This window comes from Rhodospirillaceae bacterium, assembly GCA_018662005.1.
Classification (GTDB): domain Bacteria; phylum Pseudomonadota; class Alphaproteobacteria; order Rhodospirillales; family JABHCV01; genus JACNJU01.
On the sequence record JABJHA010000012.1, the window covers coordinates 57,672 to 113,960 of the forward strand.

58 protein-coding genes (2 of these 58 running past the window's edge) are annotated in these 56,289 nt (G+C 54.4%); 35 read left to right on the forward strand and 23 right to left on the reverse strand.

The window, feature by feature from the left end; all coding sequences use genetic code 11:
- The 3 genes in view from tgt to HOL66_06515 are tightly spaced (at most 9 nt apart) and all read left to right on the forward strand, a layout consistent with a single transcriptional unit that may run on beyond the window.
- Positions 1-809: the 3' portion of a tRNA guanosine(34) transglycosylase Tgt gene (tgt, locus tag HOL66_06505; GenBank protein MBT5243876.1), read on the forward strand. 319 nt of this gene lie to the left of the window's left edge; only the last 809 of its 1,128 coding nucleotides appear in the window; its start codon lies off the left edge, out of view; it ends in the stop codon at positions 807-809.
- A 9-nt stretch (positions 810-818) separates the two neighbouring features.
- A complete protein-coding gene (gene queF / locus HOL66_06510; protein ID MBT5243877.1) occupies positions 819-1,283 on the forward strand; it encodes an NADPH-dependent 7-cyano-7-deazaguanine reductase QueF in 465 nt (154 codons plus the stop codon).
- A gap of 5 nt (positions 1,284-1,288) precedes the next feature.
- The gene (locus HOL66_06515) at positions 1,289-1,945 is read left to right on the forward strand and encodes a glutathione S-transferase family protein (protein ID MBT5243878.1); all 657 of its coding nucleotides are present in this window, start codon (positions 1,289-1,291) and stop codon (positions 1,943-1,945) included.
- A gap of 116 nt (positions 1,946-2,061) precedes the next feature.
- Here HOL66_06515 and HOL66_06520 read toward each other — a convergent pair whose 3' ends face one another.
- Positions 2,062-2,547, reverse strand: coding sequence for a hypothetical protein (locus HOL66_06520; GenBank protein MBT5243879.1), 486 nt, complete (start codon positions 2,545-2,547; stop codon positions 2,062-2,064).
- A 136-nt stretch (positions 2,548-2,683) separates the two neighbouring features.
- Here HOL66_06520 and HOL66_06525 point away from each other — a divergent pair, with 136 nt between their 5' ends.
- From HOL66_06525 to HOL66_06535, 3 genes are read left to right on the forward strand one after another with little or no spacing between them, the layout of a single operon-like run.
- Positions 2,684-3,295: a LysE family translocator gene (locus HOL66_06525; GenBank protein MBT5243880.1), complete on the forward strand. Its 612-nt coding sequence runs from the start codon at positions 2,684-2,686 to the stop codon at positions 3,293-3,295.
- Positions 3,296-3,301: 6 nt separating this feature from the next.
- On the forward strand, positions 3,302-4,336 hold the full coding sequence (gene queG / locus HOL66_06530; protein ID MBT5243881.1) for a tRNA epoxyqueuosine(34) reductase QueG: 1,035 nt from the start codon (positions 3,302-3,304) through the stop codon (positions 4,334-4,336).
- 26 nt (positions 4,337-4,362) lie between these two features.
- On the forward strand, positions 4,363-5,052 hold the full coding sequence (locus HOL66_06535) for a cyclic nucleotide-binding domain-containing protein (protein MBT5243882.1): 690 nt from the start codon (positions 4,363-4,365) through the stop codon (positions 5,050-5,052).
- On the opposite strand, the gene HOL66_06540 is transcribed toward HOL66_06535, so the two are convergent.
- Entirely contained in the window at positions 5,053-6,264 is a 1,212-nt protein-coding gene (locus tag HOL66_06540; protein ID MBT5243883.1) for an NnrS family protein, read from the reverse strand. It lies immediately after the preceding gene.
- Positions 6,265-6,429: 165 nt separating this feature from the next.
- Here HOL66_06540 and HOL66_06545 point away from each other — a divergent pair, with 165 nt between their 5' ends.
- Entirely contained in the window at positions 6,430-7,242 is an 813-nt protein-coding gene (locus HOL66_06545; protein ID MBT5243884.1) for a formylglycine-generating enzyme family protein, read from the forward strand.
- 10 nt (positions 7,243-7,252) lie between these two features.
- Here the strand turns inward: HOL66_06545 and phaR are convergent, their stop codons facing one another.
- The gene (phaR, locus tag HOL66_06550) at positions 7,253-7,873 is read right to left on the reverse strand and encodes a polyhydroxyalkanoate synthesis repressor PhaR (protein MBT5243885.1); all 621 of its coding nucleotides are present in this window, start codon (positions 7,871-7,873) and stop codon (positions 7,253-7,255) included.
- Positions 7,874-8,068: 195 nt separating this feature from the next.
- Here phaR and HOL66_06555 point away from each other — a divergent pair, with 195 nt between their 5' ends.
- The 6 genes from HOL66_06555 to HOL66_06580 all read left to right on the forward strand — a co-directional run bounded on the left by HOL66_06555 (position 8,069) and on the right by HOL66_06580 (position 13,443).
- Positions 8,069-8,452, forward strand: coding sequence for a hypothetical protein (locus HOL66_06555; protein ID MBT5243886.1), 384 nt, complete (start codon positions 8,069-8,071; stop codon positions 8,450-8,452).
- A complete protein-coding gene (locus tag HOL66_06560; GenBank protein ID MBT5243887.1) occupies positions 8,388-9,488 on the forward strand; it encodes an alpha/beta fold hydrolase in 1,101 nt (366 codons plus the stop codon). Before HOL66_06555 ends, HOL66_06560 begins: the two co-directional genes overlap by 65 nt.
- A 107-nt stretch (positions 9,489-9,595) precedes the next feature.
- On the forward strand, positions 9,596-10,771 hold the full coding sequence (locus tag HOL66_06565) for an acetyl-CoA C-acetyltransferase (protein MBT5243888.1): 1,176 nt from the start codon (positions 9,596-9,598) through the stop codon (positions 10,769-10,771).
- Positions 10,772-10,802: 31 nt separating this feature from the next.
- Positions 10,803-11,528, forward strand: coding sequence for an acetoacetyl-CoA reductase (gene phbB / locus HOL66_06570; GenBank protein ID MBT5243889.1), 726 nt, complete (start codon positions 10,803-10,805; stop codon positions 11,526-11,528).
- Positions 11,529-11,625: 97 nt separating this feature from the next.
- On the forward strand, positions 11,626-12,546 hold the full coding sequence (locus HOL66_06575) for a hypothetical protein (GenBank protein ID MBT5243890.1): 921 nt from the start codon (positions 11,626-11,628) through the stop codon (positions 12,544-12,546).
- Positions 12,547-12,549: 3 nt separating this feature from the next.
- On the forward strand, positions 12,550-13,443 hold the full coding sequence (locus tag HOL66_06580; protein MBT5243891.1) for a DMT family transporter: 894 nt from the start codon (positions 12,550-12,552) through the stop codon (positions 13,441-13,443).
- Here the strand turns inward: HOL66_06580 and gloB are convergent.
- Positions 13,440-14,210, reverse strand: a complete 771-nt coding sequence (gene gloB, locus HOL66_06585) for a hydroxyacylglutathione hydrolase (protein ID MBT5243892.1) — start codon at positions 14,208-14,210, stop codon at positions 13,440-13,442. The genes HOL66_06580 and gloB overlap by 4 nt on opposite strands.
- 67 nt (positions 14,211-14,277) lie before the next feature.
- Here gloB and HOL66_06590 point away from each other — a divergent pair, with 67 nt between their 5' ends.
- Complete coding sequence (locus HOL66_06590) at positions 14,278-15,009, forward strand: methyltransferase domain-containing protein (protein MBT5243893.1); 732 nt, start codon at positions 14,278-14,280, stop codon at positions 15,007-15,009.
- 56 nt (positions 15,010-15,065) lie between these two features.
- Here HOL66_06590 and metW read toward each other — a convergent pair whose 3' ends face one another.
- Both metW and HOL66_06600 read right to left on the reverse strand, forming a co-directional pair.
- Positions 15,066-15,692, reverse strand: a complete 627-nt coding sequence (gene metW / locus HOL66_06595; GenBank protein MBT5243894.1) for a methionine biosynthesis protein MetW — start codon at positions 15,690-15,692, stop codon at positions 15,066-15,068.
- Positions 15,689-16,858: a homoserine O-acetyltransferase gene (locus tag HOL66_06600; GenBank protein MBT5243895.1), complete on the reverse strand. Its 1,170-nt coding sequence runs from the start codon at positions 16,856-16,858 to the stop codon at positions 15,689-15,691. Before HOL66_06600 ends, metW begins: the two co-directional genes overlap by 4 nt.
- A 141-nt stretch (positions 16,859-16,999) precedes the next feature.
- Between HOL66_06600 and HOL66_06605 the strand changes: the two genes are divergently transcribed.
- Genes HOL66_06605 through HOL66_06615 form a run of 3 tightly spaced genes read left to right on the forward strand, consistent with a single transcriptional unit; the run spans position 17,000 to position 19,934 of the window.
- Entirely contained in the window at positions 17,000-17,896 is an 897-nt protein-coding gene (locus HOL66_06605) for a chorismate mutase (GenBank protein ID MBT5243896.1), read from the forward strand.
- 23 nt (positions 17,897-17,919) lie between these two features.
- Positions 17,920-19,011 carry a histidinol-phosphate transaminase gene (locus HOL66_06610; protein ID MBT5243897.1) on the forward strand — a complete coding sequence of 364 codons (1,092 nt, stop codon included), beginning with the start codon at positions 17,920-17,922 and terminating at the stop codon, positions 19,009-19,011.
- A complete protein-coding gene (locus tag HOL66_06615; GenBank protein MBT5243898.1) occupies positions 19,008-19,934 on the forward strand; it encodes a prephenate/arogenate dehydrogenase family protein in 927 nt (308 codons plus the stop codon). The genes HOL66_06610 and HOL66_06615 overlap by 4 nt, the downstream gene beginning before the upstream one ends.
- Here HOL66_06615 and HOL66_06620 read toward each other — a convergent pair.
- Positions 19,931-21,013 carry a DUF2125 domain-containing protein gene (locus HOL66_06620; GenBank protein ID MBT5243899.1) on the reverse strand — a complete coding sequence of 361 codons (1,083 nt, stop codon included), beginning with the start codon at positions 21,011-21,013 and terminating at the stop codon, positions 19,931-19,933. The genes HOL66_06615 and HOL66_06620 overlap by 4 nt on opposite strands.
- A gap of 173 nt (positions 21,014-21,186) precedes the next feature.
- On the opposite strand from HOL66_06620, the gene HOL66_06625 reads away from it, so the two are divergent.
- The 3 genes from HOL66_06625 (at position 21,187) to HOL66_06635 (ending at position 23,737) form a co-directional block, all read left to right on the forward strand.
- Complete coding sequence (locus HOL66_06625; protein ID MBT5243900.1) at positions 21,187-21,744, forward strand: gamma-glutamylcyclotransferase; 558 nt, start codon at positions 21,187-21,189, stop codon at positions 21,742-21,744.
- Positions 21,745-21,779: 35 nt separating this feature from the next.
- Entirely contained in the window at positions 21,780-22,547 is a 768-nt protein-coding gene (locus tag HOL66_06630) for an SDR family oxidoreductase (GenBank protein ID MBT5243901.1), read from the forward strand.
- Positions 22,548-22,882: 335 nt separating this feature from the next.
- Positions 22,883-23,737 (forward strand): hypothetical protein, encoded by an 855-nt coding sequence (locus tag HOL66_06635; protein ID MBT5243902.1) that lies wholly within the window; start codon positions 22,883-22,885, stop codon positions 23,735-23,737.
- A gap of 130 nt (positions 23,738-23,867) precedes the next feature.
- Here HOL66_06635 and HOL66_06640 read toward each other — a convergent pair whose 3' ends face one another.
- The 5 genes from HOL66_06640 to ftsE all read right to left on the reverse strand — a co-directional run bounded on the left by HOL66_06640 (position 23,868) and on the right by ftsE (position 29,350).
- Positions 23,868-26,228 (reverse strand): adenosylcobalamin-dependent ribonucleoside-diphosphate reductase, encoded by a 2,361-nt coding sequence (locus HOL66_06640; GenBank protein MBT5243903.1) that lies wholly within the window; start codon positions 26,226-26,228, stop codon positions 23,868-23,870.
- A 189-nt stretch (positions 26,229-26,417) separates the two neighbouring features.
- A complete protein-coding gene (locus HOL66_06645; protein ID MBT5243904.1) occupies positions 26,418-27,143 on the reverse strand; it encodes a 1-acyl-sn-glycerol-3-phosphate acyltransferase in 726 nt (241 codons plus the stop codon).
- Positions 27,143-27,775 carry a YdcF family protein gene (locus HOL66_06650; GenBank protein MBT5243905.1) on the reverse strand — a complete coding sequence of 211 codons (633 nt, stop codon included), beginning with the start codon at positions 27,773-27,775 and terminating at the stop codon, positions 27,143-27,145. Before HOL66_06650 ends, HOL66_06645 begins: the two co-directional genes overlap by 1 nt.
- Positions 27,776-27,803: 28 nt before the next feature.
- On the reverse strand, positions 27,804-28,679 hold the full coding sequence (locus HOL66_06655; GenBank protein ID MBT5243906.1) for a cell division protein: 876 nt from the start codon (positions 28,677-28,679) through the stop codon (positions 27,804-27,806).
- Positions 28,679-29,350 carry a cell division ATP-binding protein FtsE gene (ftsE, locus tag HOL66_06660; GenBank protein MBT5243907.1) on the reverse strand — a complete coding sequence of 224 codons (672 nt, stop codon included), beginning with the start codon at positions 29,348-29,350 and terminating at the stop codon, positions 28,679-28,681. The genes HOL66_06655 and ftsE overlap by 1 nt, the downstream gene beginning before the upstream one ends.
- Positions 29,351-29,541: 191 nt before the next feature.
- Between ftsE and HOL66_06665 the strand changes: the two genes are divergently transcribed.
- Complete coding sequence (locus HOL66_06665; GenBank protein MBT5243908.1) at positions 29,542-30,636, forward strand: DUF3426 domain-containing protein; 1,095 nt, start codon at positions 29,542-29,544, stop codon at positions 30,634-30,636.
- Here HOL66_06665 and lysA read toward each other — a convergent pair.
- The 3 genes from lysA to argH are packed head-to-tail and all read right to left on the reverse strand — an operon-like array spanning position 30,633 to position 33,494.
- A complete protein-coding gene (gene lysA, locus HOL66_06670) occupies positions 30,633-31,913 on the reverse strand; it encodes a diaminopimelate decarboxylase (protein ID MBT5243909.1) in 1,281 nt (426 codons plus the stop codon). The two genes, HOL66_06665 and lysA, sit on opposite strands and share 4 nt — an antisense overlap.
- Before the next feature lies 1 nt (position 31,914).
- Positions 31,915-32,049 (reverse strand): lipoprotein, encoded by a 135-nt coding sequence (locus HOL66_06675; GenBank protein MBT5243910.1) that lies wholly within the window; start codon positions 32,047-32,049, stop codon positions 31,915-31,917.
- An 11-nt stretch (positions 32,050-32,060) separates the two neighbouring features.
- A complete protein-coding gene (gene argH / locus HOL66_06680; GenBank protein MBT5243911.1) occupies positions 32,061-33,494 on the reverse strand; it encodes an argininosuccinate lyase in 1,434 nt (477 codons plus the stop codon).
- A gap of 96 nt (positions 33,495-33,590) precedes the next feature.
- On the opposite strand from argH, the gene HOL66_06685 reads away from it, so the two are divergent.
- From HOL66_06685 to HOL66_06695, 3 genes are all read left to right on the forward strand, one after another.
- A complete protein-coding gene (locus HOL66_06685; GenBank protein ID MBT5243912.1) occupies positions 33,591-34,154 on the forward strand; it encodes a TlpA family protein disulfide reductase in 564 nt (187 codons plus the stop codon).
- A gap of 80 nt (positions 34,155-34,234) precedes the next feature.
- Positions 34,235-37,471 (forward strand): PAS domain S-box protein, encoded by a 3,237-nt coding sequence (locus HOL66_06690; protein ID MBT5243913.1) that lies wholly within the window; start codon positions 34,235-34,237, stop codon positions 37,469-37,471.
- Positions 37,468-37,800, forward strand: coding sequence for a hypothetical protein (locus tag HOL66_06695; protein ID MBT5243914.1), 333 nt, complete (start codon positions 37,468-37,470; stop codon positions 37,798-37,800). Before HOL66_06690 ends, HOL66_06695 begins: the two co-directional genes overlap by 4 nt.
- A 20-nt stretch (positions 37,801-37,820) precedes the next feature.
- Here the strand turns inward: HOL66_06695 and HOL66_06700 are convergent, their stop codons facing one another.
- Positions 37,821-38,249, reverse strand: a complete 429-nt coding sequence (locus tag HOL66_06700; GenBank protein MBT5243915.1) for a DUF1127 domain-containing protein — start codon at positions 38,247-38,249, stop codon at positions 37,821-37,823.
- 259 nt (positions 38,250-38,508) lie between these two features.
- Between HOL66_06700 and HOL66_06705 the strand changes: the two genes are divergently transcribed.
- Positions 38,509-38,913, forward strand: a complete 405-nt coding sequence (locus tag HOL66_06705) for a hypothetical protein (protein MBT5243916.1) — start codon at positions 38,509-38,511, stop codon at positions 38,911-38,913.
- Here HOL66_06705 and HOL66_06710 read toward each other — a convergent pair.
- The gene (locus HOL66_06710; protein ID MBT5243917.1) at positions 38,910-40,907 is read right to left on the reverse strand and encodes a protein meaA; all 1,998 of its coding nucleotides are present in this window, start codon (positions 40,905-40,907) and stop codon (positions 38,910-38,912) included. The two genes, HOL66_06705 and HOL66_06710, sit on opposite strands and share 4 nt — an antisense overlap.
- A 166-nt stretch (positions 40,908-41,073) precedes the next feature.
- On the opposite strand from HOL66_06710, the gene ccrA reads away from it, so the two are divergent.
- Together ccrA and HOL66_06720 are read left to right on the forward strand one after the other, a co-directional pair.
- Positions 41,074-42,354 (forward strand): crotonyl-CoA carboxylase/reductase, encoded by a 1,281-nt coding sequence (gene ccrA / locus HOL66_06715; GenBank protein ID MBT5243918.1) that lies wholly within the window; start codon positions 41,074-41,076, stop codon positions 42,352-42,354.
- A gap of 9 nt (positions 42,355-42,363) precedes the next feature.
- Positions 42,364-44,037, forward strand: a complete 1,674-nt coding sequence (locus HOL66_06720) for an acyl-CoA/acyl-ACP dehydrogenase (GenBank protein MBT5243919.1) — start codon at positions 42,364-42,366, stop codon at positions 44,035-44,037.
- A 6-nt stretch (positions 44,038-44,043) separates the two neighbouring features.
- Here HOL66_06720 and HOL66_06725 read toward each other — a convergent pair whose 3' ends face one another.
- Entirely contained in the window at positions 44,044-44,625 is a 582-nt protein-coding gene (locus HOL66_06725) for a GNAT family N-acetyltransferase (GenBank protein ID MBT5243920.1), read from the reverse strand.
- A gap of 224 nt (positions 44,626-44,849) precedes the next feature.
- On the opposite strand from HOL66_06725, the gene HOL66_06730 reads away from it, so the two are divergent.
- The 7 genes from HOL66_06730 to arsB all read left to right on the forward strand — a co-directional run bounded on the left by HOL66_06730 (position 44,850) and on the right by arsB (position 51,722).
- Positions 44,850-46,598: a hypothetical protein gene (locus HOL66_06730; GenBank protein ID MBT5243921.1), complete on the forward strand. Its 1,749-nt coding sequence runs from the start codon at positions 44,850-44,852 to the stop codon at positions 46,596-46,598.
- Positions 46,599-46,669: 71 nt separating this feature from the next.
- A complete protein-coding gene (locus tag HOL66_06735) occupies positions 46,670-47,293 on the forward strand; it encodes a LysE family transporter (protein ID MBT5243922.1) in 624 nt (207 codons plus the stop codon).
- Positions 47,294-47,297: 4 nt separating this feature from the next.
- Positions 47,298-47,861 carry a cob(I)yrinic acid a,c-diamide adenosyltransferase gene (locus HOL66_06740; GenBank protein ID MBT5243923.1) on the forward strand — a complete coding sequence of 188 codons (564 nt, stop codon included), beginning with the start codon at positions 47,298-47,300 and terminating at the stop codon, positions 47,859-47,861.
- A gap of 217 nt (positions 47,862-48,078) precedes the next feature.
- Positions 48,079-48,828 carry an electron transfer flavoprotein subunit beta/FixA family protein gene (locus tag HOL66_06745; GenBank protein MBT5243924.1) on the forward strand — a complete coding sequence of 250 codons (750 nt, stop codon included), beginning with the start codon at positions 48,079-48,081 and terminating at the stop codon, positions 48,826-48,828.
- Positions 48,828-49,760: an electron transfer flavoprotein subunit alpha/FixB family protein gene (locus HOL66_06750; GenBank protein MBT5243925.1), complete on the forward strand. Its 933-nt coding sequence runs from the start codon at positions 48,828-48,830 to the stop codon at positions 49,758-49,760. The genes HOL66_06745 and HOL66_06750 overlap by 1 nt, the downstream gene beginning before the upstream one ends.
- 27 nt (positions 49,761-49,787) lie before the next feature.
- The gene (locus HOL66_06755) at positions 49,788-50,669 is read left to right on the forward strand and encodes a 3-hydroxybutyryl-CoA dehydrogenase (protein MBT5243926.1); all 882 of its coding nucleotides are present in this window, start codon (positions 49,788-49,790) and stop codon (positions 50,667-50,669) included.
- Between the two features lie 15 nt (positions 50,670-50,684).
- Entirely contained in the window at positions 50,685-51,722 is a 1,038-nt protein-coding gene (arsB, locus tag HOL66_06760; protein ID MBT5243927.1) for an ACR3 family arsenite efflux transporter, read from the forward strand.
- Here the strand turns inward: arsB and HOL66_06765 are convergent.
- The 5 genes from HOL66_06765 to HOL66_06785 form a co-directional block, all read right to left on the reverse strand.
- Positions 51,706-52,167, reverse strand: coding sequence for a dCMP deaminase family protein (locus HOL66_06765; protein ID MBT5243928.1), 462 nt, complete (start codon positions 52,165-52,167; stop codon positions 51,706-51,708). The two genes, arsB and HOL66_06765, sit on opposite strands and share 17 nt — an antisense overlap.
- 27 nt (positions 52,168-52,194) lie before the next feature.
- Positions 52,195-53,283 carry a site-specific DNA-methyltransferase gene (locus tag HOL66_06770; protein MBT5243929.1) on the reverse strand — a complete coding sequence of 363 codons (1,089 nt, stop codon included), beginning with the start codon at positions 53,281-53,283 and terminating at the stop codon, positions 52,195-52,197.
- Positions 53,284-53,446: 163 nt separating this feature from the next.
- On the reverse strand, positions 53,447-54,064 hold the full coding sequence (locus HOL66_06775) for a ribonuclease HII (protein MBT5243930.1): 618 nt from the start codon (positions 54,062-54,064) through the stop codon (positions 53,447-53,449).
- 21 nt (positions 54,065-54,085) lie between these two features.
- Positions 54,086-55,174 (reverse strand): PA0069 family radical SAM protein, encoded by a 1,089-nt coding sequence (locus HOL66_06780; protein MBT5243931.1) that lies wholly within the window; start codon positions 55,172-55,174, stop codon positions 54,086-54,088.
- A 30-nt stretch (positions 55,175-55,204) separates the two neighbouring features.
- The gene (locus HOL66_06785) at positions 55,205-56,092 is read right to left on the reverse strand and encodes a transcriptional regulator GcvA (protein ID MBT5243932.1); all 888 of its coding nucleotides are present in this window, start codon (positions 56,090-56,092) and stop codon (positions 55,205-55,207) included.
- Positions 56,093-56,221: 129 nt separating this feature from the next.
- Between HOL66_06785 and HOL66_06790 the strand changes: the two genes are divergently transcribed.
- Positions 56,222-56,289, forward strand: the 5' end (the start) of a protein-coding gene (locus tag HOL66_06790) for a hypothetical protein (GenBank protein ID MBT5243933.1). 139 nt of this gene lie beyond the right edge of the window; 68 of the gene's 207 nt are visible here — the first part of the coding sequence; its start codon is at positions 56,222-56,224; the stop codon falls past the right edge of the window.

Below are 56,289 nucleotides of genomic sequence, written 5' to 3' on the forward strand. Positions count from 1 at the left end.
TGAGCGAGAAGGGTGTCACCTTTCGCTCCCACATCGATGGCTCCAAACACGAGCTGACACCGGAACGCTCCATGGATATCCAGCGTATGCTGGACGCCGACGTCACCATGGCTTTCGATGAATGCACCCCGTTCCCGGCGACGCCCGAACAGGCCGAAGAATCCATGCAACTTTCCATGCGCTGGGCCGAACGCTCCAAAGAAGCCTTCATCGAACGTCAGGGTTATGGCCTGTTCGGCATCGTCCAGGGCGGCGTCTATAAGGACTTTCGCGAACAATCCGCCGATGCCCTGAAAACCATAGGCTTTGATGGTTACGCTATCGGCGGCCTGGCCGTTGGCGAAGGGCAGGAGGTGATGTTCGATGTTCTCGACTATACGCCGGGCTTCTTGCCAACGGACAAACCACGTTATCTGATGGGTGTCGGAAAGCCTGATGATCTGGTTGGCGCGGTTATGCGGGGCGTCGATATGTTCGATTGCGTGCTGCCGACCCGTTCCGGTCGCACCTCGCAGGCCTTCACCCGCCGGGGCACGGTCAATTTGCGCAACGCCCGCCACAGCGACGATAAGCGCCCCCTTGATGAACACTGTGCCTGCCCCGCCTGTAAGGATTACAGCCGCGCCTACTTGCACCATCTTGTAAAAATTGGCGAAATACTGGGCGCTATGCTTTTGACATGGCATAACCTGCACTATTATCAGGAATTGATGGCAGGCATACGCAACGCCATCGCTGCGGGTGATCTTGAAGCTTTCACCGCTGACTTTGCAAAACAGCAAGCCCGTGGTGATATAGAGCAATTGTAGGAATCGATCATGGCTGAAAATATATACGACAACCTGAGTCAACTGGACGGCGCTGGCGAGACCCCGGCATCTCCGGAAGAAGCCATCCTGGAAACGGTCCCCAACCCGCAAGCGAAAGAGGATTATCTGGTTCGTTTCAGCTGTCCGGAATTCACGTCCGTTTGTCCGGTTACCGGCCAGCCGGATTTTGCCCATCTGGTCATCGATTACGCGCCGGATGGACTTTTGGTCGAAAGCAAATCCCTGAAACTGTATTTGGGGTCATTTCGCAATCATGGCGCTTTTCACGAAGACTGCACCGTCGCCATCGCCAAGAAAATAACCCAGGCTACGGAACCAAAATGGCTGCGCATCGGCGGCTACTGGTATCCCCGGGGCGGCATCCCCATCGATGTCTTTTATCAAACCGGCGAAAAACCCGAAGGATTATGGGTTCCCGATCAGGGTGTGCCGGGTTATCGCGGAAGAGGTTAAAATAAATGAGCGCCTACACACTTTATATCGGCAACAAAAACTATTCTTCGTGGTCGCTTAGGCCATGGCTGGCGATGAAAGTCGCCGGAATCCCGTTCGAGGAAAAACTGATTTTACTGTTCGATGATGACTGGAAGGCGAATATCGCCAAAGTCTCGCCATCGGCCCGGGTGCCGGTGCTTGTCGATGGCGGGCAGACAATTTGGGAAACCATGGCGATCCTGGAATACCTGGCCGAGCGCCATCCGGATAAAGGACTGTGGCCTGAAGGTCGTGAGGCCCGCGCCATGGCGCGCTCTGTATCAAATGAAATGCACGCAGGTTTTACGGCCCTGCGGGGCAACATGCCCATGAATATCCGCAAATCCCATCCCGGCAAGGGCATGGGCGAAGGGGTCGCCGAAGACATCGCCCGTGTGTCAGAAATCTGGAACGATTGCCGTAAGCGCTTTGGCGCGGACGGGCCATTTCTGTTCGGTAAATTCTGTAATGCCGACGCCATGTTCGCGCCGGTGGTCAGCCGCCTGACCACTTTTGCCGTCGAATTGGACGCGGTATCGGCAGCCTACCGGGACGCGGTGCAGGCGTTGCCTGAAATGATTGAATGGTCAGATGCCGGTCGGGCAGAACCCTGGACCGTGTCTGAAGACGAGATCGACTAGAGCCGATCACACTTAAACGGAATCATTACTTGATTCAGTTTAAGTGTGTGAATCGGCTCGCTGTTTAAAAAATCGATCAGTTTTTCACGTTTCGTTCAAACTAAACGTGAACTGATCTAGACGAGAGCTTGTTCGCGCTTGCGGATCATCCACCAGACAAGAAACGCCCCGAGCAACTTGGAGAGGGTCATCGCGGCAATGCCGACTGGGCTTAACAGACCCAGGATGCCTAAGAACACAGCACTGTCGACGGGCGCGCCAAGCAGGCTGGAAAACAGTATGCGTTGAGACAGGGGCCGCTTGGTAAAACTGTATACGGCCCAATCTACCAGTTCACTGACCAGGAAAGCTGCGGCACTGGCGGTGGCGACAAACGGATCGGCCATAAAATAACTGATCACCAAACCGACCAGCATCGCCAACAAAACCTTGTGGCCAATTTCACGCTGGGCAAAATCACGGACGACAAAAATAAAACCGACAGCCAACGCAACGGGTGGCCACATGGTGCCGTCAGGAAGCTCAACCAGCGGCACAACGCTAAAGGCATAGTTGACGGCGACGATCAGGGAGATGTACAGGGCGGTAAATTTATAATGCATTTTAAGTCGTTTTCCATGTGACGTATCAAGTTGGGGCGGGTAGATATCATAGATATGATCTGTTCTGCAACACTGCCAAAATAACCGGGTTGCACCAAATTTGCCGTGTTAAATATGGTTTTTGCGAAAGAACGCCATGAGTATTGAATTTTTTCTGACGTCAATCATCGTTATTCTGCTGCCCGGAACAGGCGTTCTTTATACTCTGGCCATTGGCCTTGGTCAGGGTTTCCGGCCAAGCATTGCCGCCGCGTTTGGTTGCACTTTGGGAATACTGCCCGCCGCAACGGCCAGTATCGTTGGTCTGGCTGCCATTTTTCACGCCAGCGCCATTGCCTTCCAATTCGTCAAATATCTTGGTGTGGCTTATCTTTTTTACATGGCTTGGAACATCATACGCGATAAAGGGTTACTGGATGTCTCCGAAGAACGAACCATAACGTCACTCAGGCGCATTATTACCAATGGCATGTTGATCAACATCCTCAATCCCAAGTTATCGTTATTTTTTCTGGCCTTCCTGCCGCAATTTGTTTCCGTAGGGTCAGAAAACGCCACACCAAATCTGATTTTCCTTGCCGCTGTTTTTATGCTGCTGACGTTCGTCGTCTTCGTTGGTTACGGTGCCTGTGCAGCCCTTGCCAGGGATTACATTATTTCCCGTCCAGCCGTCATGAAATGGTTGAAGCGTTGCTTCGCCGGGGCGTTCTGTTTTCTTGGCCTTAAACTGGCGCTTTTTGAAAGCTAGCTATTTATGGATTTGAAAAAATCTATCCGTGAAAAGGCGCTGCAGGCTGGTTTCGATATCGTGGGCTTTGCCTCAGCAGATACCGACAGCCGGCTAGCCACTGATCTGGGCCGATATCTGGATCAAGGTCGCCACGGCAACATGGCCTGGATGGCCCGGAACACGGATCGCAGGACATCGCCAAAAGGCTTATGGCCTGAGGTGCGCTCGGTCATCGCCCTGGGAATGAACTACGCGCCCGTCAACGCCCCCTCCGATGCCTTAAAGCGGGGCGACCGGGGCAATATCAGTGTCTATGCACGGGGCAAAGACTACCACGATCTGGTCAAGAAACGCCTGAAACAGATTGGTCGCTGGCTGGTCGATACCCAGGATTGCGAGATAAAAGTCTTCGTCGATACCGCGCCGGTGATGGAAAAACCGATAGCCCAAAAGGCCGGGATTGGCTGGCAAGGCAAACATACCAATCTGGTTTCACCCGACCTTGGATCGTGGTTTTTTCTGGGTGAAATCTACACCACACTAAATCTTGATCCCGACAAACCAACACCCGACCAATGCGGCACCTGCACCCGTTGTCTGGACGCCTGTCCGACCGATGCGCTTTCCGTGCCCTACCAGATCGACCCCCGGTCCTGCATTTCCTACCTGACCATCGAGCACAAAGAAGCCATAGACGAAGACCTGGCAAGCGCCATGGGTAACCGCATCTACGGTTGCGATGATTGTCTGGACGCCTGCCCCTGGAACAAGTTTTCATCACCCAGTCTGGAGCCGGCCTTTTTCCCAAGGGTGGAGTTGAGCGCCCCCAGATTATCGGATTTGTCAAAACTGGACGATACAGGCTTTCGTGAGTTTTTTTCCGGATCACCCATCAAACGTACCGGCCACGAACGTTTTATCCGCAATGTTCTGATCGCCATTGCCAACAGCGGTGATCAATCCCTGATAAAGGATGTGAGCTCAAGAATTGATGATCCATCCACGATTATTGCCGATACGGCCCGATGGGCACTGTCCAAGCTCGAAAAAACGCACTAGTCTACGCTGTAGGGGAAGAAAAAATTATGGCCACTCTTTCAGCAAGTGAATTGCGGACCATCAAGCGCGCACCGCTATTGATGAACCTTCCCGACGGGGTTCTGGATCAATTGTTGGAACAATCCCATGTCGTTGATTACCCGCAAAACAAGCTGCTTTTCCTGCGCGGCGACCCGGCTGATCATATCTATCTGCTGCTTGATGGCTGGGTAAAAATTTTCCGCGACACAGCCGATGGCGAACAAACCGTTATCGGCATTCTCAAACCCGGCGAAACAGTTGCCGAAGCCGCTATTTTTCTGGGCAGGGATTATCCTGCCAGTGCCGAAGTGGTCAGCCAAGCCCGCCTTTTGGAAATTCCATCGGACGCTTTTTTGAACCTGATCCGCGAAGATGGCGAGGTCGGCATCCGCATGCTCGGCACCCTGTCCCAGCGTCTGCGTAGCCTGGTTTTGCATATCGAGCAAATTCAAGCGCGCTCGACACCCCAACGGCTGGGTGAATTCCTGCTCGGTCTGTGCAGTGAAAAAGAAGGTTCTGTCACCATTGATCTTCCGTACGATAAATCACTGGTCGCGGCGCGCCTGGGCATGAAACCCGAAAGCCTGTCGCGGGCGTTGGCCAAACTGCGTTTATACGGGGTCACCACCAACGGCCACAAAATTGAACTGAGCGATATCGTCAAACTCAGGGAATTCTGTATTAGCGGCGAGTAACTAAATTCGTGTCCTGGTCAGAATTGGCCAGTAGACAATGACAAAAACCGTATATCCCCCGGCCCACAACAATCCTGCAACGCTGATCAGGTAACTTAAACTGTCACCGGGCAACTGTTCGGGGACGATGGCGACAAGAACCCGCAGCAAAGCGCCAACAATAACCATAATGTAAGCAGCCACAATCGGCGCCCCAACCTTTAGCTCTCGCCCTGAATGGCCAAGGGAAACCCGGGTCATCATTCCCAGAACCATGGTTCCCATAGCGCCCGCCGTTAGCGCGTGCAGCCCGGCGTCGCGTTCCAACCCATCGCTAAAGTGAGCTGCCGCCATTAAGCCCAAGCCAACGGCCAGCCACAAATGCCCGACGTGCAGAACCCAGACAAGCGGGTCATCCAGAATCAACATCGTCTTCCAGCGCACCATTCGCATAAGCAAGGCAAGGGCTGCCACCGCCGCCACAACGCCCGCACCCGGAAGGTCAAAAAGATCGAATGCTGCGGCCAGGATCAGACTGACGATGACAACCCCGGTAACATGGCCCGGGGTTTGCGTATCAACATCTATTTGCTGGCGGCGCAGGGCATTTGCAGTAAAACCGGGAATCACCCGGCCACTAATCAGGGTGACCAGCAGGACAACCACGTAAATGCCCAGGTTAAGTCCAAAACCGGCTGAGTCCGATAAAACCTGCATCGCCTCCAAATGCATCATGACGTTGGCCCCGAACAGCACGAAAAGGATGACCAGAACAATGTAGTTGCGCCTCATTTTATGGGCGAGCAGCCTTTTGCCAATATAAAGCGCCAACACAGGAATCATTGCCAGATCAACAACGGCGACAAAAACCGGCCCTGCCGGTCCGCCAAGCCACATGGCAAGACGGCCGGCGAGCCAGATCAACACCAGCAAGCCCAACTGCCAACCCCTGAACGGTCCGGTGCGGGTCCAGTTGGGCACCGCCGTCAGCAAAAATCCGGCGGCGGCGGCGATAACCAAGCCGAAGATCATTTCGTGGCCATGCCAATAAGACGGGGCGAATTCACCGGGTGTCGCGCCGTAACCCGTATAAGCCAGCACCCAGGCCAGAACCGGAACCACGCCTGACAGGCCGGCAAAGATAAAGAACGGCCTGAAGCCGGCGCTTAAAACAGCGCTGGTGTCGGCACCTTCGGGTTGGTCGTGCTCATTTATGGGAATTGGGGTGTTCATCTATTTTATTTGCGCCTTTTTTTGGCCCCTTTTAAATCATTGAATGGCACCATATTCAATCACCATCAAGGCCACCTTGATGATGATCAAAAGCCCGTCGCTTGACGAGACAGGGTGTCCTGTGGTCACGTCACGGCAACGAAAAACTATTATTGAGATAACCTTATGCATACGCGTCTTTTCATAGCCGCCTTGTTTGGCGTCATTTTGCTACTAACCGCCACCCCCGGTCAGGCAGCCGAAACGCAAAAAGAACCCGGTCATGTGTTTCGCGATTGTGATATCTGTCCTGAAATGGTGGTCATACCCGCAGGTTCTTTCACCATGGGCAGCGACGGACGCCACAAGTTCGAGCGCCCGTCCCGCAAGGTGACCATTGCCAAACCCTTCGCCATGGGAGTTTACGAAGTCACCTTTGATGAATGGCAAAGCTGTTTTGACGAGGGTGGTTGCCCGCGTATCCCCGATGATCACAAATGGGGCCGTGGACGTCGCCCGATAATGAATATTACCTGGTTTGAAACCCAGCCCTTTGTCGAATGGCTGAGCAAGAAAACAGGCCAAACATACAGACTGCCTTCGGAAGCCGAATGGGAATATGCGGCCCGCGCCGGCACCACCACGGAATTCTGGTGGGGGGACGAGGTTGGTGAAAACCTGGCCAACTGTCGTGATTGCAAAAGCAAGTGGAGCAAGAAGGGTTCGGCCCCCGTAGGCTCGTTCGCGGCCAATCCGTTTGGCCTGTACGACGTTCACGGTAATGAGTGGGAATGGATGGAAGATTGCTGGAACCCTGATCAGAAAGGCGCCCCCACTGACGGATCGGCCCGCTTTGACGGCCAGTGCCAATACCGGGTCATGCGATCGGGTTCGTGGTATTACTTTTCAAAGAATATTCGCTCGGCCTGGCGCTTCAAGAATGATGCCCGGGTCAAAAGCTATGGCATCGGTATGCGGGTTGTGCGCGAACTGCCTTAAAGTCCAGGTGTTATTTCTTGGTCTTGTCAGCACCCTTTAAATTATTGAGCTGCTTCTGCATGGCCTCAAGCTGAGCCAGCAGTTGTTCCATATTCTGTTCCGGATCGGCCTGCATTTCAGTTGCGGCTTTCGGGGCGGCCTTGCCGGCATCGTCCCCGGTTGCGCCCAGGAACGGCGTGAACATTTTCATCGCCCCCTCAAACAGGGCCATATTCTGTTTGCCCATTTCTTCAAATTGCTGAAACGGCATCAGTCCATCAAGAGCGTCACTCATGTAGTGGCGCATCTGTTCCTGATTACGGGCAAATGACCCCATTGAATGATCAAGATATTGCGGCACCAGTGACTGTAGGCTGTCACCATAGAAACTGATCAAATGACGCAGGAAGTTTATGGGAAGTAAATTCTGCCCGCCCTTCGATTCTTCCTCGACGATTATATGGGTCAGCACCTGGCGAGTGATGTCATCACCTGACTTGGCGTCGAAGACGGCGAAGTCGGTTCCGTCCTTGACCATCTGCGACAGGTGGTCGAGGGTCACGTAGCTACTGGTGGCCGTATTATAAAGCCGCCGGTTGGCGTACTTCTTGATGGTGATCGGCTTTTCTTCATCAGTTGATTTTTTGGCCATGACCGGACTTCTTTTTCCTACAGTTTAACCCAATGTTCGCAATCGCGGGAGTGGATACACCTATGTATCATAGAACCTTTAGCGTGAAAATGCTGCAATGCAATGAAAAAAATGCTGCACTTGGCCAAATTGGCAAGCGGGCTTTCTCTGGCTTGGCAGCCGCGCTATAGTGACGGGTATTTAACGGGATCCTGAATGATGGCGCAAACACCTGATATTGATGAATTGGCGCGCCGTTATCTTGATCTTTGGCAGCAGCATCTTGGCGATCTTGCCGCCGATGACGGGATCGCCGAAACGTTGGCCAAAGCCATGGAATTAATGAATGGTTCGGCCACAGCCTTCGCCAATATGGCTCAGCAAACCGCTTCCCAGGCAGGAGAAACCAACCATGGCGGAGGAAAAAAAGAACCATCAGGGTCCGCGTCCGCTAGCCCTGCACTTAAGCATTCAGACAATGACCTGGATAAGCTCGCTGGCCGCATTGAAGAACTTGAACGACGGATCGCTGAACTTGAGTCCGCCCCTGGCGGCACAGGCAAGCGCGCTAAAGGACGATCTTCAGGGGGTAAATCCTGACGATTTCCGTGACGCCGTTGAACAACAAACCCGTCTTCGCCTTGCCCAATTTGCGGACGGTGTCAGCGACTACCGCAACTTCAAACGCTCAAGTCCTTTAAGCGAACCCCCGGTTATCTGGTCGGAAGGTTCAACCCGGCTGCTTGATTACGACCCGTCTTCAGAGGGTCAGCCGATATTGTTTGTACCATCGTTGGTCAACCGCGGTTACATCCTTGATCTTGATGAACGTCACAGCCTGCTACGTGACCTGACCCGCCGGGGCTTTCGTCCTTTGCTTGTCGATTGGGGGGCGCCGGGAACCATGGAAGCGGAATTTTCCTTAAATGACTATATCGACGGAAGGCTCGCCCGCGCCCTTCAGGCAGCCCATGATTTAAATGATCAGCCCGTCGCCGTGGCCGGATACTGTATGGGCGGTTTGCTGGCCCTGGGCTTGGCCGCAATCCGGCCTGAGCAAATATCAGCCCTTGTTTTGATGGCGACGCCGTGGGACTTCCACGCCATGGAGGCTGGCAAAACACGGATGCTTGGGGCGATGATACCGGCCATTGAAAACATGCTGAAGACGACACAAACCCTACCTGTCGATGTCCTGCAAGCGATGTTTGCCAGCCTTGACCCACAACAAAACGCCGTCAAGTTCAGGGCGTTTGCGGCCCTCAGCAAGGGCACCGCCCGGGCCAGGCTTTTCGTCGCCCTTGAAGACTGGCTCAACGATGGTGTCCCGCTGGCCGGACCAACGGCAATGGAATGCCTGAACGGCTGGTATGTTAAAAATGATCCGGGCTGCGGCGTCTGGAAAATTTCCGGAAAAACCATACGGCCTGAGCAGATAAAAATCCCGTCACTGGTTATCGTTCCCCTGGATGATCGTATCGTGCCGCCCCGGACGGCCTTACCCCTGGCCGATAAATTACCCCATTGCCAGTGCCTGAAAATCAAGGCCGGGCATATCGGCATGGTCGCTGGCTCCCGGGCCCGGGGCTCTTTGTACGCACCCCTTGCAAAATGGCTCGATAAAACCCTCGCCTGAACATGGTGCAGTGCAGCATTTTGGCCTTGCCACCTAATTGTGTGGCTTCTATAACCAATAAAGATACGTCTAACAAAAAGACTTGAAATCAAACGGAGGATATTTCCATGACCGAAGTCGTCATTGCCGGTGCCGTGCGTACACCCGTCGGTTCATTCAACGGATCTTTAAGTGCCCTTCCCGCCCACGAACTTGGCGCCATCGCCATTAGCGAGGCGCTCAGCCGGGCTAAAGTCGATCCGAAAGACGTCTCGGAAGTTATCCTTGGTCAGATTTTGTCGGCAGGAACCGGTCAGAACCCGGCCCGTCAGGCCGCTATCAGCGCCGGCATTCCTGTTGAAAGCACAGCTTATGGCATCAACCAGCTTTGTGGTTCCGGCCTGCGTACGGTAGCCCTGGGAAGCCAGGCGATCAAAACCGGAGATTCTGACATTGTCGTCGCCGGTGGTCAGGAAAGCATGAGCCAGTCACCCCATGTCATGCACCTGCGCAATGGCACCAAAATGGGTAACGCCGAACTGATCGACACGATGATCAAGGACGGTTTGTGGGATGCCTTCAACGGTTATCACATGGGCACAACGGCCGAAAACGTCGCCGAACAGTTCCAGTTGACCCGCGATGAACAGGACGCCTTTGCCGCAGCCTCTCAGAACAAGGCCGAAGCAGCCATGAACGCAGGGCGCTTCAAGGACGAAATTGTTCCCGTCACCATCAAGACCCGCAAGGGTGAGACTGTAGTCGACACGGATGAATACCCGAAAGCCGGAGTCACTGCCGAAGGTCTTGGCGGCTTACGCCCGGCCTTCTCAAAAGAAGGCACGGTTACCGCAGGCAATGCATCGGGCATCAATGACGGCGCCGCCGTCGTCGTCCTGATGAGCGCTGAGGAAGCCGAAAAGCGTGGCGTTGAACCGCTCGCCCGTATTGTTTCGTGGGCGACCGCTGGTGTTGACCCGTCGATCATGGGCACCGGACCAATCCCGGCCAGCCGTCAGGCGCTTGAAAAAGCCGGGTGGAGTGTTGACGACCTGGACCTGATTGAAGCAAACGAAGCCTTTGCCGCCCAAGCCTGCGCCGTCAACAAGGACCTGGGCTGGGATACGGACAATGTCAACGTCAACGGTGGGGCCATCGCACTGGGTCATCCGATTGGCGCTTCAGGCGCACGGGTGTTGGTTACCCTGCTGCACGAAATGCAAAAGCGCGATTCCAAGAAAGGTCTCGCCACACTTTGCATTGGCGGCGGCATGGGCATCGCCATGTGCGTTGAGCGTCCTTAAAACAGATAAAATCCTAGGGGGGAGATACATCATGACTCGTACTGCACTGGTCACCGGGGGAACGCGCGGCATTGGCCAAGCCGTATCGGTTGCTCTCAAGCAAGCAGGTTACAGCGTCGCCGCCAGTTACGCCGGTAACGATGAAGCAGCAGGCGCTTTCAAGGATGAAACCGGGATTCCCGTCTTCAAGTTCGACGTCGGCGATTTCGAAGCGTGTGCTGCGGCCATTAGCGCCATTGAAAACGAGTTGGGCCCTGTCGACATTCTGGTCAACAACGCCGGCATCACCCGCGACGGGATGCTTCACAAGATGTCGCTGGAGCAATGGAGTGCGGTTATCAACACCAACCTGAACGGCCTGTTCAACACCACCCGCAATGTCATTGAAGGTATGCGGGAGCGCAAGTTCGGGCGCATCATCAACATCAGCTCGATCAACGGTCAGAAGGGCCAGATGGGCCAGGCCAATTATTCCGCTGCCAAGGCAGGTGATATCGGCTTTACCAAGGCCGTCGCCCAGGAAAATGCCTTCAAGGGCATTACTGTTAACGCCATTGCACCGGGCTACATCGGCACCGAAATGGTGCGGGCCGTGCCACAAGATGTTCTCGACAGCAAAATCATCCCGCAGATTCCGGTTGGTCGTCTGGGTGAACCCGAAGAAATCGCCCGGTGTGTGCTATTTTTAGCCGCCGACGACGCAGGATTCATCACCGGTTCGACCCTGTCGGCAAACGGTGGTCAATACATGGCCTGAACCTGGGCCTGTTAAACGATTTTTTAAGACAAAATCGTACAAAATCACCGGCTATCGTATTATATGTCATTTAGTCGATGATTTTGCGAGTTTTCCAATGTTTGAGTTCCTGTGCCGGTGGTGTCGCCCCAAAGTCACATCCAGCCTTGCCCTAAGCTTGCTTGTGGGCCTGACGGCGGTTATTCCGGCGTCGGCTGACGCCGCATCAAAAACAAACGGTGAAAAAAAAGTCGCTTTGTCCTTCGCCAATCTGTCCAATAACAAAGCCAAGAAGGTGAAGAAAGTTTCCAAGCGCTATCCCAAACCGGGATTCTACGGAAAAACGCTCCCCAAAAGACTGTATAAAGGCATCACCCTGATCGGCACCGGCATCAACGGCAACGGGATTGCCAGTAATGCCGTCTTTTTCGTCAAGATCAAGGAAGCCATTGACCTAATCGAGGCCCGGGCCCCCGGCATCTACAGCCTGATGAAGGACATTAATCCGAAGGGTCGGCGGGTCATTTATTACACCGGAAAAATCGGTCCGGCATCCTTCGCCAATTGGAGCACCGATTACGTGGTCAACATTTCAGCGACCAACATCAATGAAGACCCGGTTTTTGAAAACACCGTCTATTCCCTCGCCGCGACGCTGGTCCATGAACTTGTCGGCCATGGCCGTCAGCAAGCCGATCACCGTGTCTGGGCAATGTACGACTGGTGCGGCAAGGACAGCTCTGAGGTCCTTGGTGTCGTTCAACAAGCCAACCACACCGGGGCTAATAGCGGCCTTATCGAATATGAACCCAACCTGTTCGCCAAGTGGTTTCTGGAATCTGTCCGCGGCGTTTACCCCAACCTCAATGAGCCAGCGGTGCGCCGTTACGTCAAAACCGTACGTTTGATAAAAAAGCGGTTCCCCGGCTGGTACGATGACCGCAAACCGGCACGGGCCTTACTGTCAGAATTCACAAGCCGGTTCAGGGAAGTTTGCCCCGGTCAAAAATACACACCCCATCCCGTGCCATCATATTAAACAATGACCCGCCCTGAAATGAGCGGCCGGGCGACCCTGATCGGGGCCAGTGCGGTGCTGATGTGGGCGACGTTGGCGCTGCTAACGACCCTGACCGGTGTGGTGCCGCCCTTTCAACTTGTCGCCATGGCCTTTGCCATCGCCTTCGGTTTAAGTCTTTGCAAATGGATGCTGGCAGCAGAGAGCATCCTTCGACACCTGAAATTGCCCCTGCCAGTCTGGGCCTTAGGTGTTGGCGGCCTGTTCGGTTATCACTTTTTTTATTTTTTAGCCCTAAGAAATGCACCGCCCATCGAGGCCGGTTTGATCGCTTATATGTGGCCCTTATTAATCGTCGTCTGTTCGGCCCTGTTGCCCGGCGAAAAACTGCGCTGGTGGCACCTTGCCGGTGGCTTCGCCGGTTTGGCGGGAACCGTGGTTCTGGTCACCGGCAACGGCGAGACCGGCAGCTTTGGTGGTTTTAAATCCGAATACTGGCTGGGTTACCTGATGGCCGTCCTTTGCGCCCTGACCTGGACCGGATATTCGATTTTAAGCCGCCGCCTGTCCCATATTCCAAGCGATGCTATTGGTGGCTTTTGTGGCGTGACAGCCTTTCTCGCCCTGCTTGCCCACCTGGCGTTTGAAACAACGATTTGGCCGCAAGGCGAACAATGGCTGGCAGTCGCGGGACTTGGTATTGGCCCCGTCGGGGTGGCGTTTTTCACTTGGGACATTGGCGTTAAACACGGCCATATTCAGGCCCTGGGAGCGATGGCCTACGCCGCACCGCTGTTATCAACCCTGTTGCTCATCGCCTTTGGTCAGGGTGAAGCAACGTTTCAGGTCGCCATTGCCTGTGTTCTGATCGTCGGCGGGGCTGTGCTGGCGTCAAAAGATCTATTGAAAAAAACCTAGAAATTATCCTTGCGACGGCGGATTTCAGCAAAAGCCGGGATCGCGTCCTGGCCCTGCAGCCCTGCGGCATGCAGCAAATCACCATGATCGGCGCGCAGGAACGGATTGACCCGCTTTTCTTCACCAAGGTTCGAGGGCACCGTTGGCTTGCCCTGTTCGCGAAGCGCAACCACTTCGGCTGCCCGGCGTTTTAAATCTGCGTTGGCCGGTTCAACGCTAAGGGCGAAATCAGCGTTCGCGTTGGTGTATTCGTGAGCACAGTAAACCAGCGTATCATCAGGCAACGCCCGCAATTTTAAAAGCGACGTCCACATTTGTTCGGCGGTTCCTTCAAACAACCGACCGCAACCCATGGAAAACAGAGTGTCGCCTGAAAACAGCGCCTTGTCCTGCTCAAACCAATAGGCGATATGACCACTGGTGTGGCCGGGAACATCGAAAACCCTGGCCTGGTGAGTGCCGATGGAGATGCCGTCACCCTCGCCAATCCGCACATCGATACCCGGAATTCTGGCCGCATCGACACCGGCCCCGACGATGGTGCAGCCGGTAACTTCTTTAAGCTCCAGATTTGCGCCGGTATGATCACCGTGATGATGGGTGTTGAGAATATGGCTCAAAGTCCAACCATGCTGCGCCAGGGCATCAATTACCGGGCCCGCAACCGCCGGATCGACGGCGGCGGTCTCGCCGCTTTCGGAATCGTGAACCAGATAGATAAAGTTATCCCCGAGTACCGGGATTTGTTCAATGGTGAGGGCGGGCATGGAAACTCCTGAAAAAAGTATCAACAAGACTATCATCTGCGGCCAAAAGATGCACTAAACTAGCACCATGTGGACAGACGCTATCGATTTGAGAGACTTTTATGCGACTCCGCTGGGCGGGGTGGCGCGCCGAATGATCCGGCGGCGCATTCGTTCCCTGTGGCCGGATGTCAGCGGCATGGATGTTCTTGGCCTTGGCTTCACCACGCCGTACCTGCGCGCCTTTCTGGGGGAGGCGACACGAACTCTTGCCGCCATGCCCGTTACCCAGGGGGTCTTGCACTGGCCTGCCGAAGGCAAGGGCCTGACCACTTTGGTCGATGAAACAGAGCTTCCTTTTGCCGACGTCTCCATGGACCGGATCTTGTTGGTCCATGCCCTTGAAAGCACTGAAAATGTTCGCCCGATGATGCGCGAGGCGTGGCGCGTACTGGCCAGCGGCGGTCGCCTGATGGTCGTCGTCCCCAACCGACGGGGCCTTTGGGCGCGCTTCGAGCGGACCCCCTTCGGGCGCGGCAGGCCTTATTCTTCGGGCCAGTTGTCGACAGTTTTGCGCGAGAGCATGTTCACGCCGCTGACAACCGAACGGGCGCTGTTTCTGCCACCGACCCGCTCACGGATGATTCTGTCTTCAGGGTTGGCGTTAGAAGAAATTGGCAGGCGATGGTACCCGGCTTTTGCGGGTGTCACCATTCTTGAAGCGACCAAGCAGATTTACGCAGGTCAGGTGGAAACCAACAAGAAACGACCCGTCATGGCCATACCACAACGCGACACCAGCGCTTCGACACGCAGTTAGAGCACTTCCGGGCTAATATGAATCACTCTGATGGGGCAGATCGGCCCGGAAATGCTCTAGCACATCAACAGGAAGACCGCCTGTTCACCAAGCAGATTTGACAGGAACGGCGCCATATCGATCCGGCGGAATGCCGAGCCATTGTGATCGAGCGAGATCGAACGCTCGACGGCAATACCCATTTCCTTACACAGGATGGTAAAATCCTTGATCGTGCAAAAATGAATATTCGGCGTTTCATACCACTGATGAGGCAGGGTATCGCTGACCGGCATCCGGCCTTTAAAAACCAGATGGGTGCGGACCCGCCAATGGGCGAAATTCGGGAACGATATAATGGCGTGGCGACCGATCCTCAACAATTGTTCGAGCACCTCCCGGGGCGCATCCATGGCCTGCAGGGTTTGGCTGAGGACAACATAATCAAAAGCCTGGTCCGGATAATCCTTGAGATCAACGTTGGCATCCCCCTGAATCACAGACAAACCGTTACTGACACAAGCATTAACGCCTTCGGTACCAAGCTCGATGCCTCGCCCGTCGACCTGTTTGAAGTGAACCAGATAGTCCAGCAACGTGCCCATGCCACAACCAACATCAAGCACCCGTGTACCGGGTTCGATCATATCGGCGATGATCTGCAAGTCGATACGGATCGACTTGGGTTGGTCCTCGATCATCATTTTGGCAGACCCCTGAGTTCGGCAGCACCCTCAAGAAAGCCACCAAGCACCCTGAAAAATTCCGGTTCGTTGAGCAGGAAAGCATCATGGCCCTTGTCGGATTCAATTTCGGCAAAACTGACGTTAGCGGCGACGGCATTTAAGGCATGGACGATTTCCCGGTTACCCTCGGTCGGAAACAGCCAGTCACTGGTGAACGAAAACACGCAGAACCGGGTTTTCGTATCCCTGAAGGCATTGGCCAGCACGCCTTCGTAATCACCACCCAAATCGAAATAATCCATAGCCCGGGTGGTATAGAGATAGGAGTTGGCGTCAAAGCGATCAACGAAGGTGATGCCTTGGTGACGCAGATAACTTTCGACCTGAAAATCAGCATCAAAGCCGTAACTCAGGGCGTCGCGTTCTTGCAGGCGGCGTCCAAACTTGCGTTGCAAGGCGGCTTGCGACAGATAGGTGATGTGGGCCGCCATGCGGGCCACTGCCAAGCCCCGGTGCGGGCGCTTGTCCTGTGACGGATAATCGCCGCCGCACCAGTCCGGATCGGCCATAATGGCTTGCCTGCCTACCTCGTGGAAGGCGATGTTCTGGGCCGAATGACGTGCCGCCGTGGCGATGGGAATGGCGGCGAAAACACGGTCCGAATATTTCGCGGCCCATTCCAAAACCTGCATACCGCCCATTGAACCACCAAGCACGGCAAAAAGCTGGTCAATGCCCAAATGGTCGATCAAACGGGCCTGCACACGGACCATATCGGCAACGGTGGTAACGGGGAAATCAAGACCCCATGCCTTACCGGTTTCCGGGTTGATATCCTTCGGCCCCGTTGTCCCCATGCAACCGCTTAGGATATTGGAGCAAATGACAAAAAAACGGTCCGTATCAATGGTTTTACCTGCGCCGACCAATTCGCTCCACCAGCCGGGTTTACCAGTCATGGGATGGGTTTCGGCGACGAATTGGTCACCGGTCAGGGCGTGACAAATCAGCACGGCGTTGGACTTGTCTTCGTTCAGTTGACCATAGGTCTGATAAGCGACGGTAATGTCTTTGAGGCTGACCCCGCAATCCAGGCGCACGGGTTCGTCCTGGGCCAATTGCACGCGTAGCCCCGGTATTTCTGTATCCTGGTTAGCTGCATTTTCATTCAGCGTTGTCGTCATTTCCAGGGTTCGCCCTTCCTTATTGCGCCTCATAGCTAAGAATCAGACCCATCGCTGTCAATGTTTTCTTTGATTTTAGCATGCCATACGATTATCACTACTTCCCTTCTGCTGGTATTCATTTAAGCCGGAACCCAAGCGATGAGCGCTAAATCACCCCTCGACGCCTTACGTCGGAAAATCGATGCCATAGACGATGCCATCCATGACCTGATCATGGAGCGCACGACGGTGGTCGAGCGTGTCCGCGAGGCGAAGCGTGGCCAACCGGTAAAAATACGCCCGGCTCGCGAATGCTCGATCCTGTATCGCCTGATTGGCCGCCATAAGGGACCCTTTCCCAAACGCGAGCTGGCCCGTATCTGGCGCGAGCTGATTGTCGCTACCTTATCCTTTGAAGGCCCGTTTTCAATCGCCGTGCACATGCCGGATGCCGCAGCTCCTGACGAACCCCGCCATGACCGCCGCAGTGGCCACTGGAACATGGCACGCGATCACTTTGGTTCCTTTACCCCGATGCAAGGCTTCTCGAGCGCCCGCAGGCTGTTTGACGCCGTGCGCACCCACGAAGCGACGGTCGGTGTGCTGGCCTTGCCGGGACTGGGCGACGATAACCCATGGTGGCCGCATCTTGCCTCAAAGCGCCCCGACACGCCGCGTATCACCACCCGCCTGCCCTTTATCGGCTCGCCCGATGACAGAGGCCCCAATGACCAGGCCCTGGTGATCTGCCCGGTGGCCGCCGAACCGACGGACCGGGATCACACTTATCTGGTCGTCGAAACAGCCGATCAAATCAGTCTGGAACGCCTAAACTCATCACTGAAGAAAGCCCGTATGGAACCCCGGTTCACGGCTTCCTGGAACGATCCGGACACCCCGGAGCACTTCCTTTACCTGGCGGAGGTTGAGGGCTTTATCACCGATGATGACCAAAAAATCATTCGCCTTTCAGAACAGCTTGAAGGCGTCGCCTCCTCGATCATGTCGATTGGCAGTTACGGCCTGCCGCTAACGCCTGAAGAACTCGAAACTTAAAAAATAAACTGGAATTTTGTTTTATGAGCGCGCCTCAACCCAAACCCGGAATTCTTGATATTTCGCCTTATGTCGGCGGCGGTAGTGAAATCGCCGGCGTTTCGCGGGTCATCAAGCTGGCCTCCAACGAAGGCGCATTGGGTCCCAGCCCGAAAGCCATGCAGGCCTATAACGATCAGGCAGAAACCCTGCACCGCTACCCTGACGGGGCCGCCAGCGCCCTGCGCCAGGGACTGGCTGCGGCATACGGGCTTGATGCTAAACGCATTGTCTGCGGCGCCGGTTCCGATGAACTGCTCGATATGCTGGCCCGCGCCTACGCCGGGCCGGGTGATGAAGTGATGTTCACCGAGCATGGCTTCCTGATGTACCCCATTGCCGCCATGGGGGTTGGCGCGACACCGGTTGCCGTGCCTGAGAAGAACCTGCACGCCGATGTGGACGCGATGCTCGACAGGGCTGGCCCAAAAACGAAAATTCTGTACCTGGCCAATCCCAACAACCCGACCGGCACCTACTTGCCTGACGGTGAAATCAGACGTCTGCGTGAAGGTTTGCCCGCTCATGTTTTGCTGGTCATCGACGCCGCTTACGCCGAATACGTCACCCGAAACGATTATGCTGCGGGCAGTCAGTTGGTCGATGAATGTGACAACGTGGTGATGACGCGGACATTTTCAAAAATTTACGCCCTCGGCGGTTTGCGCCTGGGATGGGCCTACTGCCCGGCCTCTGTCGCCGATGTTCTGAACCGTCTGCGCGGCCCCTTCAACGTCGCCACCCCGGCCCTTGCCGCTGGCCTTGCCGCCCTTGGCGATGTCGCTTTCACCGACACCGTGCGGGCCCATACCGCGACCTGGTTTGACTGGACAAAAAACGAGCTGACCAAACTGGGCATTGAAGTGCCCTCGCAGGTTGGCAACTTCGTGCTCGCCCGTTTCCCGGAGTCCGCTGACAAGGATGCCGAGGCCGCCGACGGCTTCCTCAATAGCCGTGGCATTATTGTTCGCCGCATGGCCGGTTACGGCTTACCTGATTGCTTGCGCATCACCATCGGCCGGGAAGATGAAATGCGATCACTTATGGAAGCCCTGAGTGAGTTTATGGGACAATGAGCAACACCTCTCCCCCGTTTGACAAGATCGCCCTGCTCGGTATCGGCCTGATCGGATCGTCGCTTGCCCGCGCAGCAAAAAAACACGGCCTTGCGGATCATGTCGCCATTTACACGCGCAGCCCTGCAACCCTGGCCAAGGCCGAAGAGCTTGATCTTGGTGATAGTTACAGTGGCGATCCTGCCGAGGCCGTTCGCGACGCTGATTTGGTGGTTCTCTGCGTTCCCCTGGGTGCTTACGAAAGTATCGCGAAGGCCATGGCCCCGGGACTGAAACCCGGATCTATCGTCAGCGATGTCGGCTCGACCAAGCAATCGGTGTTTGGCGACGTCATGGCACATCTACCCGCTGGCACCCATCTGGTGCCCGCCCATCCGGTTGCTGGCACCGCTGAATCAGGCCCCGAAGCGGGTTATGCCAAATTATTCGAGGATCACTGGTGCATTCTGACCCCGGCCCAGGGTACAGAGCGCGCCGCCATAGACAAGGTCCAGGACATGTGGATCCGCTGCGGCATGATGGTCGAAGAAATGGATGCGGCCCATCATGATCATGTTCTGGCTATCACCTCGCATCTGCCGCAATTAATTTCCTATACCATTGTCGGCACGGTCACAGACTTGCAAGACGACCTGAAGAAAGAAGTCACCAAATTCGCCGCCGGGGGCTTGCGCGACTTTACGCGTATCGCGGCTTCCGACCCTGTCATGTGGCGCGATGTCTGTCTGAAGAACAAGGATGCTGTGCTCGATGTGCTGGGTCGCTTTACCGAAGATTTGACAGCATTGCAGCGTTCCATCCGTCGCGGTGAAGGCGATGCCCTGCACGAAGCCTTTACCCGTACCCGGGAAATCCGCCGTGGCGTTATCGAGGCCAAGCAGGACTTCATCGACGTTAAAACCGAAGACAACGGCGATCGCTAGTTTTTAAATCCTCGCCAATCGACTTTCGGCAACTCCATCAGGGCGATGGGGCCCGCGTAGAGGCGGCCTGACTGGGCGCTGAGGGCCAGATTAAGATGCGCCGGGCCCCCGCTTGAAGATTTTCTGGATAACACGCCAAGAACCATCTTGGCGGTAGTGGCGTCACGGGATTTGACCACACCAAGCTGCTTAAGAGCGTCGATGGTCTCAAAAAATCCCTCAACACGAGCCGTCAGCGCACCAATCGGCTGCAACTTGTCATCAAGGGCGAGGGTGCCATCGGCGCGGAATTTCAATGGTCCGTGCTGAAAATTTAAAGTGCCGATTTCGATCGTGCCGCCATTGTCGCGCCAGTTCTCAAGGGACTCCACCAAAGGCCCCTGATCGAAGCTGCCCATCTGTCGGGCCTCAAGAGCCAGACTTTGAACAAGCCCGCCAAGCGGTGAGGCATTTAGCCATGGCCCTTCAATCCCCTGCATGGAAGCCGACAGGCTGGCGCTTGCCGTCAGGTAATCGGCCTTGCCGGTGACCAGACGTTCGATTTGCAGATCGGCGACGGCGACGCTTATACCTGTTTGACCAATCGTCTCGGCCTTCAGTTCAATTCCTTTTAGCAGCAGGTGGCCTGACCGGGGTTCTCCTCCCGAAAGCCTGAGAGCAAGCTCGGCCTTCTCAGCCTCGCCGTTGAAGGTTTCTGTTTTCCCCTTAAGGGCAAGGGCCAGCATCTGGGAGCCCGATGTGGTGGCCCGGATATCCTGCACGTTCCAGGGCTTGATCATCAGGTTCAGGTTGTCCGCTTCCCAACCCCACGGCGACCTTACATGAGGGGCGCCAAAACCGGGATTGATGAACCTCAGCCTGATCGAAAAAGGAAACCCCGATGTGACGAGCGAATCATGACGCACGGTGAAACCGTTGGCGCGTTGCGTATCGATCCATTGAACGACGGCGTCGCGGGATTTCGTGGCAACGCTGAACCAGAACAGGGAATAAGCCAAAGCCAGCAGCGCCAGCCCGGCCGCGGCAATCCACCAGGGGCGTCGGCGCGGTTTTAATGGAGGGTTGTCAAAATTTGCCATGACGGTATTTATAGGAGTCCTAGATCAGTTTTTCACGTTTCGTTTGAGCACGTTGTGTTCAAACGAAACGTGAAAAACTGATCGATTTTTTAAAGAGCGAGCCGATTTACACACTTAAACGGAATCAATTAATGATTCCGTTTAAGTGTGATCGGCTCTAACGTCAACTCACAATGATTGCTGATATGAATCCACCCCTGTTTGAACCACAAGAAGGTATCTGGATCTTCGGCTACGCCTCGCTGATGTGGAAGCCGGGCTTCCCCTATCTTGAAGCCCAACCGGCTTTGTTGCGGGGCTACCACCGCTCGCTGTGCGTCTACTCGACGCGCTACCGGGGGACGCCGGAAAAACCGGGGTTGGTGATGGGGCTTGACCACGGCGGCTCATGCAAGGGCCGGGCCTTCCTGCTGGCCGCAAAGGACGTGCCCCAGGTCATGGAATACCTGCATGAACGCGAGATGGATACCGGCATTTATCAGCCAAAATTTCTGGGCGTCCGCCTGGGTGATGGCAGGCACGTGCAGGCCTATAACTTCATCGTCCGCTGCGACCATGAGCAGTACACCGGCAAGCAAACCATTGAACAGGCGGTCAAACTGGTCCGCCAAGGCAATGGCCCCATGGGCACGTCCCTGGAATACCTGCAAAACACTCTCGATCACCTGGACGAAATGGGCGTCGTCGAAGGCCCGTTGCATGAAATTTGCGCACGAACGAAAGCCAAGTAGCTGACCATTAATATTTTCTTGAATCGGAAACAGCGATGATTGATTTCTCAAATAAAGTCGCCCTTGTCACCGGCGGTTCGCGCGGTATTGGCGCGGCCACGGTCAAGGCCATGGTATCGGCTGGGGCCGGGGTTGTTTTACATTACGGATCAAATCGGAAAGCCGCTGAAATGACGGCGGAAGAGGCCGGTCGCGAACAGTGTCATCTGGTTGGCGCTGACCTGAACGACGCAGAGGCGGCGGGGGTTTTGTGGCGTCAGGCGCTTTCCTGGAAAGGCCAGATCGATATTGTCGTCAACAACGCCGGTGTCTTTGAAGCGGCGGCGCGTGATTGTTCCGATCAACACTGGCAGGAGGTGTGGCAACGCACCATGCAGATTAACCTGATTGCGACGGCGGATTTATGTCGTCAGGCCATCAATCACTGGCAGCAAAAGAGTGTCGGCGGTTGCATCGTCAATGTCGCCAGCCGCGCCGCATTCCGTGGCGACGGCCCGGATTACTGGTCCTATGCAGCATCCAAGGGTGGCATGACAGCGCTGACCAAGACGTTGGCCCGAGCCTATAGCGCCGATGGCATTTACACCTACGGGGTCGCCCCGGGGTTCGTCAGCACCGACATGGCCCTCGAAGCCTTTGATCTGGACCCGACACTAAAAGAGCGCGTGGTCAGTGAAATTCCCATGGGCGACATCGCCCCGCCATCAGAGATCGCCAACACCATCTGCTTCCTCGCCTCCGGTCTGGCAACCCACGCCAGTGGCCAAACAATTGATGTGAACGGTGCGTCTTATGTGCGTTAAATGTCATGCCCCTTAAGAGCCGGGCGAGGCCTACAGTCTCTTGGCTGGGACCCTGGGAACCAAAATTAAAATGGTGAGAGAAACCACTTCCCACCACCACTTCCCGTCATTCCCGCGAAGGCGGGAATCCAGTTCCTTCTACCCATAATTCTTCTTCCCCGGTTCCCGCACATGGGGACCAGAGGAAATCCCTACCACTCCGTCGTTCCCGCGCAGGCGGGTATCCAGCGCCTTCAATGCCTTAAGAAAATCCCCCACCTACATAGCGTTACTATTGCGTCATTAAGTAAGGTACTCTTGAAAATCAGGAACTGAAGTGATGTATCTCTGAATTCATGGATAATGAAAAAGACAATCAAATGAACAGTTTAGAAACCAAACAAGTTGAATTCGAGGCATGGCTTGAAAACGTTCGGGACAAAGACAATGAAATATTTGATTTGGTGAATGAATCAGCCATAGGGGTTCTCAATCAAATTAAGGAATCAGAATTTGCGGAAACACTATCCATTTTATTCGCTTTTATGGGGAATATAAACTTCATAAAAAATGGAGTTTACGATGCATGTGAGAAGGATAATTTATACTCTGCGAAAATTCTCTTCAGATCATTAATAGAACATTGGATTAAATCTCAATATATCTGGGTGAGGTTTGGGAAAGAAAAAAATAATGATGTAGGGAGGGAATACCGGCTTTTTTGTGCTCTAGACGAGCAAGTTAAATATGGAAACTCCCTTATAAAACTTAATGAGATTTTAGGAGCTGAACAAAGAGGTGAAGATCCATGGGAATTGGTTTTTACTCTAAAGCCAGAGCTGCAAAAGGAGCACACAAAAAAAACCATAAAACATAAGGTTAAGCAGTTTGAATATAGAAAAATAATTGAGTTTTTAATTAATCAAACAGACCTAGGAAATGATGGATTTCTCACACCGGCCATTCCAGAGTATTCGGAGCTTTCTTCGTTCGTTCATGGTGGACCTGAGGCAATTAATTTTATGGCTACAGTTGGAACTGAGAGGTACGAAAATTATCAAGGTATGATTCGGTTTTCTTTTAATATTTGCAAAATGACTACCTTCATTACCTATTCATGTGTGGCGAGCCATTGCGATCATGATATCCTAGCTACCGCAGTAGCAATTAAGGATATTGAACTGCAGGAAAATAGTATCGACGAAAGTTAATTTTGGGTGGTTTATTTGGACTCATTCCAAACAAAAGAACTGGATTCCCGATCAAGCCGGGAATGACGAAGTTAGGGGATACTGTCTGGGTGTTGCGCTACCAATGGCACCAAAATAATCGCGCAAAAACTCACCCGCACTTGGAATAATCGCAGCTCATGCAGCTGTCGCAGCCTTCCTGGCGGATCAGGCTGGGTTGGCCGCATTTTGGGCATTGGCGCAGGCGTTGGGTCGGGTTGTCCGAACCGCCGCCAGCGGTATTGCCATCGTTGACATCCACGCCCCCTGCTATAGCCACGACCTGGGCTTGCGGCTGTTCGTCGTTGAGGGTACCGGGGCTTTTCAGGAAACCGATTGAGATCATGTGTTTCTCGATAACCTCGCCGATGGCCGCCAGCAGTGAAGGCACGTAGCGACCGCCCACCCAGTGACCGCCGCGCGGGTCGAAAACGGCTTTCAGTTCTTCGACCACAAACGAGACATCGCCGCCACGCCTGAAGACAGCGGAAATCATCCGTGTCAGGGCGACCGTCCAGGCGTAGTGCTCCATGTTCTTGGAGTTGATGAAAATTTCAAACGGTCTGGTCCGGCCGCTGTCATCAAGAATGTCGCTCATGGTGATATAGATGGCGTGGTCGCTTTCGGGCCAGCGCACCTTGTAGGTCGCACCGTGGAGCTGTTCGGGTCTGTCCAGCGGCTGATAAAGGTGGGTCACCGGTCCGGCGTCGCCCTGATCGACCGGCGTTGCCTGTTTGGAAGGTTGTTCCAGCGGCAGTTCCGGTTCTTCGCTGTTTTCAGCTTTCACTTCCAGCACCGAGCCCGTGACATCGTTGGGGCGGTAAGTAGTGCAGCCCTTGCAGCCGAGATCGAAAGCCTGCATGTAGATATCCTTGAAATCATCAAAGGAGATGCTTTCGGGGCAATTGATGGTCTTGGAGATTGAACTGTCGACGAATTCCTGAACCGCCGCCTGCATCACCAGATGGTCGTTGGGGCTTAAAGACTGCGCATCGACGAAAGCATCTGGCAAACCCGCCGCGTCACCGTAGGTGCGCTTGAAAAGCCGGTAGGCGTAGTCGGAGACTTCTTCCTCGCGGCGGGTGCCGTCTTCCATCAGGATATGGCGGTTGTATTTAAAGCTGAACACCGGCTCCAACCCTGAGGAGACATTGTCGGCAAACAGCGAGATCGTGCCGGTCGGCGCAATCGATGTGAGCAGGGCGTTGCGGATGCCGCGATCAGCAATAGCCTGACGCACGTCGTCGTCAAGATTACGGATAGCCTCCGTCGCCAAATATTTTTCCTTATCAAACAGTGGGAAGCTGCCTTTCTCGCTCGCCAACCCGGTCGAGGCAAGATAGGCGGCCCGCTGGATCGATTTCATCCAGCGCCTTGTCATGGCGACTGCATCCGAGCCACCGTAGCGCGCCCCGCACATGATCAGCGCGTCACCAAGACCCGTAATACCAAGGCCTATACGACGTTTGGATTTGGCTTCGTGTTCTTGCTCAGGCAGCGGAAAATTGGAAACATCGATGACATTGTCCATCATGCGCACTGCCGTAGCCACCAGCTTGGCAAGTCCGTCTTCATCCATGGCAGCGGTTTCGCTGAACGGGTTTTCGATCAGCCGCGCCAGATTAATCGATCCCAGCAAGCACGCCCCATAAGGCGGAAGCGGCTGTTCGCCGCAAGGGTTTGTGGCGTGGATGGTCTCGCAATAACTCAGCGGGTTCAGGCGGTTGATACGGTCGATAAAAATAACCCCCGGTTCGGCGTATGCGTAGGTAGCGCGCATGATCTTGTCCCACAACTCGCGGGCCGGAAGGCTTTTGTATGCGACTCCGTTAAAGGTCAGTTCCCACGGCGCATCTTCCTTGACCGCGCGCATCAGGTCGTCGCTGACCAACACCGACAGATTAAACATGCGCAGCCGCGCCGCTTCCTGTTTGGCCTCTATAAAGGCTTCGATATCGGGATGATCACAGGCCATCACCGCCATCATCGCGCCGCGCCGGGAACCGGCGCTCATGATGGTCCGGCACATGGCGTCCCAGACATCCATAAACGGCAACGGCCCGGAGGATTCGGCGCCGACACTTTCAACCGGCGCGCCCTTGGGCCGCAGGGTCGAAAAATCATAACCGATGCCGCCACCTTGCTGCATGGTCAGGGCGGCCTCTTTCAGGGCCTCGAAAATACCAGACATATCATCGGGCACAGCGCCCATGACGAAACAGTTAAACAGGGTCACATTGCGCCCCGCCCCGGCCCCCGAAACAATGCGCCCGGCAGGCAGAAACTTGAAATCATCCATGGCTTCATAAAAATGCTCGCTCCACAGCTCTTGGTCGGCCTCTGGTTCGGCCAAAGCGTCCGCCAGTCGAGCCCAGGTATCGGCAATGGTTTTGTCCACAGGCTGGCCGTCCGCCTTCTTCAAACGGTACTTCATGTCCCATATGCGTTGCGAGATAGAGGCGACCTGAACCATGCCTGTTTTGTCCTTAAAGGTGTGGAATTTAGCTTTATAAACTAAGCCTTCAGGCCAAAATCGTCAAGATTTGTTCCTGTTCTGTTTCTCCTCAGCTTTTCCCCAGACTTAAACATCCCGATACCTGCTGTTTGCAAGGGGCGAGCGAGGTTATGCACAATATCCACAAGGATGGCTGTCCACAGTGCTTCAGGAGCGTGTCTGGGCAGCCTCGGTGAGGAGCCGGTTGGTATTTCCTTCTATGGCGTTTTCCAACTCCGCCATGAAGGTTTTCCGATCCAGTCCCTGGGCCAGGGGGGGCAGAAATTCGATGATGATCGTGCCCGGCTTTTTGGCGAACGAACGCCGCCCCCAAAACAGGCCTGAATTCAGGGCGACGGGAACGACCGGCACATCGGCCTGTTTGTAAATGGCTGCGACACCGGGGTGGTAAGGCAGTTTCTCGCCGGGATGGCTGCGGGTGCCTTCGGGGAAGATGACCAGCGGACGACCGGTTTCGATCACCGCGCGGCTGTCACGAACCATCTGTTTCAGGGTCGAAGCGCCACCGTCCCGGTCAATGGCGACCATGCCGCCCTTCTTAAGCATCCAGCCGTAAAAGGGGATTTTCAGCAATTGTTTCTTCAATACATAAGAAGGATCATTGAGCAGCATGAAAAAGATCCCGGTATCCCAGGCCGACTGATGTTTGGAAACAACCAGAGCCGGACCGGCCGGAATATTCTCGCGGCCACGCACTTCAATGCGCAGGCCGACAACGACTTTCAGAATCGCCATGGTCAGCACCATCCAATAGCGAAAACCATGACTGAGAACGGTCCGCGGCAACGGCAAGCTGAGCACCATGATGATGCAGAACAGGCTGGAAATTCCGAAAAACAGGATGTTGAAAATGACAGAACGGATAAAAATCATCAACCTGTGACCTTCCCCGCCGTCAGTTTTTCCCAAGCCTGACGAAGCCAGGCGAACATGAATTTATTATATTCCCGAGCGATCAACCCCATCGTCCCGGGCCATGCCCACCAGCGTTCGACCTTGACGTGTTCGGGGAAAACCGGGTGGGCGATAATGTCGATACCGGGCATGGCGTGATGAAATTCCAGCAAACTGCGTGGCATGTGATAGGACGCGGTAACGAGTCGCATGGATTTGTACCCCTCGGCTTTGATCCAAAGCGCCGTTTCCGTCGCGTTGCCTGTTGTATTGACGGCCGTGCCAATACCGATACGGGCTTCAAGTTCCTGCGGATTATGCTGGAATAACCTGAACAGGGTCTTCACATCGACGCCCTGATAAACCCCCGAAATAAACAGCCGTTCTGCCATATTCTGCTGAAGCAAATTCAACCCTTCTTCAAGACGCCCGCTTCCACCGGTAAGAACGACGATGGAATCGGTTTGTCGCCCTGGTTCTTCAACGGCAAGCGGGATCGAATCAGCATATCGAACCATTCCGGCGATCCACAGCAGACCGACACCAACCACAAGTTCGGCCAGCCGCCTGATCAGGCGTCCACCGCGTCGTTGTGACTGAAATCCAGCCATTTTTGTGCCCCGCCCCCATTCGATAAAACTACAACATCCTGGCTAGTGTTCTCATCACCGTCAGCCGCGCCGATATCATGGCGATCAGGGCGACAACCACAGGCAGGCCGCCCAGTACAGCCCAATGACCCGGCCCGAGTGAAAACGCGGGCAACAATCCCGCCTGTAGGGATCGGGCCAAGGTACCGATTCCCCAAATCGTCGGCAACGCCAGCAACAATCCGAAAATACCACCGCGCAATCCCAGCATCAAGGCGCGGCTGGCGAACTGGCGGGCGATGTATGAATCCTGGGCGCCGATCAGATGCAGCACCTCTATGGCCTCGTGATGGATGGCAAGCCCGGTACGGGTGGCGAAGATGACCGTCGCGATGGTCGCCAGGACGATGAACACAAGCACCGCCAGGGCCAGCGCCTTGACCGTTTGTATCAGGTTGATCAGGTGTTCGAGCCAGACCCCGTGATCGTCAACAGCCGCCCCCGGCGCGACCGCCATCAGACGCCGCTCAAGGGCCGCAATATTGATGTTCGCACCGTCTTCAAGGGTCACATCAACCAGTCTTGGCAAGGGCAATTCAGCGCCCAGTGCGTCACTTCCCAGCCATGGCTCAAGCAGGGTCATCAGTTTGTCTTGATCGAGAAATTTTGCGGTGGCGATGCCGGGAGTTGAATTGAGCACCTTCAGGACGGCCTTGACCTGTTTTTCACCGCCGCCACCGGCGGGCGCTATCTGGACCGTCAGCGAACCGCTCATGCCACGGTCCCAGCGGGTGGCGATGTCATCAAGGGCCAGCATACCGGCGAACGCCAGCACCGACAAATAGACCATGAAGGCGATCAGCCAGGGCAGAAACCGGCCAAGCGAATCGCGTTCCAATTGCAGGTCTGTTCGGCGGGTAAACACTAGGCTGCCTCGCCCGGTCGCAGTTCCAGGCGTCCCTCATCGAGCCTGAGGGTCGAATGACCCAACCGCTTAACCAGGGTTTCATTATGGGTAGCGATAACCACTGTGGTGCCCAGTTTGTTGAGTTCCTCGAACAGATGCATCAGACGCATTGCCATTTGATCGTCGACATTGCCGGTCGGTTCATCGGCGAGTAACAGCTTGGGACGGGCAATGACCGCCCGGGCAATCGCCAGGCGTTGCTGCTGACCGCCTGACAGGGTTGGCGGTCGGGAAGCCATGTGATCACGCAGTCCAACCCAGCTCAGTAATTCTTCCACATTATGCTGAATTTCTGAATTTCGGGTGCCCGCAACGCGCAATGGCAGGGCGACATTATCAAACGCCGAAAGGTGCCGCATCAGGCGGAATTCCTGGAATACAACCCCGACGCGTCTGCGCAGTGCCGGCAATTCGTGCCGGGATGTCGTCGCAATATCGCGTCCAAACAGGGTAATCAAACCACGCGACGGCTTGAGCGCCATATACATGAGTTTTAGCAGTGATGATTTACCGGCGCCACTGGCGCCAACCAGAAAATGGAAAGAGCCCGGAGCCAGAGAAAAGGAGACATCCTGGAGCACTTCGGGGCCAAGACCGTATCTGAGTCCTACATTTTCAAAGCGAATCACGCCGTCGTTCCTGGCCTGGTGATATAGATTCTGAAATTCGGCGTCACAATGACATGCAGACGGGCTCCAGTCCAGAGCAGCGGAACAGACAATAAATGCGACGATAGATATATCTAATCAGCCTTCCACATCTTGACGTTGGACTCCTCCAATGCCTATAAACGACAGTACTTAAACACATATTGGCGCTCATGATTATCAGTTGCCCTAACTGTTCGACGACCTATAACGTCGATAACGCAACCCTGGGAAGCCAGGGTAAGTCGGTACGGTGCTCCAATTGTGAGCATCAGTGGCACCAGCTTCCTGTGCAACAGGCGCCGGCCAAACGGCCCCAGGGTTTTGCGCCCCAGGCCCAACCGGCCCAGATGATTGATCCGGCAGTGTTGCAAGCGCAAATCCAGGCGCAGATGCAAACCATGATGGCGATGGGCCAAATGGCGCAACCCCAACAAATGCAGCCTATGCCGCAACCCGTTGCGGCGCCTCCGCCACCACCGCCGCCACCGCCGGAACCTGAACCAGAGCCCGAACCAGAGCCGGAGCCGGAGCCCGAACCAGAACCGGAGCCGGAACCAGAACCGGAAGAAGATCCCTTGTCACAGGAAGAACTCGACGACATGTTCGGCGAGGATTCAGATCCCGAGCCCTTTGGCTCCATGATGGACGATGGGGACGATGACGAGGACGGGATGGACGGGATCGACAGTTTTGACGACCTTGAGGACCCCGAGCCGATTCCCGAATCGTTGATGAGTTACGATAGCGACGATGACGATGACGATGAAGACGAAGATGATGACGAAGACGATGAGGGTGGCGGCCTACCCATTGGCCTTATCCTTGGTATCTTCTTCCTGCTCTTGATTGTTGGCACCCTGGCCGGTGGCTTCTTCGCCCGTGACATGGTTCAGGAAATGGTCCCCCAGACGAAGCCTCTTTATGAAATGATCGGCCTGGGCGAGCCGCTGGGAACCGGCCTCGACATTCAGGATGTCAGATCACAACGTGGAACCGAAGGCGAGGTTGACGTGCTGATCATCACCGGCACGGTTGCCAATATCACCGACGCGCCAAAAGACGTTCCGCTGATCCGTATTTCGCTTTTCAACGGCGACAATGAAGAAGTGCAGTTCCTGAATCTGGAACCGGATCAGGGACAAATTCCGGCTGCTGAAAAAATGGAGTTCAAGGGCTCCATCATGGACCCTGCGGCGACAGCGCGGCGCATGGAAGTCACCTTCACCGAACCTGAAATGAAGCCCGAAGGCGAAGAAGAGAACTAATCGGGATTGTTCGACAACCAGGCCGGGAAGGTTTCCAGATCGATCAGATCATCAACTTCCAGACGCCGGCGAATCATTGAAAAATCTTTTTCACGCACCAGAACTTCGGGCACCATGGCCCGTGTGTTGTAGCTTGACGCCATGGCCGCACCGTATGCCCCGGCGGTACGGATGACCAGCAAATCACCGGCCGCAAGGGCGGGTAACTTCCGATCAACACAGAACGTATCGCCTGTTTCGCAAATCGGCCCAACCACATCGTATGGCAACAAGGGCGCGTCGTGAGCGGACTCAATGACCGGGACAATTTCATGGAAGGCATCGTAAAGCGATGGCCGGGTCAGGTCGTTCATGGCCGCATCGACGATAGCGAAGCTGCGGGTTGCACCCTCTTTGACATAAATCACCCGGGTCACCAGCACCCCGGCGTTACCGGCGATAACACGGCCCGGCTCGAACAGCAGCTGGCCGTCGAAATCGGCAAAAACATCGCGCACAATTTTCCCGTATTCGGTGGGTCCCGGCAATGGTTCCGATGAATTTCCGTAGGAAATGCCAAGCCCGCCGCCTAAGTCAATACGCTCGACGTTCAGGCCATCGGCCCGCAACATGGCGATGATGTCGCGAACCCGCACATAAGCATCCCTGAACGGCGCCGTATCCGTCAGTTGAGAACCGATGTGAACGGCCAGACCGACAGTACGAATTCCGGCCATTGTCGCGGCCTTCGTATAAACTTCATGGACCCGGGTCCACTCGATACCAAACTTGTTTTCGGCTTTGCCCGTGGAAATTTTTGCGTGGGTGCGGGCATCAACATCCGGATTAACCCGAAACGCCACCGCCACTTCCACCCCGAGAGACCGGGCAATGGTGCTTAAAGCTTCAAGTTCCGGTTCGGATTCCACATTGATTTGCATGATCCCGGCCTTTACGGCGTCGGTCAGCTCGCGCCTTGTTTTGCCAACGCCGGAAAAGACGATCTTGTCGGCCGGAATTCCAGCGGCCAGGGCGCGTTTCAGCTCGCCACCCGAAACCACATCGGCGCCCGCACCCAAACGTGCAAGGGTACGAATCACAGCGATGTTCGAGTTGGCCTTGACCGAATAGCAAACCAGCGTATCCATACCCTCAAAAGCACCGGCGAAAGCTTTGTAGTGGCGTTCAAGAGTGGCCGTTGAATAGGCATAGAACGGCGTCCCGACCTCTTCGGCGATAGCGGTTAGGGAGACGTCCTCGGCCAAAAGAACGCCGTCACGGTATTGAAAATGATCCATTTTACGGGGCCGGGTAGCTGCGTGGGTATTCGGAATCTTCCGGACGTTCGGGCGATCCCTTGCGGCCACATGCGGCCAATGGTGAGGCGATGGCAATGATCAGAGCCAAAACGAGCAGGCGCTGAATCAGCTTCATTGACTTAAATGTCATGTCAAATACCTCTTCCTTGCAACGGCGCAGGCGGCGCTTACATTTGCCGGGGCTGTGCCGCCTTCACTGGTCCGGCTGGCGACCGAATTTTCTACACCAAGGACGGCATAGACATCATCCGTTATGGCGGCTTCCACGGATTGCATGTCGGCCATCTTCAAGTCCTCAAGACCGCAGTCTTTGTCTTCTGCCATTTTTACCAACTGGCCGGTAATATGATGGGCCTGACGGAACGGAATACCCGCCACCCGGACCAGCCAATCGGCTAGATCCGTAGCGGTGGTAAAGCCCTTGCCCGCGTCGGCTTTCATACGCTGGGTATCAAACTCCGCCTCGCCCAGCATTGCCGCCATGGCGGCGATGCATAGTTCCAGAGTGTCAGCGGCGTCAAACACGGGTTCCTTGTCTTCCTGCATATCCTTGCCGTAGGCCAGGGGAAGCCCTTTTAGGACAATGAGCAACCCGTTTAATGATCCGATCACCCGCCCGACCTTGCCCCGAACCAGTTCGGCGGCATCGGGATTACGCTTTTGCGGCATGATGGAACTGCCCGAAGAAAACTGATCGGATATTTTAACGAAGCCAAATTGGGGTGCGCTCCACAGCACAATTTCCTCAGCCAGGCGTGACAGATGGATAGCCAAAAGCGAGCTCGCCGACAAGAACTCGACAGCAAAATCCCGGTCAGAAACAGCGTCCAGTGAATTTGCCGCAGGGCGTGCGAAGCCCAACGCCTTGGCGGTCATTTGCCGGTCAATAGGAAACGACGTTCCAGCCAGCGCCGCGGCACCCAATGGGCATTCATTCAGGCGCTTGCGGCAATCGGCAAAGCGCCCCCGGTCACGGCCGATCATTTCAACATAAGCCAGCATGTGATGACCCAAGGTCACTGGTTGCGCCGCCTGTAAATGTGTGAATCCAGGCATCACCGAGCCTGCGTGTGTGGTGGCAATATCAATCAAAACACCCTGAAAATTTTCAAGCCCCGCATCGATCCCGTCGATAGCGTCGCGCACCCATAGCCTGAAATCCGTCGCCACCTGATCATTGCGTGAGCGCGCCGTATGAAGACGGCCCGCCGCCTCGCCAATGATTTCGGAAAGCCGGTTTTCTATATTCATATGGATATCTTCAAGGGCGGCGCTAAAAACAAACGTTCCCGCTTCAATTTCACCGGCAATGGCGGCAAGGCCTTTGGCAATATCCTGAGCGTCAGCCGGGTTGAGGATTCCTTTTGTCGCCAGCATCTCGGCGTGGGCGCGTGATCCGGCAATATCCTGCAGGTAAAGCCGTTTGTCGAAATCGATGGAGGCATTAATCGCTTCCATCATGGAAGATGGGCCCGCATCAAAGCGTCCGCCCCAGATCGTGCTGGAGCCAGCTGCTGGTTGTTCGTTCGCTGCTTGTGGGTTCGAAGGCTTCTTCGTCACCGCTGGACCTCGCACCAAAAATACTCTAAATCAAAACCAACCATGAACTTATACCCTTGCAACCAAAACAAAGCCCCAAAAAGCTCTCTCCCGGGATTGCAAACGCTGTTTGCATTGGCAGTGTTGGTGATTGTCTCCATATCGCCGCTCCATGCAAGTGTTGAGACAGATAAATGCAGCAAGCCCGGCCCCGGTTTAGCAAATTTCAGGGCCGAAACGCCACCCCGTCCGTCACCAGTATACCCATTTTTCAATGCCCAGGACGCCGAATTGACGATTTCGGATTTCAGAGGACAGGGCGTGGTTTTGAATTTCTGGGCGACCTGGTGCGCGCCATGCATCAAGGAAATGCCAGCTCTTGTGCGTCTTAAAGAACTGGTATCGGAAGACAACATCACCGTGCTCGCCCTGTCCGAAGACCGTGGCGGGGCGGAGAAAGTGATCCCCTTTTTCAAGAAATTAGGCATCAATGGCCTTGAAGTACTGATTGATAAACGCGGTAAAGTTGCCCGTAAATCAGGGGTTCGCGGTTTGCCTGTCACCATTCTTATTGATGCCGAAGGACTTGAACGCGGTCGCGTCACCGGCATCGCCCAATGGGATAGCGCGGATGTCGTTGATTTTGTTCGCCGCTGTATTGGCCCCAAAAACCCCAGCTAATTCAACTGAAAAGAGTCAAAACCCCTTCCCAGATAAGGCTTATTAACGTTAAAAGGAAGCCTGGAGAGGGAAAAGGCTAGATGAACAAAAGTAAAAGCTCCGTCAAAGGGGCTGTAAAGGCATCCCACAACAGAACCCGTAAACCAAGGCAAGGTAAGAGGGCTGCGCCGCTTCGGTTGCCCGAAGCGGTTCTGGAGAACCCGAAATTACTCAATCAGATCATCGAATGTCTGCCAATCGGTTTTGCTCTTTTTGATCCACAGGACAAACTGATCGCATTTAACAGCGAGTTTCGTCGTCTTGCGAACCAGAGCCAAAAAGTGCTCGGAAGCAACCTGACCTTCGAGCAAATGATCCGTCTGTCCATTACCGAGAAGGGCGTGGCCTACACCGGCGTGAATAAACGCCTGTGGGTTAAAACCCGCATGGCGTCACACCGAAATCCCGGGCCCCCAATCGAAGCCCGTTTTAAAAGTAAAGGCTGGATCAAAATACAGGAGCGCCGGACAAAATCCGGTTATACCGTCTCCACTTACGAAGATATCAGCGAACTGAAAAAACGCGAAGCGCGCCTGCTCGAAAGCACCCGCCTCTCCACTGCTGCACAAGAACGTCTGCAAGATGCCATTGAAAGTATATCGGAAGGATTTGTACTTTTTGACGCGCAGGGCCGTTTTGTTCTTTGCAACAGCCATTATAAGAATCAGGTCCCGGGAATTTCGAAACTTGCCAAATCCGGCGTCACCCGCCGCGCCTTGACGAAGGCCGTCGCCGACCGCAATTTCAAGGGGGAGTCAAAGAAGCAAAAGAACGATTGGATCAAAGAGCGCGTCGCCCACAACCATACACCAGGGGTTATGCACGAAACGCATTTTCCAGATGGACGCTGGTTTTCCTCTCAGGACTTCCTGACCAACGATGGCGGGCGCGTTTGCCTGTATGCCGACATAACTGAACAAAAAGAAACTGAACTGGCTCTCCGGAAAAGCGAGCTGCGCTTTCAACAGGCTATTGAAAGCATGCCTGATGGTTTTGTTATTTATGACCAGAATGATCGTCTGGTTCTTTGCAACAGCCGCTACAAGAAGCACGCCAAAAAGGCCCTTCCATATTTTGTCCCCGGCCAATCATATAAAAATATCCTCAATGCGTTTGTAAAATACAATATGTCCGATCTTACCAGCGCAGAGAAAAACTCATGGATTCGGCGGCGCCTGAAACGACACAAGAATCCTGGTGCAACACCGGAAGTTCTTTTTGAAGATGGACGCTGGGTTCGCTACAGCGATTTTAAGACCTCCGAGGGTATGTTGGTCAGCATGTTGACAGACGTAACGGAAATGAAGGCTCGCGAGCAGGCGGTCGTGGACAGTGAGGCGCGGCTGGAAGCCACCCATAATCAACTCCTTGCCGCTGTTGAAAACATGTCGGAAACCTTCGTCATGTTTGATGCCGATGAGAAAATGGTCTTGCACAATTCCCTTTACGCTGAAACCTATAAAATGGCCCCTAAGGTGCTGACTCCGGGAATTTCATTAAGTGACAGCATTCGGCTACTGGCAAAAAAGAATGCTTACGCCGATATCGAAGAAAGCCTGAATGCTTATGTTAAAAAACGGCTGAAAATACTAAGAAAAACCGGCGCCCATGAACAACAGCTTTCCGATGGAAGTTGGTGGTTTGTAAAGACCACCCGTACCCCTGAAGGCGGCATTGTCATTGTTCGCGACAACATTACCGAAAAGAAAAATGCCGCTGATGCCATTGAGACCAGCGAAGCTGCCCTGCGTCAGGTCATGGAAAATGTCCTCGATGCCATCATCACCATCTGTGAAGAAGGCATAATTTCCACATTTAACCCGGCGGCCGAAAAAATATTCGGCTTCAAAGCGAAAGAGGTTGTCGGAAAAAACGTCAAGATACTCATGCCGCAACCTTTCAAACGCGAACATGATGGTTATCTAGATCGCTATAAAAAATCCGGAAACCCCCACATAATAGGCACAGGCCGCGAAGTTCAGGGGCGGCGCAAGGATGGCACCATCTTCCCACTGGAACTGGCAGTCAGTAAGCACACGATAGACGGGCTTAAGGTTTTTACGGGCGTTATTCGTGACATTACCAAGCGCAAAGTCGCTCAGGACGCCTTGCGTGCAAGCGAAGAGCGTTACGCTCTGGCCATCAAAGGCGTCAATGAAGGCATTTGGGATTGGGATATTAAATCAAATTATCTTTTCATATCAGATCGTCTCGAGGAATTGGTCGGTGTTGATATGATCAATAAACTGAAATCCAACAACAATATCGTCACCGAGGACTTTATATTTTCCGAAATACACCCTGATGATAAAACACCCTACAAGGACAACCTTCGCCGCCACCTGAAAGGTGAAATTCCCCTGTTCAATTGTGAATTCAGGGTGACACGCAAGGACAAGAAACAACGCTGGATCAGAAATCGCGGTCAGGCGCTGTTTGATTCCAATGGCCGGGCCTATCGCATGACTGGATCGATGGATGACATTACCGTACGCAAACTGGCCGAAGAAGACCTTATTAAGGCCAAGAACATGGCAGAAATTGCCAGCCGTACCAAAACCGAATTTCTGGCCAATGTCTCACATGAACTGCGTACCCCCTTAAACGCAATTATCGGTTTCTCGGACCTGATGAAAACGGAAATTTTCGGCCCAATTGGTCATTCAAAATATTCTGATTACGCAAGCACGATCAGTGATTCAGGGCAACATCTGCTGGCCATCATCAACGATATCCTTGATGTCTCGCGTGTTGAGGTCGGGGAGCTTGAATTCAATCCCGAGGAGGTCAACCTGTTGCCGATCTTTCAGTCCAGCCTGCGACTGGTTCAGGAACGCGCCAACCTTGGCGGGGTCTTGATAAAACGAAACATCCAAAAAAACCTGCCCGGTGTCATGGGCGACCCGCGACGCCTTAAACAGGTTATATTGAATTTGTTGTCAAACGCGGTCAAGTTCACACCCAAAGGCGGTTCGGTAACCCTGAAAGCCTATCAAACGAAAACCGGAATGCTGGTCGTTTCCGTCAAAGATACCGGTATTGGCATGAAGGCCTCTGACATTCCCAAGGTGATGACGCCTTTTGTTCAGGTTGATAGCAGGTTATCACGCAAATACGAAGGCACCGGCCTTGGTCTTCCACTCAGTGAAGCCCTGGTTAACCAGCACGGGGCAAGCATGAAAATCAGGAGCCGCCCCCGCAAAGGCACAACGGTTTCAATATCGTTCCCTGCCGGTACCCTGATTGATCAACCCGGACACAGCCGGAGAAAAAAATGAAAATGTCCCGGCCTGTTATCCCTCTGGTCGTGGCCCTGACACTGATAATCCTGCTTGGGGCCTGCGCCGTAAAAGCAACCGTTTGGCAAAAACCGAACGTTCAGGTTGACGAACAGCGTGCTGCCCTTGCCCAGTGCCGGGCCTACGCTACCCGCGAGGCCGAACGCGACTATCGACACCAACAGAACGACACCGTCGGCACCGGTTACGGCGGCCAAAGCACCTACCAGAAAAACATGGATGCCTATCAGGTTGGAAAAAGCACGAGCGACCTGCTCGCCCGTTGTATGAAACTAAAAGGCTACCGTCAGGTTCCAGCCACTAACTAGGCGCTTTGTTCAAAGATGCTCTAGGCAGCACGCTGGTGATCGTCATTTACCGCGTCGGTATTGGAAAAACCGTTAACGCCAGTTCCGAAAATCGGTAAAGAAGTAAGATGGCGCACAGGGTAGTAGCCCTTCTCAATGGCTGAAATGTCGGAACGACCCAAGCCAATGTCGGCCAGCATCCGATCATCAAACGTGGCCAGTTCCCTGGCTGCCTGACGGTTTGTGCGGGTCTCTATCCAGGTATCCAGCCACCCGGCGAGCACATCCATAATGCGGACACGCGGGAAGGACTTCTCGACGATCAGCGGAATTTCATCGCGCCTAATGCCGATATCAGCAAGCATGTAATCATTTAGCCCATGCATTTCGCGGGACAGTCTGTTGCGCTTCCACCATGTGTTCAACGACGGCGTCGCGGTGCGCGATTTATCATCATTCATGTTCTTCATCGGCTTGGTCCTATAACCATCATGTTGCTTACGAGTATAAGTTTAGAATGATTTTGCAAAAAAATAAGCGCAATTGCTGCAGTGCAGCATTGCATTAGACGCATAGCTGATATCGATTAAAAATGGTCCTGTTAACCAAATAACAACCCGACACAAGCCATTGTTTCCACGCTATATAATTTAAGATTCGCTAATGGTGCTATCGTTGAGCACGCATTTTTTGGAATTAAAGTCTGTGTTATCAAGAGAAAAATCAGCCATGACAAGCGAGGACAAAACGAATCCGCAGTGGGCCGTGACGGCGACCGGAAAGTTCCATCGGTTACTTATCACCGATCCGGAAAAACTAGGCCTTAACGGGGCAAGCGGAATCTTCGTGCTTTGGCACGGCGGCCTGAAGCCGCAATGGATCTTTGTCGATAAAAGCCGTGATCTGGGCCACGATCTTGACGCTTATCTCGACGATGAAGACGTCATGAATTACGAAAGCCGCGGCGGCGTTTTCGCCAGCTGGGCGATGGTCCGGCCGGAATACCAGGACGGAGTCCTGAAGTATCTTCTGGAATCCATGGCCCCACTGATTGATAACCCCAAACCGCCAGGCAAAGACGTCACAGCGCTTCCTGTCATGGCCCCGGGAGAAGTTGCCGTTGCCAAAGACTAAAGGTCGTTTGCGCTTTCAACAATTCCCGCAATATCATTTATAATCGCCCCCAGGTCATAATCCTTGGGCGTATAGACCCGCGCAATTCCCGCTTTCAGCAACGCCTTGGCATCGCCCTCGGGAATAATGCCGCCAACGATCACCGGAACATCTTCCAGACCGGCCCGCTTTAACCCGGCCATCACTTCGCTTGCAAGGGTCGCGTGGGAACCCGACAGGATCGACAGCCCGATCACATGAACGCCTTCTTCAAGTGCTGCGGAGACAATCTGCTCAGGGGTTAGCCTGATACCTTCATAAACAACATCAATACCGGCGTCGCGGGCGCGCACGGCAATCTGCTCGGCCCCGTTAGAATGACCATCAAGTCCCGGTTTACCCAGTAACATCTTCAGGCGACGGCCAAGTTTTTCCGACACGGCCTGCACATGGACCAATGCCTTGTCCTCGTCACTCGGTCCGGGGCCGGATGCACCAGCCACACCTGTCGGGGCGCGATATTCACCAAACACCCTGCGCAGGGTCTCACACCACTCGCCGGTGGTCACGCCGGCATGGGCGGCGGCAATGGATGGCTCCATTATATTACGGCCTTCCCTGGCCGCCGCTTCAAGCTTGGCAAGGGCTGTCGCCACGCCATTGTCGTCTCGCTGAGCCCGCCACTTCTCAAGCAAGGCAATTTGTTGCTCTTCGGCCTTTGGATCAATGCTCAGGAAAGCTCCGTCGCCGGTCGTAAGCGGCGAGGTTTCGGCTTCCATAAAGCGATTGACGCCGACCACCGTCTGTTCGCCGTTTTCAATGGCGGCAAGCCGTTTGGCGTTGGAGGAAACCAACGCGCTTTTCATATAACTACTTTCGATGGCGGCGACAGCGCCACCCATTTTTTCAATCTGCGCAAGTTCCCTGTTTGCCTCATACTTCAACTGTTCGACTTTTTCCGCGATAACGCGGGAGCCATCGAAAATATCGCCAAATTCCAGAAGGTCCGTCTCGTAAGCAACAATCTGCTGCAAACGCAATGACCATTGCTGATCCCAGGGACGGGGCAGACCCAGCGCTTCGTTCCAGGCGGGTAGTTGAACGGCGCGGGCGCGGGCGTTTTTCGATAACACCACCGGCAGCATCTCCAGCAAAATTCTGTAAACGTTGTTTTCCGGCTGTTGTTCGGTAAGTCCCAGTGAATTGACCTGTACGCCGTATCGAAAACGCCTGAGCTTCTCGTCGCTGACCCCGTAGCGATTGCAGGCAATGTCATCCCACATTTCGGCAAACGCCCGCATCTTCGACAATTCGGTCACCAGTCGAATACCGGCATTAACAAAAAAACTGATACGGCCAACGACTTTTGCAAAATCCTCTTCAGGCACTTGGCCGCTGTCGCGAACCGCGTCCAGCACGGCAATCGCCGTGGCCAGCGCAAAGGATAGTTCCTGTTCGGGTGTCGCACCGGCTTCCTGCAAATGATAGGAGCATACATTGACCGGATTCCATTTCGGCACCTCGGCATAAGTGAAGGAAACCACGTCCGATATCAGCCTGAGTGATGGTTCGGGCGGAAAAATGTATGTGCCGCGCGACAGGTATTCCTTGATGATATCGTTCTGGGTCGTCCCGGTAAGGGCGCTCCGCGCTATCCCCTGACTTTCACCAAGGGCGATATAAAGCGCCAACATCCAGGCCGCCGGGGCATTGATGGTCATGGAGGTGTTCATGCGTTCCAGCGGCAGGCCGTCAAACAGGGTCTTCATATCACCCAGGTGTGAGACCGGCACCCCGACCTTGCCGACCTCGCCCCGGGCCAGCGGGTGGTCGGCGTCATAACCGGTTTGGGTTGGCAGATCAAAAGCAATGGAAAGGCCGGTCTGACCGCGGCTCAGGTTGGTGCGATACAATTCGTTAGACGCCTTGGCCGAACTGTGACCCGAATAAGTCCGGAACATCCACGGCCTGTCGGCATCCTGGTTTTTTGTTGCGTCTGCGAATTTATCAGTCATGGGGAAATTCCCGTGTTAAGCCAATATACTTTAATGGTCTGAAAACAGTAGTTTAATTATTATTTGCGGGTACGCATTGAAACAATCTATCAAATTGTGCATTGCGAAGAAACCCGCAAAAGTCTATGACGGTTTATCCGTTAATTGAGATATTTGGGAGACCGTCATGAGCGAACCCGCCGAAGCTGTTGAAATGCATTCGGATTTGCCAAAAAAAGATCTTTATGAGATCGGCGAGATTCCGCCCCTGGGGCATGTACCCAAACAAATGTACGCATGGGCCATCCGTCGCGAACGTCATGGCGACCCGGACAGCGCCATGCAGGTCGAAGTCGTCGACACCCCTGATCTTGATCCGCACGACGTTCTGGTCATGGTCATGGCCGCCGGTGTCAACTACAACGGCGTCTGGGCGGCGCTGGGCCAGCCAATTTCGGTCTTTGACGTCCACAAGGCCGACTACCACATCGCCGGTTCGGACGCTGCAGGCATCGTCTGGGCCGTCGGCGACAAGGTCAAACGCTTTAAAGTAGGCGACGAGGTTATCGTTCATTGCAATCAGGACGACGGTGATGACGAAGAATGCAACGGCGGCGATCCCATGTTTTCTCCCTCGCAACGCATTTGGGGTTACGAGACCCCCGATGGGTCGTTCGCCCAGTTCACTCGCGTTCAGGCACAACAGGTGATGCCGCGCGCCAAACACCTGACCTGGGAGGAAAGCGCCTGTTATACGCTCACACTCGCCACCGCCTACCGCATGCTATTCGGCCATCGCCCGCATATCCTGCGTCCAGGTCATAATGTTCTGGTCTGGGGTGCATCGGGTGGGCTTGGCTCCATGGCGGTTCAATTGATTGCCACCGCCGGTGCCAACGCTATCGGTGTGATTTCAGACGAATCCAAACGTGACTTCGTCATGGAATTGGGCGCCAAGGGCGTCATCAACCGCAAGGACTTCGATTGCTGGGGCCAACTGCCGGAAGTTAACGGCGAGGGATTTGGCGACTATATGAAAGAAACCCGCAAATTCGGCAAGGCGATCTGGGACATCACCGGCAAGGGCGTCGATGTGGACTTCGTCTTCGAGCATCCCGGCGAGGCCACCTTCCCGGTCTCGTGCAATGTGGTCAAGCGCGGCGGCATGGTGGTCTTCTGCGCCGGAACGTCGGGCTTCAACCTGACCATGGACGCACGTTTTGTGTGGATGCGCCAGAAACGTATCCAGGGCAGCCACTTCGCCAACCTGAAACAGGCGAGCCAGGCCAACCAGCTTGTCATCGAACGCCGCATCGACCCGTGCATGTCCGAAATGTTCGCCTGGGACGACATCCCCGAAGCCCATATGAAGATGATGAAAAACGAGCACAAGCCTGGCAACATGGCGGTCCTGGTACAAGCCAAGAAAGCCGGCTTGCGGACCCTGGAAGACTGCATCGAGGCCTAGAAACAAAGCATGAGCGACAAATCAATGATCATTGATGACCTTCTTCCCGCCTGCGAGGACGCCCTTGCTTCGGCTGAAATTCTGCTCGGCAAGATCAGGGACCAGGTTGGCGAACGGGTGATCAGGGACGGCCGGGTTGATAGCAAGCTGATCGATGATGAACAATTCGCGGCGCACGGGCTTTCCTGGGCCGCGACCTATATAGAAGCACTTCGCCAGATGCATGGCTGGGGTGGGCGCCTGCAAGCAACTGGAAACTTCGGCGAGCTTGAGCAACTTATATTGCAGTCGGCTTTTGGCGAATATCTGTCCCAGCTTTATGGCGGCATTGCCTTATCTCAGGTCGAAATCATCCGCCCCCGCGATATGGGACTGTCCAGTAAAGATACACACGTCTTTTTTACGGACGGTGTTAAAAAGCTGACCCGCGGCGGCAACACCAACGCCGCCCGTATGCGCATCGCCGCCCTGATTTGCGAGGGTGCGGACAGTGACTACTTTGGTCACGCGGGACTTGACGACGAAATGCTCGAGATGGTCCGCGACCAGTTCCGCCGCTTCGTCAACGAACAGGTCTTGCCTGAAGCCCACGAATGGCACCTTAAAGACGAACTGATCCCAATGGAGATCGTCGAGCAGATGGCCGAACTGGGCGTCTTCGGCCTGACCATCCCCGAAGAATTCGGCGGCCTCGGCATGGGTAAGATGGCCATGTGTGTGGTCACCGAAGAACTGTCGCGCGGCTACATCGGCGTCGGCTCCCTTGGCACCCGCTCGGAAATCGCCGGTGAGTTGATCAGACTGGGCGGCACAGACGAGCAGAAGGAACATTACCTGCCGAAGATCGCATCGGGGGAAATCCTGCCGACCGCCGTATTCACCGAACCGGGCACCGGATCGGATCTGGCCAGTCTTAAAACCCGCGGCGTGCTGGAAGGCGATGTTTATAAAATCACCGGCAACAAAACCTGGATCACCCACGCCGCGCGCTCCGATATGATGACCTTGCTGGTCCGCACCAAGACGGAAGAACCAGGCTACAAGGGCCTGTCGATGTTGCTTGCCGAAAAACCCCGCGGCTCAGACAGCGACCCTTTCCCGGCCGTTGGCATGACCGGCGGCGAGATCGAGGTTCTGGGTTACCGGGGCATGAAGGAATACGAACTCGGTTTTGACAATTTTGAAGTTTCGGCCGATAGCCTTCTGGGCGACGTCGAGGGTCAGGGTTTCAAACATCTGATGGCAACTTTTGAATCGGCCCGCATTCAAACTGCGGCACGCGCCGCCGGGGTCGCCCAATCGGCTCTGGAACTGGGTCTTTCTTATGCTCGCGAACGCATTCAGTTTGGAAAACCGATTGTTGAATTCCCCCGGGTCGCCGGAAAGCTGGCATGGATGGCGGTTGAAACCATGGTCGCCAAACAGTTGGCCTACTTCGCCGGCCGCGAAAAGGATTCTGACCGGCGCTGCGATATCGAAGCGGGCATGGCCAAATTGCTGGCCGCCCGCGTCGCCTGGTCAAACGCCGATAACGCCCTGCAAGTTCACGGTGGCAATGGCTACGCCCTGGAATACCCGATCTCGCGGGTTCTCTGCGATGCCCGCATCCTCAACATTTTCGAGGGCGCCGCTGAAATCCAGGCGCATGTGATTGCACGAGGCCTGCTGGCAGGCCGGAATTAAAACCAATCAACCCGAATATTCCTGGCTCGATTCTTGCCACTGCTGACGTGTCATCCGAAAGGCCGTGCACTGTTCGGCGTAGGCCCGTCGCATTCCCTCTTCACGCAAGCCGGATTTCTTTAACACATTTTGCGAGGCTGTGTTTTTCGGGTCAGTCACCGCAACAATTTCCGGTAACGGCGTTTCTTCGAAGCCGAATTTAAGCATTCGACGACATATTTCTGTGGCGTAACCTTTTCCCCAGGCCGATTTTTTCAGCATATAACCGATTTCAATTTCAGCCTCAGGCAAATGATCTCCGCTGACCAAATCCCAGTTGGTATCGTCTTCGTCGATGGGCAGGGGCAACAGAACTGCATCCCCCAGCTTTTCATTTGTTAAAAGGTCAGCAACACACCAAACACCAATACTGCCATTTGCGCAGCGCTTAACATAATTCGGCATTTTCCTGATAATCTGATCCTCGGTTTCCACGTCGCCAACGTACTTCATGACATCCGGGCTCGTGCAAAGCTCAATGGACAAATCCAGGTCACATGTGGCCATAGGTCGCAACACGAGGCGTTCGCTCTTGAGAATAAGTTCCATGCCCGGATTTTGCCAAACCAAGTCATCAATAACCAGTGCGTTTAATCAAAATACCCCATCAATCCTTCCTTTTCAGCCCGGACAGATACAATGTCTGTACCCTCTTGTTAAAAAGGCAATTTCACGGGGGTTATGAGGTACGGCATAAAAAATTGCTCTCATTGAGAGTTTTAATATATATTGACTTTATCAAGGGTTGATTTTCGCCCACTAGGAGGCAGGATATGGATCCCGCAATTGTCGCATACTGGGTAGCCGTCGGGTTCGGCTTATTAATTGTCTGCGGGGCATCAATCGATAAATTTGCCGACCCCACATATGATGCTGATGCCGAGTCCCAGATTAATTATGCGCGACGCTTCAAGCCTATCTTCCAGACATCTGATAAAAATTATCGTAAGTGGCAATTTGTATACGTCGGGTTTACCGGTCTTGTTTATATTTTCATTGCCGTTTTTCCGGAATTTTCACTCCCGATCATCAAGATGGTCAATAACGATACCCTCCCGGATTACGCAACCGGGATTGAACCAAATCAGTCGACATTCCCGCTAACCGCCATCGCATTGATTTTTTTCCTGCAAAGTGTGCCGCAAGTTAAGAAAGGCGAAGAAAAGATACGCCAGTTGCTACACCGTCTTGCCAAAATTCCAAGTGGCGTGGATGAGATTGTTGAAAAACTCTTATCGTCAGATTTTAATTTTGGTGACTACACGCAATCAGTCGAATTGAACGAACCGGAATTTCTTTCCGTCAGTGTATCGGATTTTGAACTCCCCCATAATCATATTCAGCATAAATGGGCAAAAGCTTGCTGTCTGTTGTTTAGCCTGCGAAAAGCTGACACCGATGGTATTAGTCCGGCAGGAACGTTTGAGCGGGATTCATATGACACAAAATTCTTTGAGTATTACAGAAAGCGGTTCGAAAAAATTCAACAACAGCACAGGAACTTAAAAAGCGTCCTGGACTACTATCTGGGGCTTACTATAAATGACAACGAATATCGGGCAACAGAGCTAGCCCTTGATCAGGATATCAGTGATCTTCTTAAACAACTTTATTCGTTCATCGCCTGTGCGGCGTGTTCAAAGGAAAGCCTGCAAGCAAACGTCTTCATAAATTTGAACAAGTTGGGTTTCCTGCTTCCCGCGCATATCATTATTAATGAAAAAAAGAAAGATACAGTCAATAACGTCATTTGGCTGATGGTCGGTATTATCTTCTTCGTTTTTATGATTCTGGTCATGGGTGGAGCCGAATATTTCGCCGCCAATTATGACAACAGCTTGCTCGAAAGACTAAAATATGTCCCCAAACCCGGTGCGGATGCTCTCATCTGGGGGGTTGCCACAGCATGTATTCACGGCATTGCCGCATGGGTAGCCTTAATCTTCCGGGCAAAGCTCAGACGCAAAGGCACCTGGTTTACCCAGGGAAAAGTACGGCCCTGGTCAAACTATGGAAAATCGGCTCTTGTTGGCGGATTTTCCGGTCTACTGGTACTTTTTATTATTGGATTCTTATTGGAATTCCTGTTTGCGCCTTCCCTTGGCGCCGCAGGGGGAGACCCTTCCAATGCGTCAATACGGAAGCAAATCATTAATGGGGTCTGGGGTTTCCTGCCGATGACAACGGCCATCTTTACCGTCTATCATTTTGATACAATGCAGTTGCGGAACAGAAATAAAAACATGATCCGGCGAATTGCCGTACACGTTTTCTTCATGGCGACCCTGGGCTTGGCAACATCTCTGGCTTATTTGGGTTTGTGGCATAATTTATATCCTCAAACACTTGATGGCCTGAAACCGGACGTCATTTCCGAACAGTTTAAAATGATGAGGTATCAATGGCCTTTGTTCATTGCTCTCTTGATGGCCGTACTGGGTGGATTAATGGGATACGTGCTACAGACCAAGGCAGCCGGGAATTTGTTTGGCAAGAATACCGAAACCCAAGACACCTCCTGATTGCCGCATTTTCCTGATAAGGCCCCACTGACCCCCTTCCCTTTCATCCAGACCGGATATAAGGTCTGACCATGATCGAAATGGACCTGTACATAACCTTTGTTCTGGCGACGATCCTGCTGATTTTGATGCCGGGACCGATTGTCACCATTACCGTCGCCAATTCGCTTGCCTATGGCACCCGTCACGGCTTGCGCACCGTTGTTGGCACCTCGTGCGCGACGACGGTGCTTCTGATCGTCGGCGGGTTTGGCATGGCTTCGGCTTTTGCTTTGCTTGCCCAGTGGTTTGAATCGCTGCGCTGGTTTGGCGCTGCCTATCTGGTCTTCTTAGGTATCCAGCAGTGGCGGGCTAAACCCATCGTCCTGGGCGAGGAAGGTGCCAGTGCCTGGTCGAAGAAAGGCATCTTCTGGCAGGGTTTCGTGATTTCGATCACCAACCCGAAGACGATCCTGTTTTACGCCGCCTTCTTTCCACAGTTCATGGACCCGGCACGGGATCCGGGGCCGCAATTATTTGTATTGAGCGTCACGTTTTTGTTTATTGCGACGTTTCTGGACAGCTGTTACGCGGTGTTGTGCGGCAGGTTGCGCCCCTTTCTTGCCGACGCCAGACGCGGCCGCCTGCGCAACCGCATCACCGGTGGGCTTTTGATGGGCACCGGGCTGGCCCTGGCGCTGGCACGAAAGACTTGAGTGCATGGTGAAACTGACAAAAATATACACCCGTGGCGGCGATACGGGCGAAACATCCTTAGGCAATGGCGATCGCACGGCCAAGCACGACCTTCGTGTCGCCGCTTACGGCTGCGTCGATGAAACCAACGCGACAATCGGTCTGGCCCGTCTGTACACGGACGGCGACGCTGACGCCATGCTGGCGCGAATCCAGAACGACCTGTTCGATCTTGGCGCTGACCTGTGTCGACCCGGCGACGGGTCGGAAACTGACGAAGCGCTTCGTATTGTCGATGGCCAGGTGGCGCGTCTGGAAAGCGAAATTGACACCATGAACGAGCAACTTGAAGCACTGACATCATTCATTCTGCCCGGCGGTTCGCAGGCCGCGGCCCATTTGCATATGGCGCGCACCGTCTCGCGCCGCGCCGAACGATTGGTTTCAGAATTAATAACCATTGAGGCCACCAACCCGGCGGCTTTGCGCTATATCAACCGACTGTCCGATCACCTGTTCCAGCTGGCTCGATTGCACAACAATGCGGGCCAGGATGATGTCCTGTGGACACCCGGCGCCAACCGTTAAAATCAGTACCCGAACAGGCTTTTCCCGAAGCGTCGAAATCCCTACAAAATAGGGCGCATGGCGACATTGACAGGGCCTGACTCTATCCTTATTGTGCATCTGCGAAGTAACGTGATACAACAGGAATTCATCAAAATATTCAGTATGTTAGCTGAAAATTTTAGAGGTTTTTTTCGGTCACACTCGGTCCAATCTCCAGCTCTTCGGCAGGTCATCCATGAAAGTTCTTATCGCCGTCAAACGGGTTATCGACTTCAACGTCAAAATCCGTGTTAAATCAGACAATTCGGGTATCGAGACGGCCAACGTCAAAATGTCCATGAACCCCTTTGATGAAATCGCCGTCGAGGAAGCGATCCGCCTGAAAGAGGCCGGCACCGCCGACGAGTTGGTCGTCGTGTCCATGGGCACGGCACAGTCATCGGAAACCATCCGCACGGCTTTGGCAATGGGCGCCGACCGTGGCATTTTGGTTGAAACCGAAACTGAATTGCAGCCCCTGGCCGTCGCCAAACTTCTTAAAGCCATCGTCGAAAAAGAAAAACCCGACATGGTAGTCGTCGGCAAGCAGGCTATCGATGATGATGCCAATCAGACCGGCCAGATGCTGGCCGCACTGTTGGGCTGGCCGCAAGGCACATTTGCTTCCAAGTTGGAACCCGGCGATGGCAAGGCGACGCTGGTCCGTGAAGTCGATGACGGCTTGCAAACCATCCAGGTTAATCTTCCGGCCGTTATCTCGACAGATTTACGCCTTAACGAGCCGCGTTACGCATCGCTTCCCAACATCATGAAGGCCAAGAAGAAGCCCATCGACACCACCACCCCGGATGAGCTTGGCGTCGATGTAACCCCGCGACTTGAAACCGTCAACGTCGTCGAGCCGCCAGTACGTGATGCAGGCGAAATCGTCGCCGATGCTGCCCAACTGGTCGATAAACTGAAGAATGAGGCGAAGGTCATCTGATGAGTATTCTTGTCGTTGCCGAACACGATAATTCGGAATTGAAGTCCGCCACCCTGAACGCCGTCACCGCCGCAAGCGAACTTGGTGACGTCACCCTGCTGGTCGCTGGTCTTGATTGTGGCAGTGTTGCCGAACAAGCCGCAAAGGTCGCCGGTGTCGCCAAGGTCATCGTCGCCGATGACGGCGCTTTTGCTAACGGGCTGGCCGAAAACGTGGCCTCTCTACTGGTTGATCTGGCCCCCGGCTACAGCCACCTTGTCGCCCCCGCGACAACATCGGGCAAGAACATCATGCCGCGTGTTGCCGCCCTGCTTGATGTGGCGCAAATTTCAGAAATTTCCGCCATTGAAAGCCCGGACACCTTCATCCGCCCGATCTACGCCGGCAACGCCATGGCGACGGTCAAAACCGCCGACACACCAAAAATCATCACCGTTCGCGGCACTGCTTTTGAAGCCGCCGCCACAGAAGGCGGCAGTGCGGCCATCGAAGCTGTCAGCGGTGGCGGCGATCAGGGCCTGTCGAGTTTTGTCAGTCAGGAAGTGAGCAAATCCGAACGACCCGAACTGACAACCGCCAAAGTCGTCATTTCTGGCGGTCGCGGAATGCAAAACGGTGAAAACTTCCATCTGCTTGAAGACATCGCCGACAAACTGGGTGCTGCCGTTGGCGCCTCGCGCGCTGCCGTTGACGCCGGTTACGTACCCAACGATTACCAGGTTGGCCAAACCGGCAAAGTTGTCGCCCCCGATCTTTACATCGCCGTCGGTATTTCAGGGGCTATTCAGCATCTGGCCGGCATGAAGGACAGCAAGGTCATTGTCGCCATCAACAAAGACGAAGAAGCGCCGATTTTCCAGATCGCTGATTTCGGTCTTGTCGCCGACCTGTTCGACGTGCTTCCGCAGTTGTCGGCAGAATTGGATAAATAGCTTAAGCTTTAACTTTTAGGAAACGTCATGTCATCGGACATCAAAAAAATAGGCATCATCGGGGCCGGCCAAATGGGTGGCGGTATCGCCCACGTTTGTGCGCTGGCTGGTCACGACGTCTACCTGATGGATATCAATGAAGACAGCCTCACGGGCGCTTTGGCTGTCATCAATAAAAACATGACGCGGGCCGTCAGCAAGGACAAGCTGGCGCAAGTCGACATGGAAGCTGGCCTTGCCCTCATTTCCACAGGCTCTTCTTACGACGACTTCAAAGACTGCGATCTGGTTATCGAAGCGGCCACCGAAAACGAGGAACTGAAAAAAGAAATCATCCGCGAAATTTGCAAGGTGGTTCCCGAACACACCATTATTGCGTCCAACACCTCGTCTATCTCCATTACCCGGTTGGGTGCGCAAACAGACCGGCCCGGCAAGTTCGTCGGCATGCACTTCATGAACCCTGTTCCCCTGATGGAACTGGTCGAACTGATCAGGGGCATCGCCACGGACGAGGAAACCTACGCCGCCGTCCGCACCCTGACCGAACAACTGGGCAAGACTCCGGTCAACGCCGAAGATTTCCCGGCTTTTATCGTCAACCGCATCCTGTTGCCGATGATCAACGAAGCCGTCTACACCCTGTATGAAGGTGTGGGCTCTGTTCTGGCCATCGACACCTCCATGAAACTGGGCACCCATCATCCCATGGGACCGCTGGAGTTGGCCGACTTTATCGGCCTGGATACCTGTCTGGCGGTGATGAATGTGCTGCACGAGGGGTTGGCCGATACCAAATACCGGCCCTGCCCGCTTTTGGTCAAATACGTGGAAGCGGGCTGGCTGGGTCGCAAGACTGGGCGCGGTTTCTATGATTATTCCGGTGATGAGCCGGTCCCGACCCGCTAGACGCCGTCAATAATCATGAATCTTTTTGAACGCTATCTGACGCTGTGGGTGGCCCTCTGTATCGTTGTCGGCATTACGCTCGGCCACTTCATACCCACACCGTTTCATGTTCTGGGAAGCGCCGAGCTGTTCAGCGTCAACATCCCGGTTGCCGTGCTGGTCTGGCTGATGATCATCCCGATGCTGCTGAAGATCGATTTCGGGGCTATGCATCAGGTCAAGGAACATTGGCGTGGCATTGGCGTGACCCTGTTTATCAATTGGGCCGTTAAGCCGTTTTCCATGGCCCTGCTGGGCTGGATTTTCATCGGCGTCGTCTTCAGGCCGTATCTTCCGGCCGAACAAATCGAGTCCTATATCGCAGGCCTGATCCTGCTTGCCGCAGCCCCCTGCACGGCCATGGTTTTTGTGTGGAGCAATCTGTGTGACGGCGAGCCTCATTTTACCTTAAGCCAGGTGGCGCTCAACGACGTTATTATGGTCTTTGCCTTCGCCCCCATTGTTGCGCTGTTGCTGGGCTTGTCATCGATTGTTGTTCCCTGGCAAACGCTGCTTCTGTCAGTGGTTCTCTACATTGTCGTGCCAGTGCTTTTCGCACAAATGTGGCGCAAAAACCTTTTGGCAAGGGGTGGGCCGGAAAAACTGCAAACCGTCCTGGACAGGCTGGGACCGGTTTCCCTGGTCGCCCTGCTGACCACACTTGTTCTGCTATTCGGTTTTCAGGGTGAGCAAATCATCGCCAAGCCGGTGATTATAGCGCTGCTGGCCGTGCCTATTCTGATCCAGGTTTATTTCACCTCCGGGCTGGCTTACCTGCTGAGCCGCAAGTTCGGCGTCGCCCACTGCGTCGCCGCCCCCTCGGCTTTGATCGGGGCGAGTAATTTCTTTGAATTGGCAGTTGCCGTCGCCATCGGCCTTTTCGGTTTTCAGTCAGGAGCAGCGCTTGCCACCGTCGTCGGTGTGCTGATCGAAGTCCCGGTCATGCTGTCAGTGGTCAAAATCGTCAACTCGACCAAGGGCTGGTACGAGGCGGGTCTTACGCCTCGTCCGTAACCTCCACCAAATCGATGGGGATGCCTGCTTCGGCCAGCATCTCGCGGGTTGTTTCGGCGGCTTCTGACCAACGCTCGGCGAAGCCCCCTTCCATGCAACTGGCATCGGTGACGACCCGCTTGATACCAACCTGAATGATCGCCCGGGCGCAGTCCGTACACGGCACATGGGTGACGTAGATGGTGCCGCCCTTCAGGGGCACACCCATACGGGCGGCGTTATAGATGGCGTTGCGTTCGGCGTGCTCGGTCCAGTCGTATTTGGTCGGGCGGGCGTGGCGTTCTTCTTTTTCATCATCGATGTAACGGGGGAAACCGTTATAGCCGTAGGGGCCGGGGGTCCGGTCCTCGCCAACGATGACCGCGCCGACCTGGGTCGAGCGGTCCTTCGACCAGGTCGAGACCTCTTTGGCGAGGCGTAAGAATCGGGCGTCCCATTTGCTCATATTAGTGATTGTCGTCCAGCGGGCGTATTAATGCAACTCGGCACGCAGCTTCTGGCGGAACGTATCAATGGAAGTCAATTGTCCGCCATTATCCACATTCCAGAACTGCCAGCCGTTGCAGGCCGGGGCTTTTTGCACATGGGCTCCGACCTGATGGATGGAACCGCGGAAATCAGCACAAGCCAGCGAACCATCGGCACGGACCCGGGCCGTATGACGACGGCGGTGGTCGCAAAGGACGGTTCCGGGCTTCAAAAGCCCACGTTCAATCAGGCGACCAAAAGGAATACGCGGCAGACTGCGTTTGGGCGGCGTTGAATAGAGGGTTTTCTCATCATCAGAAATTTCCCTGACTTTTTTGATGCGCTCCCTGGCGATCTTGACGTATTCGGCTTCACGCTCAAGGCCGATGTAATGACGGCCCAGTTTCTTTGCCACGGCGCCGGTGGTGCCGGTGCCGAAGAACGGATCAAGGACCACGTCGCCGACCTCTGTCGATGACAAAATCACACGGTACAGCAGGGATTCCGGTTTTTGCGTCGGATGCGCCTTCTGGCCGTCTTTTTTAAGGCGTTCACGACCCGTGCAAATGGGCAGCTCCCAGTCGGAACGCATTTGCAGATCCTCGTTGAGGTTCTTCATGGCCTCGTAATTAAACAGGTACTTTGACTCCTTGGTCTTGGCGCACCAGATCAGGGTTTCGTGGGCATTGGTGAAGCGGCGACCGCGGAAATTTGGCATGGGATTGGTTTTGCGCCAGACCACATCGTTGAGCATCCAGAAACCCAAATCCTGCAACTGTGAGCCAACCCGGAAAATATTGTGATAACTGCCGATCACCCACAAAGTACCGTTGGGCTTCAAGACCCGCCGGGCCGCTTCCAGCCAGCCACGGGTGTACTCGTCATAAGCCTTAAAACTGTCGAATTGGTCCCAGTCATTGTCGACGCCATCGACGACAGAGTTATTGGGGCGCAGCAAGTCGCCTTCCAGCTGCAGGTTATATGGTGGATCGGCGAAGACCATATCAACGGATGCTTCGGGCAGTCCGTTCATCAGATCGACGCAATTTCCCTGAAGTATTTGACCGTCTTTCGAGGATTTCCCAGAACCCATGTTTCTTGCAGGCGACACACCTAAGCATCACCTCTCCCTGCCCAGTTAATTTCGGGCAGTCTGATTCAGTGACGATTCGCGGTCAAGAAGTAAATGAATCCAATAGGTTAGATAAGTTTTTTGACTCTATATATAGAGGCTATGAATCGTCCGGACTCAATATCTAGCGCTCCAATATTTTCCTGATCGGTGCGAAACTGCGACGGTGGTGCTCCGTAACGCCAAAATCGGCCAGTCCCTGTTGATGTTTCTTGGTGCCGTATCCGGCATTATGATCCCATCCATATGCCGGATATTCTTCGGCCAGTTCGGCCATGATCCTGTCGCGGCTGACCTTGGCGACAATTGATGCCGCAGCAATGGAAAGGCTACGGCCATCGCCCTTGACCAAGGCTTCGCCCGGGCACGGTAATTCGGGCAGGCGGTTGCCATCGATCAACGCCATTCCCGGTTTCACACTCAAAGCCTCAACAGCGCGGGACATCGCCAGCATGGTTGCGGCAAGGATGTTCAAGGCATCAATTTCTTCAACACTGGCGATACCCAAGCCGGTTATCGCGTGAACCTTAAGCAGCTCGAACAAGGTCTGGCGTTTTTCGGGCTTTAGTTTTTTTGAATCATCCAGCCCCTGACGCAGACTGTCGGGCAGTGTCGCAGGGTCAAGGATCGCCGCCCCGGCGACCACCGGCCCGGCCCAGGGACCACGCCCGGCCTCGTCTACGCCGCAAACAGGGCCAAGACCTTCGGCAATGGCTTCGTACTCGAACATGAAATCAGGCATGGTATGAAAGTATCCGAAAAATTAAAACAATGCCATCTGGTCGCCAGCCTGTGGCGGAAGTTGGAAGCGCCCGCAATCAAGGCCCAGATCCCTGGCATTGGCCGCTGCAATCCCCAACTGGCCGCAGGCTAGGTGGAAGCGTTTCGACAGCAGCTGCGCCAAGGGGCCGCTGCCGGTCATCCGTTTGCTGAACGTGCTGTCGTTCAATTCACCGCCCCGGTTCTGCCTGATCAAGCTAAGGACATGATCCTTCTTGCCCGGGGCGTGAACGTCGAGCCAGTCTGCGAACAGGTCCTTCAGTTCCAGTGACAGCCTGAGCAATATATAAGAGGCCGATACCGCCCCGGCATCGACCCCGGCTTTGATAATCGTCTCAAGCTCGGCATCATTGAGAAACGGGATCATCGGCGAGGCAAAAACGCTTACCGGCACCCCTGCCCGATTTAATTCCCTGATTGCCTGCAAGCGCTTTTCGGGAGTCGGGGCCCTGGGTTCCAGCTTGCGTGACAGGTGGCGATCAAGGGTTGTCACCGATACCGCCACCGCGGCCAGTCCCTTCGCTGCCATTGGCCCTAAAAGATCAAGATCGCGCAACACCTGGTCTGATTTGGTGACGATGGCGACGGGATGCTGATAGGTACTGAGCACTTCCAGTACCTGCCGGGTCAGACGATGGGCGCGCTCGATGGGTTGATAAGGGTCCGTATTGGCCCCAATCATGATGCCCCGGCAGCGGTAGCCGGGCTTTCGCAAATCCCGCTCAAGAGCTTCAACAATATTTGTTTTCGCGAACAGGCGGCTTTCAAAATCGAGCCCCGGCGACAGCCCCATATTGGCGTGGCTGGGCCGTGCATAACAATAGGCGCAACCATGCTCACAACCCCGGTATGGATTGATCGAACGATCAAAAGGAAGATCCGGCGATTTGTTATAGGTGATGGCGGTGCGACACGTCTCATTGGTCACCGTGGTGCGCAGGGGTGGCAGATCGTCTTCGTCCAAATCCCAGCCATCATTGATGGCTATTGTTTGCAAAGGTTCGTGGCGACCGGTCCGGTTAGCTTGGGCGCCGCGGCCCTTTTTAGGTCTGTCTGCCCTGATATCAATCATCGTAAATGGTAACCCACAATTTAGAACATTTCAAGAACATGTCAAATCAAGAATCCATCTGCGAAAGGCCACAACAGCAGGCTGTTCCATGTTCTCGTCAGGGATCGCCAGGTAGTAGGCGAAGCCTGTCTGGATACCCAGTTCAAACGGCCTGACCAGCGCCCCGGAAGCCAGATCGTCACGCACCAGCGAGGTGTTGACCAAAGCCACCCCGTGGCCTTCAAGTGCTGCCTGTACGGCCATGTTTTCCAATGAAAATTCCGGCCCCTTGCGCCAATCGACGCCGCTTATTCCGGCTGACTTCAGCCACATGCGCCAATCCGGATAGGACTGGCTGTCGGTGGCAAAACCAACATGCAGCAAAGTATGATGAGCAAGGTCTTCGGGGTTATTCAATGCCAGTTTGGGACTACAGACCGGAAAGATTTCTTCTTCAAACAGGCGGTCGGCGTGATGGCCGGGATACTGACCGCGCCCGTAACGGATCGCCACATCAACACCATCGCGGCGTAAATCGACAAGCGCCATCGTCGCGTCAATACGGACCTTAACGCCGGGGTTCTTTTCCTGAAAATCATCAAGCCTGGGGACCAACCACTTGGCGGCGAAGGATGGTGCCGTGGTGATGGTGAAAACATCCAGTTCCGCCTTATCGTCCAACTGCCCTGCAGCCTCGGCCAGCAAGTCGAAACCTTCAGATAATGCCGGCAATGCCGCTTGTCCCCGGGCTGTTAAAGCCAATGCCCGGGTCAGGCGTTTGAACAAGAGAACCCCGGCAATATCCTCCAGCGCTTTGACCTGATGGCTGACGGCGGCCGGTGTGACATTCAGTTCCGCCGCCGCCTTGGTGAAACTTAGATGACGGGCAGCGGCTTCAAATGCGCGCAGGGCGTTGAGCGGTGGCAGGCGACGAGGCATGAAAGTTATACCTTAGAATTTCTATAGCATAGTATGAAAACAACTCGTTTGTATAGTCCTTATAACCCCTATATTTCTTTGTCATACCTTAACTTTCACAACCCCGTTATACACAAAAGGAGCTATGTTATGACCCCCTATTATCTGCTCTCCCGCGACCGCACTGCTTTCGATCAAATGCTCAGCGAAGCCGCCCA

Coding starts and splice junctions, on each gene's coding strand:
- queF (MBT5243877.1), top strand. CDS start 819: ATGGCTGAAAATATATACGACAACCTGAGTCAACTGGACGGCGCTGGC.
- HOL66_06515 (MBT5243878.1), top strand. CDS start 1,289: ATGAGCGCCTACACACTTTATATCGGCAACAAAAACTATTCTTCGTGG.
- HOL66_06520 (MBT5243879.1), bottom strand. CDS start 2,547: ATGCATTATAAATTTACCGCCCTGTACATCTCCCTGATCGTCGCCGTC.
- HOL66_06525 (MBT5243880.1), top strand. CDS start 2,684: ATGAGTATTGAATTTTTTCTGACGTCAATCATCGTTATTCTGCTGCCC.
- queG (MBT5243881.1), top strand. CDS start 3,302: ATGGATTTGAAAAAATCTATCCGTGAAAAGGCGCTGCAGGCTGGTTTC.
- HOL66_06535 (MBT5243882.1), top strand. CDS start 4,363: ATGGCCACTCTTTCAGCAAGTGAATTGCGGACCATCAAGCGCGCACCG.
- HOL66_06540 (MBT5243883.1), bottom strand. CDS start 6,264: ATGAACACCCCAATTCCCATAAATGAGCACGACCAACCCGAAGGTGCC.
- HOL66_06545 (MBT5243884.1), top strand. CDS start 6,430: ATGCATACGCGTCTTTTCATAGCCGCCTTGTTTGGCGTCATTTTGCTA.
- phaR (MBT5243885.1), bottom strand. CDS start 7,873: ATGGCCAAAAAATCAACTGATGAAGAAAAGCCGATCACCATCAAGAAG.
- HOL66_06555 (MBT5243886.1), top strand. CDS start 8,069: ATGATGGCGCAAACACCTGATATTGATGAATTGGCGCGCCGTTATCTT.
- HOL66_06565 (MBT5243888.1), top strand. CDS start 9,596: ATGACCGAAGTCGTCATTGCCGGTGCCGTGCGTACACCCGTCGGTTCA.
- phbB (MBT5243889.1), top strand. CDS start 10,803: ATGACTCGTACTGCACTGGTCACCGGGGGAACGCGCGGCATTGGCCAA.
- HOL66_06575 (MBT5243890.1), top strand. CDS start 11,626: ATGTTTGAGTTCCTGTGCCGGTGGTGTCGCCCCAAAGTCACATCCAGC.
- HOL66_06580 (MBT5243891.1), top strand. CDS start 12,550: ATGACCCGCCCTGAAATGAGCGGCCGGGCGACCCTGATCGGGGCCAGT.
- gloB (MBT5243892.1), bottom strand. CDS start 14,210: ATGCCCGCCCTCACCATTGAACAAATCCCGGTACTCGGGGATAACTTT.
- HOL66_06590 (MBT5243893.1), top strand. CDS start 14,278: ATGTGGACAGACGCTATCGATTTGAGAGACTTTTATGCGACTCCGCTG.
- metW (MBT5243894.1), bottom strand. CDS start 15,692: ATGATGATCGAGGACCAACCCAAGTCGATCCGTATCGACTTGCAGATC.
- HOL66_06600 (MBT5243895.1), bottom strand. CDS start 16,858: ATGACGACAACGCTGAATGAAAATGCAGCTAACCAGGATACAGAAATA.
- HOL66_06605 (MBT5243896.1), top strand. CDS start 17,000: ATGAGCGCTAAATCACCCCTCGACGCCTTACGTCGGAAAATCGATGCC.
- HOL66_06610 (MBT5243897.1), top strand. CDS start 17,920: ATGAGCGCGCCTCAACCCAAACCCGGAATTCTTGATATTTCGCCTTAT.
- HOL66_06615 (MBT5243898.1), top strand. CDS start 19,008: ATGAGCAACACCTCTCCCCCGTTTGACAAGATCGCCCTGCTCGGTATC.
- HOL66_06620 (MBT5243899.1), bottom strand. CDS start 21,013: ATGGCAAATTTTGACAACCCTCCATTAAAACCGCGCCGACGCCCCTGG.
- HOL66_06625 (MBT5243900.1), top strand. CDS start 21,187: ATGATTGCTGATATGAATCCACCCCTGTTTGAACCACAAGAAGGTATC.
- HOL66_06630 (MBT5243901.1), top strand. CDS start 21,780: ATGATTGATTTCTCAAATAAAGTCGCCCTTGTCACCGGCGGTTCGCGC.
- HOL66_06635 (MBT5243902.1), top strand. CDS start 22,883: ATGGATAATGAAAAAGACAATCAAATGAACAGTTTAGAAACCAAACAA.
- HOL66_06640 (MBT5243903.1), bottom strand. CDS start 26,228: ATGGTTCAGGTCGCCTCTATCTCGCAACGCATATGGGACATGAAGTAC.
- HOL66_06645 (MBT5243904.1), bottom strand. CDS start 27,143: ATGATTTTTATCCGTTCTGTCATTTTCAACATCCTGTTTTTCGGAATT.
- HOL66_06650 (MBT5243905.1), bottom strand. CDS start 27,775: ATGGCTGGATTTCAGTCACAACGACGCGGTGGACGCCTGATCAGGCGG.
- HOL66_06665 (MBT5243908.1), top strand. CDS start 29,542: ATGATTATCAGTTGCCCTAACTGTTCGACGACCTATAACGTCGATAAC.
- lysA (MBT5243909.1), bottom strand. CDS start 31,913: ATGGATCATTTTCAATACCGTGACGGCGTTCTTTTGGCCGAGGACGTC.
- HOL66_06675 (MBT5243910.1), bottom strand. CDS start 32,049: ATGAAGCTGATTCAGCGCCTGCTCGTTTTGGCTCTGATCATTGCCATC.
- HOL66_06690 (MBT5243913.1), top strand. CDS start 34,235: ATGAACAAAAGTAAAAGCTCCGTCAAAGGGGCTGTAAAGGCATCCCAC.
- HOL66_06695 (MBT5243914.1), top strand. CDS start 37,468: ATGAAAATGTCCCGGCCTGTTATCCCTCTGGTCGTGGCCCTGACACTG.
- HOL66_06700 (MBT5243915.1), bottom strand. CDS start 38,249: ATGAAGAACATGAATGATGATAAATCGCGCACCGCGACGCCGTCGTTG.
- HOL66_06705 (MBT5243916.1), top strand. CDS start 38,509: ATGACAAGCGAGGACAAAACGAATCCGCAGTGGGCCGTGACGGCGACC.
- HOL66_06710 (MBT5243917.1), bottom strand. CDS start 40,907: ATGACTGATAAATTCGCAGACGCAACAAAAAACCAGGATGCCGACAGG.
- ccrA (MBT5243918.1), top strand. CDS start 41,074: ATGAGCGAACCCGCCGAAGCTGTTGAAATGCATTCGGATTTGCCAAAA.
- HOL66_06720 (MBT5243919.1), top strand. CDS start 42,364: ATGAGCGACAAATCAATGATCATTGATGACCTTCTTCCCGCCTGCGAG.
- HOL66_06725 (MBT5243920.1), bottom strand. CDS start 44,625: ATGGAACTTATTCTCAAGAGCGAACGCCTCGTGTTGCGACCTATGGCC.
- HOL66_06730 (MBT5243921.1), top strand. CDS start 44,850: ATGGATCCCGCAATTGTCGCATACTGGGTAGCCGTCGGGTTCGGCTTA.
- HOL66_06735 (MBT5243922.1), top strand. CDS start 46,670: ATGATCGAAATGGACCTGTACATAACCTTTGTTCTGGCGACGATCCTG.
- HOL66_06740 (MBT5243923.1), top strand. CDS start 47,298: ATGGTGAAACTGACAAAAATATACACCCGTGGCGGCGATACGGGCGAA.
- HOL66_06745 (MBT5243924.1), top strand. CDS start 48,079: ATGAAAGTTCTTATCGCCGTCAAACGGGTTATCGACTTCAACGTCAAA.
- HOL66_06750 (MBT5243925.1), top strand. CDS start 48,828: ATGAGTATTCTTGTCGTTGCCGAACACGATAATTCGGAATTGAAGTCC.
- HOL66_06755 (MBT5243926.1), top strand. CDS start 49,788: ATGTCATCGGACATCAAAAAAATAGGCATCATCGGGGCCGGCCAAATG.
- arsB (MBT5243927.1), top strand. CDS start 50,685: ATGAATCTTTTTGAACGCTATCTGACGCTGTGGGTGGCCCTCTGTATC.
- HOL66_06765 (MBT5243928.1), bottom strand. CDS start 52,167: ATGAGCAAATGGGACGCCCGATTCTTACGCCTCGCCAAAGAGGTCTCG.
- HOL66_06770 (MBT5243929.1), bottom strand. CDS start 53,283: ATGGGTTCTGGGAAATCCTCGAAAGACGGTCAAATACTTCAGGGAAAT.
- HOL66_06775 (MBT5243930.1), bottom strand. CDS start 54,064: ATGCCTGATTTCATGTTCGAGTACGAAGCCATTGCCGAAGGTCTTGGC.
- HOL66_06780 (MBT5243931.1), bottom strand. CDS start 55,174: ATGATTGATATCAGGGCAGACAGACCTAAAAAGGGCCGCGGCGCCCAA.
- HOL66_06785 (MBT5243932.1), bottom strand. CDS start 56,092: ATGCCTCGTCGCCTGCCACCGCTCAACGCCCTGCGCGCATTTGAAGCC.